A 45,392-nucleotide genomic window follows, 5' to 3' on the forward strand; every position below is an offset into this window, starting at 1 on the left:
CCCCCGGATGCGCCCCCATCCACAACTCCGCCTCCGGATGCGGCGACGGCACCGGACGACCCAACAACCCCGCAATCGTCGTCCTGGACCCCCACTCGTAGGCCCGGACCATACCAATCAGGTGTTCCACAGTGGACCTCGCTCGCCGGTCAGGCCGCGGCCTGGACGGATGCGGGCGTGGGCTCGGGCTTTCCGAGGACCAGTTGCTCGAGCTCCTGGTCGTGCCCGTGGGGCGTCTTCTCCCACTGTGACCGTGCGGTGAGCAGCCGCCAGAGCCCGCGGTAGGCGGACAGGCTCGTGAACGCCCACCACAGCGGCGTCAGTAGCATCCACTTCGCCAGACCGGCCTCGTCACCGTCGGTTCGCCGCAGTGCGGCCAGGATGTTCTGGGCGAAGAACAACAGGTTGCCGACCACCATCAGCGCGATGCCGACATAGGACACCGCGGGCGGGAACAGGCCGTTGGTGAATTCCGCGCCGGGAACACCGGGCAGGACCTGTGCGAGCAGAAGGTAGATCGTGAGTGTCCACACGAGAGGGTTGAGCGCGAGAGAGATCGGCGTCCCGAGCATGAACGCGTTGAACGCGAGGTAACGCAGCGGGCCCAGCTCGCGCGCCGAGCGGATCGGGTTCCTGGTATGGACCAGACCGGTCACCAGGTAGCCCTGCAGCCAGCGGGTGCGCTGGCGGAGCGCGACGCCGAGGCGGTGCGGGGCCTCCTCGAGCGTTACCGCGGAGAACAGGCCGATCCGGTAGCCGAGCCGGGCGAGCCGGGCCGCGAGGTCGGCGTCTTCAGTGACATTGAAGGGATCCCAGATGTTCGGGATGGTCACCTGCTGTCCGCCGTGGCGGAACTCGAGTTGCCCGTACCGGTCGGCGACCTCCCACAGCGCGGAGGTGAGGAAGTGGTTGCTGGTCCCGCCCAGCGGCGGGATCAGGCCCAGCCGCCGCATGCCGACGAGCATCCACTCGAAGTGCGCGATGTACTCGGCCCAGTAGAAGGCGCTCGGTGGGCCGCTGCGCGGGTTCCAGAACCGCAGGATCGCCTGCATGCACACCACGCGGGGGTCCTTGCTCCGCTCGAGGCGCGCGCTGGCGACCGCTTTGAGCAGGTGGTCGGCCTCGGGGCGGTCCTCCGCATCGAAGATCACGGTGTACTCACCGGTTGCGAAGGTCATGCCGTAGTCGCATGCCTTCGGTTTCGTCTGCGGACCGACGTCCGGGACGATCACCGGGGTGAAGTGTTTCGGCAGGCTCGCACTGCTGACCGCATCGACCATTGCGGTGTCGCGTTCTTCGAGGAGCAGCAGCACCTGCAGCCGTTCCGTCGGGTAGTGCAGCTCGCCCAGTGCCGCGACCAGACGCGGGAAGACCTCGACCTCCTGGTAGAGCGGCACGAGGATCGTGTATGTCGGCAGATCGGGATCGTCGACCGATGGCAGCTGGAGGTTCGGGAGTGTCGACCTCGCGCCTGCGATCCAGGCGGCGAGTTTCAACGCTGAGAACAGCGTGTACCCGGCCACCACGGTGACCAGGAGGAACTGAGCGACTCGGAAACCGTCGGTGAAGGCCCACACCGTGGGTACGACTGCGATGATCACGCCCAGCGTGAGCAGCTGTCCGCGGGTCAGGAACGTCTCGGCGGTAGCTGCTGTGGCGCGTTTGTGACTGGACATCGGGAGACCCCTAGCTTGCTGTCGACTGAGAAGTTGCCGAAGGGACCACGTCGTCCATGGGCCGGCGGAGATGTCGGGTGCGGAACAGGGCTGGGACTAGCCCGGGTGGCGGTTCAGACCAGGTCCGGGCTCCAGGAGAGTCGAGTACTTTCGGGTATCACACGTTCGTGGCGTGTGTGACGAGCATCAACGGGGCAGGCGGCAGAACGCTGGCAATGCGCCAAATTCTTCGGATTCCAGGGAACCCGCAGGTCCCGGGCTCGGGGCATGCGCGCCGGCGACCGTGCGGTACTGGATCACTACGGCGAGCACGCACCGAGACCGCAGCCACCGGACTGGACCCTTTTGCGTAGATGCGGTGCACTGTGGAGGGACACTGTTCGAGGCAGGCTGATCGTTCCGGGGTGAGCGGATGGCAAGAAGAATGGGCTTAGAGGTCGCGCAGATAGGGCGAATGCCTGCTGCGCGGGGCCAGCGCGGCGATCCACTGCGTTGTCCTCAGTCACCATGACTCCGTCATGGCTCCCTCGTCCGCCTTGCGGCTCATCCACGCCGATCCCCGCTCGCAACGACAGCCCCTATCTGCGCAACCTCTTACTCGCGATGGTGGTCACGCTCGCCGCGTTCCTGACGGTCTCCTGTGGAGACTCGGAAACCGAGGGGCTCGCAGTCCGGGACGGACAGCTGGTCGAGGCCAATGGCAGCCCGTTCGTGATCCGCGGGGTCAACCTGGCCTACGCGTGGTACCCCGACTCGATGAATTCCATCGCGCAAGCCAAAGAACTCGGGGCGAACGCGGTGCGGGTGGTGCTCAGTAGCGGCGACCGGTGGACGAGGACCACTGTGGACGAAGTCCGCAGCATCGTGGAGGAGTGCAAGCGTTCCCGTCTCATATGCGTGCTCGAGGTACACGACACGACGGGCTTCGGCGAGGACCCCGAGGCCGTTCCCATGGCCCGTGCCGTCGACTACTGGCTTGACATACGGGAGGCGCTTGAAGGAACAGAAGGTAACGTCATCATCAACATTGCGAACGAACCGTTCGGCAACAACAACTATCTGTTGTGGACCGAACAGACGGCCCAGGCGATCATCCAGCTGAGACTGGCCGGGTTCCAGCACGTTCTGATGGTCGACGCGCCGAACTGGGGGCAGGACTGGACGCTCATCATGCGCGACAACGCGTGGACGGTGTTCAAGAGCGACCCGCATCGCAACATCCTGTTCTCCGTGCACATGTACGAGGTCTTCCGCGACGAGGCGAAGGTCGGCGACTACCTCGACTCGTTTGCCGACAAGGCGTTGCCGATCGTGATCGGCGAGTTCGGCCCCGAGCACAGAAATGGCGATCCCGTCGACGAGGACGCGATCATGATGCACGCGCGGGAGAGGAGAGTCGGCTATTTCGCCTGGTCGTGGAGCGGTAACAACGACGATCTGAAAGCGCTTGATCTGGTCATCGACTTCGACCCGGCCCGGCTGACCTCCTGGGGAACGCGGCTGTTCAACGGTCCCAACGGAATTCGCGAAACCGCCCGCGAGGCCACCATCTACTCGGCGAACTAGTTTCCGTAGCGACCCCGTACCCCCGCCGGTCCGGAAGGCGGCGGACCTGCCCCGTTGTCCGCATCGAGCGAACATCGGCGGTCCGACTCGGCGTTACCGGTCCCGAGGAGGATCGCCAGTGAACCGCCGAACCCCTGCGTGTCAAGACGAACTCGTCCACCGCACCCGTCGGTACGTCGGCACCAGACATCGAGACGTGGTTGATGAGGAGTGGACGATGTTGTTCCGGCTGGCCGCAGTGTTGATCGTCCTCGGTTTCGGGTCGGCGATCCTGCATTTCTCGGGCTTCCAGTTCAGGGCATTGCTGTGGGCGGAGCCGGCGCAGCCGGTACTCGGCCTCGTGCTCGGGGTGGCGGGCACCGCGTTGCTGGTGGTCCGGACCTCAGTAGTGAGGAAGGCGAAGCAGGCATCCGCACAGCAGCAGTCCTGGGGCGCGGCGCCGCAGGGCCCGGTACGGCAGCCGATCCAGCAGCCGATCCAGACTCCGCCGGTCGCGATGGGCAGTGGCGGGCCCGCGCGGCCGGCGGTTCCACCTCAGGGCTGGCCCCAGCGTGGACCGCAGCAGCCGGCCCAGACCACGCCGGTCCACCCGCAGCCCCCGTACGGCCATCCGCAGCAGGGGTACCCGGGGTACGACCAGCGGGGCCGGTGAACGAGCCCAGCTCAGCAAGGAGGGGCGCCGGCGCGCTGCCGAACTACTGGAGCGCCCCTCCGCGTGGTGCCTTTTCCTGGCTCAGCGCGACCCAGTTCAGTTTCTCCTGCTCGCGCCGGGGCAGTCCGGCGACGACCAGGTCGTAGGAATCCTCGACCATCTCGCGCACGAGCTCAGCGGGCAACGACCCGTCGATGACGACGGTGTTCCAGTGCCGCTTGTTGAGGTGGTAACCCGGCGTGATGGCGGCATGGTTCAGCCGCAGCTGCGCCGCGAGATCCGGGTCGCACTTGAGGCTGATCCGCAGCGGCTGGGACTTCAGCGGGGTCAGCGCGAACATCTTCCCGGCGACCTTGAAGACGCTGTTGTCCTCGCCGAACGGGAACTCCTCGCGGGCACCCGGGAAGGAAAGGCACAGCTTTTTCAGTTCGGCAGGCGTCATGGCACCAGGCTAGTGCCCCCGGCGCGGGGCCCACTGTGGGCGCGATCAGCACCCGCGCGTCCGCGAGGTCACCCGTAGAGCATGCGACGCCATGTTCGTCGAGCAATTGCTGCCGGTACGGCGTGTAGGTGGCCCCGAGCAGCCACGCTCCGGAGTCGGCGACGATCTCGAGCCGGTTGCCGTAGTGGGCCCATGCGGCGGCGCTTCCGCCGTGCCTGCGCCCCTGCAGCAGGTGGACCCACTCGTGCTGGATCACGCTCGCCACATCCGCACAGGGCGTCGTCCTGTTGATCTTCGCGAACCCGTGGTCCAGATAGGCCCGGCCCGCGAACTCGTCCATCCCGCCGGTCACGCGGATGAAGTCGCGTGGGTCCTCGCCGAGCTCGGCAATGGTGCGCTCGTACTCGGTCAGCCAGTCACACGGCGGCGTCGCGGCCGCTGTGGTGTCGCCGACCGGAGCCGGCACGATCAGCGCCGGCACCGCGGCGAGCACGCTCACCGCGATGCCGGCGACGAGAAGTCGACGCACCGTGGTCCCCCAGACGATCGCTGTCGCCTAGTACCTCGCTACGTGCCGGCGTGCTGCGACATCCTGACGCGAGGTGTGGCCGGAACGAGTCCAGGTCGTAACACTCACACCGCCAGCGTCTGCGTGAGCAGTGAGCGTCCCGATCTCGGAGAGCATGAACCACCCCAGCCGCTCGTGCTCGTGCTCGGCGATGTTCGATACCGTGCCGCCACCGCCGGACGGCAACCGCGTCGGGCGTAGGTTGCCCAGCGTTGGTCCGGGAGTCAGGAGCAGCAGCCGCCTCCCCACGCCTCGGACCAGTCGATCCCGTGTGTGTCCTGTAGTTCCCAGTAGAACCGCGTGCGCTCGCGTGCGGTTGGCACGACCTCGTCCAGTGTGTACGCATCGTAGAGGCGGCCGTTGACCATCGTCAGCTCCACCGTCTCCGTGTTGGCGATATCGTCCAGCGGGTTGTCGCACAGCACGATCAAGTCGGCCAGTTTGCCCGGCTCGAGCGACCCGATCTGGTGCCCGACGCCGAGGCTTTCCGCCATGTTGAGCGTCGCCGCGCGCAGCACGCGGTGCGGGCTCATGCCTCCCGCCGCGAGCAGGGCCATCTCCCAGTGCATCGCCAGCCCAGGCAGCTCGCCGTGCGAGCCCGCGTTGATGCGCACCCCCGCGTCGTCAAGGTCCTTGACCGACCGGGACACCGCGAGCACGCCAATGTCGTACAGCTCGTCCGCCACGGCCCCGTGCCGTGTATCTGGCGCTGGGCATCCACGGGCAGCTGTTGTTCGTCGACGAGACTGCGGGCGTGGTCATCGCGAAGTTCTCGTCGTGGCCCGGAACGTGGCACGACGACCTGGCGCAGACAACGCTCCGCGCATGCCGGAGGATCGCCGCCACCCTCGCACAGCGTTGACTACAACGGGGTGTCGCGGGGCATCCGGTCCATGAGCTCCACGAGTTGGGGGTGTCGGTGTGGCCCGGATGCGAAGTCGTTCCGGACGTTGTCCGTGACGTGTGCGGGCATGTCCTGGCTGAGCTTGAACATCGCCTGCTGTTTCGTGACTCGCACGCGGAATGCGACGATGCCGGGGAGGATGCGCGCGAAGAACTCCCGGGACTCGGCGGGGTCCCACTGCGTTGGTCGCCGGGATTCGAGGGCTGCCACGGTCGCCTCGACGACCGCCATGCTCTCGTCCGGGTCGTCGATGAGTTCGATGACGCCGGTGAGGTGCACGGCCGCGTAATCCAGCGTCGGCGCCGCCGGGGTGAAGTCATACAGCTGCGGCGAGACGTAGCCATGTACCGACGAGAAGATCAGCAGCACCGGGCTGGGCTGCGTGAGCTGTTGCCAGTGCGGGTTCTTCCGCCCCATATGTCCTAACAGGATAGTTCCGTCGAGTGGTGCGCACGGGTCGATGTCCGTGGGCAGGATCAGCGGCAGATGGGATGCGACAGGTGCTTCGCCCGGCGCTGTGCTGACGAGGACGGCGAACGGGTGCTCCCTGACGAGGTCCACGATCGCCCGCTGGCTTGGTGCGGCGTACCGGGGATAGGTGTGCATGCCGTGACTCCCTGCTTGTCGTGACCGCGCGGTCCGGCGTTGACAATACCCGATAGATGTAACTAGCGTTCGATGTAACAGATGCTTCATAGCGCGAAGGGGAGGCCATGTGACCGCGGCAACGTGGGGTTTGGTCATCGCGACGTTCGTCGCGTGTTTCGTGGAAATGGTGGAGGCCACGACCATCGTCATGGCGATGGGCTTCACCAGGGGCTGGCGCTCGCCGCTGATCGGCACCGCCGTCGCGCTTGGGTTGCTGGCCATCGTCACGGTCGCTGCCGGGTACGCACTCGCGACATGGCTGCCGGAATCGGCGCTCCAGTTGGCGATCGGCGGGCTCCTGCTGATCTTCGGTTTGCAATGGCTGCGCAAGGCGATCCTGAGATCGTCGGGTCGCAAAGCAATCCATGACGAGGAGGAGATCTTCCGCGAGGAGGTCGCCGCGGCGAAGGCGGCGGGCGAACGCGGGCGCGGGCTCGACATGTTTGCCTTCATGGTGTCGTTCAAAGGCGTGTTCCTCGAAGGCATCGAGGTCGTGTTCATCGTGATCACCTTCGGCCTCAACGCGGACAACATTCCCGCCGCGAGCCTCGGCGCCATCGCCGCCGTGATCCTGGTGCTCGCGCTGGCTGTCGTCCTCAAGCGCCCGCTGTCGATGATCAACGAGAATCTGCTGAAGTACTGCGTGGGCCTGCTGCTCGCCGCGTTCGGTACCTATTGGGCGGTCGAGGGCATCGGGGTGTTCCGCCCCGGCGCCGAGAGTCTGGAATGGCCCGGCTCCGATCTGGCGATCCTCGGCCTGCTCGTGGCGTGGTTCCTGCTCAGCAGGGTGTTCATCGCCGCGCTCCGCCCCCGTCGTGTGTCCGGGAAGCCCATGCAGGAGGTTACGTCGTGAAGTTCCTCAGGTCGTTTGGCAAGTTCTGGTATGACTTCATCATCGGTGACGACTGGAAGATCGCCGCGGCGATTGTCCTCGCGCTGGCGGCACTGCTCGTGGCGACCCGGGCGGAGCTGTTCGGCGATGGTGGGCTCGCGCTCTTCGGCGGAGTGCTGATCGTCGTGGCGTTCGCGGTCAGCCTCGCGATCGACGTTCGTCCCGGCAAGAAACGCTGATCCGGGGCCTGGTGCGGAAGACCATGGTATGCCTTCCGTACCTGGCCCGCGTTCAGTCCTTGCCGCTGACGGTCCGCTCGTAGACGTCGGCCTCGAACTGCTCGAGCAGTTGTTCGCAGTCGGCGACCCGCTGCCGGGCCAGGTCCCTGCCAGGCGCCCGCATCCAGTCGCGGGCCTCGACCCGTTCCAGCCAGCGCTTCAGCTTTTCAAGATCCTGCCGGATTTCCTCGGCTTCCTCGTACGTGTAGTTCTCGCGGAAGCGCTCGAATTCGATCTCTTTGACGAACTTCGTGTCGCACTCCTCGATGATCTCCTTGAAGTCCTTTTCGGACTGTCCCCGGAAACCGTCGACGAACTGTTGAGTGGTGTCGGGTTCGACATCCCGCAGCACGAGGAAGATGTGCGAGCCGCCAAGCTCATCGATGCGCCTGCGCACCTTGTCGAGCCCAGCCCGCAGCTCGGCGCGGTCGGGTAGCACGCAGACGGCCTGCTGCACGTACAGCCCGCCGAGGCGTTTCAGTTCGCGCCACACGGCGACCCGCGCCTTCGACGGCTCGCTCGGCACCCTGTAGATCAGCATCAGCCAGGGACCATCGGCTGGGCTGGTGGCCTCCGTGTCGGTAGTGCTGGCCGGGCGACGAGGTGCAGAGGGCATACCGCCAGGTTAGCGCGGATTCTCAGGCAACGGATCCGGCCCCAGTTGATCTCGCATGCCCGTAGCGGAGTCGCCACTCCGCCCACCCTGCGGCAGTGACCACTATCCGAGCGGAACATCCACGGTGGACAGACGACGGTGCTGCGTTGTGCCGGCCCGAAAAGGTGCCGGGCCGAGCCAGATGAGCCAGGCTGACCGACCATATCGGACGGCGCCCAGCAGGAGGGGTTGGTCGAGTACGGCGAGCGGGCCGGGTCACCGTCCGGCCGATCAGTCAGCGCAGATTGACCCGGCAGGCAGTAGCGTCACTTCCCGTGCGGATCGGCGCCGTTCAGCGTCGCCACGACCTGGTCGTAGTCACCGCGGGCTTCGCCGTAGCGCAGGAACTTGACGCGTTCGACCTGGATCTCCTTGGCGTCGGGCTGCGTTTCCAGCAGCGTCATGACCTCGGCGACGAACTCGTCGAGCGGCATGGCGGCGTCGTTGTCCTCGTGCCCGGGCATCAGTGCGGTACGTACGGCCGGCGGCTCGAGCTCCACTACCTTCACCGCCGTGTCTGCAAGCTGCAGCCGCAGCGACTCGCTGAGCATGTGGATGGCGGCCTTGGACGCGTTGTAGCTCGGCGTGACCTTCAGCGGTGTGAACGCGAGCCCGGAGGAAACCGTGACGATGGTGGCGTCGGGCCGGGTCCGCAGGTGCTCCACGAACGCGGCGATCAGGCGGATGGGACCGAGCAGGTTGGTCGTCACGACCGCTTCGGCCGACTCGAGGAACGACTCGGGCCGGTGCCAGTCCTCGACGCGCATGATGCCCGCCATGGGGACGAGCACGTTGAGGTCGGGATGCTTGGCCAGCACCTGCTTGGCGGCCGCCTCGATGCTCGCGGAGTCGGCGGTGTCGATCTGCACGGTGTCGATACCGGGGTGCTCGGCCGCGATCTTGCCGAGCAGCTCGGTGCGCCGTCCGCCGACGATCACGGTGTTGCCCTTGGCCTGCAGCTCCAGCGCGAGCGCCAGGCCGATGCCGCTGGTCGATCCTGGGATGAAGATGGTGTTTCCGGTGATGTTCATGCCACGAGTCTCGCTCCCTGCCAGGAAGCGGGGCAGAGATCGTTCATCGGGGGATCGGCGATCCCTGGTTCGCGCCGGGGACCGGCCGGATACTGGCCGTATGGATCGTGCGGACCTGGCGGCGTTCCTGCGCCGCCGCAGGGAAGAGCTGCGGCCCGAGGATGTCGGGCTCCCGCCGGGGGCCCGCCGGCGGGCGCGGGGGCTCCGGCGCGAGGAGGTCGCGAGCCTCGCCGCGATGTCCACGGACTACTACACGCGGCTGGAGCAGCAGCGCAGTCCCCAGCCCAGCGAGCAGATGCTGGCCGCGCTCGCCCGCTCGTTACGGCTGAGCGACGACGAGCGCGACTACCTGTTCCGGATGGCCGGCCGCAACGCACCGTCGCCCGTGCTCGGCGCAACGCATGTCGCACCTGCCCTGATGCGCGTGCTGAACCGGTTGTCGGACACGCCTGCGCTGATTCTGTCCAACCTCGGCGAGACCCTCGTGCAGAACCGGCTTGCTGAGGCCCTGTACGGCGACAGGTCCGGCTACACCGGCCTCGCCCGCAGCGAGATCTATCGCTGGTTCACCGATCCCGCCGAGCGGCGAATCTACCCGGAGGACGACCGCGACCGGCAGAGCCGTGCGCTCGTCGCGAACCTGCGCGCCGCCCACGGCTCGATGGGTTCACGGTCCCGGGCCGGCGAGCTGGTGCGCGCGCTGCGCCGGGAGAGCACTGAGTTCGCCGAGCTGTGGGAACGGCACGAGGTCGCGAAACGCTTCGCGGACCACAAGATCCTCGTCCATCCCCGGCTCGGCGAGATCGAAGTGGACTGCCAGGCACTGTTCACCGAGGACCAGTCGCAGGCCCTGCTGGTGCTCACGGCCGCGCCGCACACCGAGGCGTTCGAGAAGCTCCAGCTGCTCGGTGTGCTTGGCCACGAGCAGTTCGAGGACGCCCGCTAGCCGGGCTCACGTCCGGCTGAGTTCGGGTACGTGCCGGTGCAGACGGATCGCGCTGGTGCGGATCCACACGGCGTAGACGGCCCAGCCCAGCAGCGACAGGCCGAGCCAACTGATGGCCCGGTACGTCAGCACACTGACCGTCGCGGGCGCCGCGCCGATGCCGGAAGCGAGCAGCACACCGAGCAGGCCGGTCTCGGCGAGGCCGGCGCCGCCAGGGAAGATCTGCAGCGCGATACTGCCTTGTACGACAAGGAATCCCACCGCGAGCACCGGCCACGGCACCGGGGAGCCCACGGCCGCGACGGTGGCGGTCAAGGCCAGGTAGTCCAGAAGCCAGCTGATGACGGCGAGGACGATCAGCAACGCCCACCGCGGACCGTGGGGGCGCAGCAGCGCGATCCTGGTGGACAGGCGCTCTACGGCCTGCTCGGTTCGCTGTCGCCAGGCGTCCCGGCACGGAGGGCAGAAACCGGGTAGCCGACTGCCCAACGTCAGCAGCCCGTGTAGGCCACGCCGCAACACCGCCGGGTGGGTGAGCAACGCCCAGCCGCCGACCGCGACGAGCACCACCAGCACGGCGAGCACCACGGCGGCGCCGTAACCGATGCGGCCTGCCCAGCCCAGCGCGAGGGCGCCGAGTGCCACCAGCGTCAGCGTGTCGATCAACCCGGCGACCAGCACCGACCAGGACGCCAGCGCCGCATCGACCCCACGGCGGCGCAGTTGGTCGATCGCGTAGACCAGCGCGCCGGCGCCGCCGACCACGGGAATCGTGCTGGACACCGCGTTCTCGACCGTGTTGATCCCCTGAACTGTGCGTACCGCCAGGCGCGCACCACCGACGAGGAGCAGCTGCCGGTGCAACTCCCCGTACACGGCCAGCGCCCCGAGGCTGCACACGGCCGCGACCGCCACCCACTCCCAGCGCATGGCGTCCAGCGCCTGCCCGGACTGGGTGACGTCCCCGATGAAACCCGGCACCTTCCAAGCGAGGTAGGCGACCGCGGCACCGACGACCATCCAGTGCGCCGCCTGCCGCCAGTGCCTGCCCAGCGCCTCACGCCAGGCATTCACCGCACACCGACTCGGTCCAGCCGACGAGGAACAACACAATGAACAGGATGCCAGAGATGCTGTGGGTAACCAGCCCGCTTCAGCGGTGGAGGAAGTCGAGCAGCGCGGTGTTGACCTCGTCCGAGTGGGTCCAGGCGATATTGTGCGGCCCGCCCTCGACGGTCACGAACTCGAGGTCCTTGATGAGCCTGGGCAGGCGTGCCGCGGTGGCCTCGTAGGGCAGGATCCGGTCGGCGTTCCCATGGACCAGCAGGACTGGCACGTCGATCTTGGGCAGGTCCGCGCGGAAGTCGGTGAGCCACGTGTCGACGCAGGCGTAGGCGGCGTATGCGGACGCCGCGACCGCGACATTGAAGCTGTTCTGCCACGCCTGGTCGCTGATTCGAGTCCCTGCGTAGGTGTCGACGTTGTAGAAGTTGTCCAGGAAGTCCTTGAAATAGGCGGGACGGTCTTTCACCACCGCCGCCTTGATTTGGTCGAACACCGACCGGTCGACGCCTTCGGGGTTGTCGTCGGTTTTGAGCAGGAATGGCGGAATGGCGCCCAGCAAAACCGCTTTGCGTACCCGATTCGAGCCGTACTTGCCCAGATAACGGGTCACCTCCCCGGTACCCATCGAGAAGCCCACGAGCACGACGTCGTCCAGCTGTAGCTGGTCCAGCAATGTCCTGAGGTCGGCGGTGAAGGTGTCGTAGTCGTAACCGACGGTGGGCTGGCTGGACTTGCCGAATCCGCGGCGGTCGTAGGTGATGACCCGATAACCGGCTTGCAGCAGCACCCGCTCCTGTTTCTCCCACGATTGTCCGTTGAGGGGGTAGCCGTGAATCAGGACGACGGGCGCTCCGCTGCCGTGGTCCTCGTAGTAGATCTCGATGTTCTCCGAGTTCTGGTGGCCAACAGTAATCATCGACATGATGACTCCTCTCGGTGAAAGGGAAAGCGGCGCCGAGAGTGACAGGTACTGGGGCAGGAACTTCCACGATAACGCGCAGCAGTCGGGGGTGCAGGCACTCAGCCGGCGAACCCGAGCGCCAGCGAAGCGGCGGCCGGTGCGAGGTACAGCAGTGGAAACGGGATGTGCGTGTACCGGTGTGCCCGGGCGACCGTGATGGCGGCTCCGGCGAAGTAGAGCACGAGACCGATGCCGGCGATGACACCGAGTGCTGGCACGAGAAATCCGGCCAGCAGGCCGGCGGCTCCGGCGGCTTTGGCGGTGCCGAGCCAGGGCCACCAAGAGCGGGGGACACCGTATTCGGTCAGCGGTCGCACAACCCAGGGAGCGTGGAAGAAGGCGGAGCCGGCTGAGAAGCCGGCCATGGCCGCGGCCACGACGGTGATGACGATGTAGGTGGTCGACATGAGATGGGTGCTCCTCGCCAGGTGCCGACCGGTTGTTCCGGTCGGGATTTCGAGTTCGTCACCGCCCTGACCCGGCGGGGCGCGCAGGTGTGACAGGTGGCCTCGAAACCGCAGGCGGCCGTCGCCCTCACCCCAGGTCGGACGGTGCTCCCATGGCTCGGTCCAGGATCTTGGCGAGCGCTTGCGACTGAGCGGTCGAGGTCCACGCGGTGAGAGCTGCCTCGACGCACCCCAGGGCGGCGGCAATCAGAGCGTTGGCACGCGGATCGGAATCGTCGGCTGGATCGGCGCCGAGGCGACGTGCGATCTCGGGCCGGAGCAGTTCGTGCCAACGAGCGTTCTTTTCCCGATGCCGAGCGGCCAATGATGGTGTGTTCACGATCAGGCGAGTGAGACGTCGGGTGCGCTCATCGTGGGCTTCGTACTGCTCGATCAGCGGATCGAGCGCGCGCCGCATGGCGATCCATGGCGCTTCGCCGGGTGGTCGAGCGGTGAGCGCGTCACGTAGGTGCTCACCAGCGTCGGCCGAGGTGCCGAAGAGTGCATCTTCCTTGGAGGGGAAGTACCGGAAGAACGTGCTCCGGGAGATCTCGGCGGCCGTGCAGATGTCATCCACCGTCGTCTCCTCATAGCCGCGCTCGAGGACCAGGTCCTGTACAGCCGCAGCCACCTCGGCACGCATGGCCTGACGCGCTCGCGCGCGTACACCGCGCGCAGCCTGGTTCGGACCCATAGCAACATGGTACTACAAGCCAATGGTGGTACTGTGTCTCACAAATGTGATCGAGTCCCTCGGGAGAAGAGAGCGATGAGCGATAACAAGGTGGTCGTCATCACGGGCGCGAGCGACGGTATCGGGGCGGCCGCCGCGCGGCGGCTGCACGCGGACGGGCATGCCGTCGTCGTCGTGGGTCGTTCGGTCGAGAAGACCCGGGCTGTTGCCGCGGAACTCAAAGTCGATAGCTATGTCGCGGACTTCACCCGCCTCGACGAGGTCGAGCACCTCGCCAGTCAGCTCCGTGCCGCGTACCCGCGGATCGACGTGCTCGCCAACAACGCCGGTGGAGTATTCGGCGCGCAGACGAAGACCGTGGACGGCTTCGAGAAGACCTTCCAGATCAACCATCTCGCGCCGTTCCTGCTCACGCGGCGACTCCTGGACACGCTCATCGCGTCGCGGGCGTCGGTCCTGCAGACCTCCAGCACGGTGAGGTTTGCGAAGAAGATCGACCTGGACGACCTCGATCACGATCGCAACTACGACCCGGTGCGCGCATACGGTGCGGCGAAGCTGGAGAACATCCTGTTCACGACGGAACTCCATCGCCGGTACCACGCCAGTGGCCTCTCGGCGGCCTCCTTCTATCCGGGCAACGTCGTGACGAACTTCGCCTCCGACACCACCAGCCCGGTCATGCGTCTCGTCCGCTTCCTCGCCACCAAACCCCTGATACCGCGCCTCTTGCGGCTGTCCACGCCCGACCAGGGGGCGGACCAGATCGTGTGGCTCGCTGAAGGCGCCCCCGGAACGGACTGGCAGTCAGGGGCCTACCACTACAAGCGCAGGGCAAGTACGCCGCGAAACCCGCAGGCGGTCGACGCTGATCTGGCTCGTGGACTGTGGGAGCGCTCCGAAGAACTGCTCGCGCGACGACTGTCTGATTCGGCGTAACGGTGATCAGTCCGGCCGCGTCCGTCCGGGTTTGCAGGGTGGCGACGAAGCGTGACCGATGAGCATCAGAGTGGGTCGAGGCGGGCCTTGGGCAGGCAGAACTCATTGCCTTCGGGGTCGGTCAGGACATGCCACTGCTCCTGCCCTGTCTGACCGATGTCGGCTGGGCGCGCACCAAACTTCAGAAGGCGTTCGAGCTCGGCGTCCTGATCGCGGTCGGCGGCGTTGACGTCGATGTGCAGCCGGGCAAGGCCGTTGGCCATGCAGTACGGAAGCTGACTTCGAGACACGACCCAGGTCCTCGGCCGCGTCTGGGCACGATTCGGGCAGACGATCATCATCGCAGGTCCGGGCAACTGATGTTCATATTGACAAGTCGTGATGTGAACAGCGATGCTGTAATGCGCACAGATCAGTTGTGATCACCGGCCCGTGAGACAGAGAGGTCCGCCGTGACGACCAGGCCGCCCGTTGCAGAAGTGCTCCACGGAGCAGTCGATCTGCATTGCCATTCGGGGCCGAATCCCTTCGCCCGCGAGTTCGACCACGTCGAGGCGGCGCGCGATGCCGAACGACTGGGTATGCGCGGGATCCTCGTGAAGTCCCACCACCACAACACCGTGATGGACCTGTTGGCGATGAAGCGCGAGCTCGCGGACATCAGCACCCCGGTGTTCGGTGGTGTGGCGCTGAACGCGCAGGTCGGCGGTATCAATCCGTACGCCGTCGCGATGAGCCTGCGGATGGGTGGCCGCGCGGTGTGGTTCCCCACGTTCTCCAGCCGGTGTCACTGCGAGAACGACCACCACGGCTTCCCGGAGTCCGAGGTCGAGATCCCGAACCGGATCATCGACGTGACCGGCCCGGATGGTCAGCTGGTCGACGAGGTCTACGACGTCATCGATCTCATCGTCGAAAGCGACGCGTTGCTGTCGGCCGGTCACGTTTCGCCGCCGGAAGCGCGGGCGATCTTCACGGCCGGACGTGATCGGGGTGTCCGTCGGATGATCATCAGTCATCCGAACTTCGTCATCGACGCCGAGCCGGACGACTGCCTCGAGTTCACCGAGCTCGGCGCGTTCATCGAGCACGAGGTCGGTATGTACGACCCGCAGGGCTACCGCAAGTGGGATCCGTCGTTGCTGCTGGAGTGGATCCGCACGATCGGACCGGACAACACGGTGCTGTCATCCGACCTCGGCCAGCGTGGCCGTCCCATGCCGGTGGATGCCTTCCTCCGAGTCGGCGAGGAACTGCTGAGTCGGGGCCTCAGTGTCGAGGAACTCCGCCAGGTCGCCTGCCGCAATGCCGCCTTCCTGCTCGGCCTGGACGCCGAGCGGCCGGACCCGGTGGCGGGGTGAGCACCGGTTATGCCTTATGCACCGGACGACCCTCGTTCCCAGCTCGCAGGCCCGGCCGTTGCGCGCCGCCCGGCCGGGGAACCGTTGCCCCTGCAGAGTTTCGACTTCACCCGCCTCGAACCCGATGTGGTCACCGCGGGCGGCAGCCGGTCCTGGATCGTGCGCGCGATGAACGTGGTCTTCCTGCTCACCGAGCTCGCCCCCGCGGATGTTTTGGGCCGTGACGACGTCGACGAGACGCTCACGGTGGTACTGGCGACGGAGGGTTCGGTGTCGTTCGATGCCGGCGGTTCCGTGGCGAGCGTGCAGCGGCGGGCGGTCGCCATGCTGCCACCCGGTCAGAGCACGATCAGCGCCGACGGTCCGGCCCGTCTGCTCCGGCTCTTCGCAACGACGGCACGTGACCTCGTGGAGCAGAGCCGCAACGCCGACGTCTATCGCGAGCAGCCGGACACCATCGCCCTCACGCCACCGTGGCCGGAACCGGTGGGCGGATCCAGGCTCCGGGTCTACGACGAGGTTGACGGCATCGCGCCGTCGCCGCAGCGGATGGGGCGCATCTTCCGCAACCGGCATGCCATGGTCAACCTGTTGTATCCGCGCGTGGGTCCGCGGGATCCGGGCACGCTGTCGCCGCATTTCCACGACGACTTCGAGCAGCTCAGCTACGTCGACGAGGGCACGTACACCCACCACGTCCGCACGCAGTGGGGGACCGACCGCCGGATGTGGCGGGCGGACGAGCACGTGACCATCGGCGGGCCGTCGTTGGCGATCATCCCGCCGCCGCTGGTGCACACCAGCGAGGCGATCGGTGCCGGCGAGAACCGGATGGTGGATATCTTCGCCGGGCCCCGTGCCGACTTCTCCGGGCGCCCCGGATGGGTGCTCAACGCGGCGGACTATCCCGCGCCCGCCGGGATCGGTACTGCGTCATGAACGCCTTGCATCGGTGTCCTGATCAGACAGACGGCCCTGCGTGGGGTGCCTGGATCAAGCTGTCGTCGGTCGAGAGCACCGAGATCATGGCGCAGGCGGGATTCGACTTCTGCGTGGTCGACCTCGAGCACACCCTGATGGACCTGAGCGCGGTGCTGACTCACCTCGCAGTGGGCCAGGCACTGGGGATGCGCATGCTCGTGCGGATCCCGGATCTGACGCCGTCGCTGATCCAGCGGCTGCTTGACGCGGGTGCCGACGGCATTGTGGCGCCGCATGTCGACAACGCCGAGATCGCTGCCCGGTTCGTCCAGTACACCCGGTTTCCGCCACGCGGCGCGCGCGGATCGGGCGGCACGTCAAGGGCAGGCGGCTGGGGCCGCACACCGCGGCCCGACTACCTCGCGCGAACCGGGCTCGCCATCGGGCAGATCGAGAGCGTCGCCGCCGTCGCGGATGTGGAAAGCATCGCCAGGGTCGACGGCCTCGGTGCCCTGATGCTGGGGCCTGCGGACCTGAGCCTTGACGCCGCGGGCCACGCGGACCCCGCCATGTTCTCCTCGACCGTGCGTGCGGCAGCGCGTGCTGCCGGTCTCCTCGTCGGCACTGCCGTGGGTGCCAGCGCGCTGCCTCGCGTGCATGACGAGCAGTACGACTTCATCGTCTGTGGCAACGATGTGACGACGTTGGCCACCGGCGCCAGCCAGCTGATCGAGACGGTCCGGGACCTGATGTCGCGGGCGGCGATCATCGAGCACGAGGAGCACCTCACATGACCACGACAGTGATGCGGTTCGAGCACGTCGTGAAGCAGTACGGCGGGGGAACACTGGCGGTCGACGACTTCGATTTCTCCGTTCGTGACGGCGAGTTCGTCTCGATCGTCGGCCCGAGCGGCTGCGGGAAGAGCACGCTCCTCAAGCTCATCATGGGCCTGGAGCCACTGAGCGGCGGCTCGATCGAGTACAGCGCGGCAGCCAGGTCGATCTCGGCGATGACGGGAATGGTCTTCCAGCAGCCGCTGTTGCTGCCCTGGCACACGGTGCTCGACAACGTGCTCGTCCCGTCGGCTTTGCAGAGCCGCAGCCGGCGCAAGGCCGATCGTGGTCGTGCACTGCAACTGATCGGGATGCTGGGACTGACCGATTTCGTCGACAGTCATCCCTACCAGCTGTCCGGCGGAATGCAGCAGCGGGTGGGGATCGCCAGGGCGCTGTTGCACGACCCGCGCATCCTGTTGATGGACGAGCCTTTCGGCGCACTCGACGCGATGACCCGCGATCAGCTCACAATGGACTTGCTGAAGATCTGGGAACAGGACCGCAAAACGGTCCTTTTCATTACCCACAGCATCTCCGAGTCCGTGTTGCTGTCGGACCGGGTCGTCGTCATGACGCCGCGCCCCGGCCGGATCGCCGACGTGATCGACATCGATCTCCCGCGGCCACGCACCCTCGGGACGATCAACACCCCGGAGTTCGGCGACTATGCCCGCCGGATCCGCCGGGTTCTCGACGGAACGGAAGCGGTGAGCTCCTGATGAGCATCCACGAACTCCCCACCACGCAGAATCCCGTGCCAGCAGCGGGAAAGACGCGTCAGCTGACCGTGCGCCGCGAGGCGAAGCCGAGCCGACGGCGTCGGCGTCTTTCCGATCTTCCCGGCTGGCTGCTGGCATCTTCGGCCGTCGTGGTGCTCGTGCTGGCATGGGAAGGCATCGTGCGCGCCTTTTCGATATCCGAGATCCTGCTGCCCGCGCCGACCCGCATTGTTCGTGCCCTCGTCGACGGGTTCACTACCGGAACATTCGGCTCCAACACCTTGGTGACACTGCAGGAAATCATCTACGGGTTCGGGATCGCGGTCGTCGTCGGCATGCTCATCGCCATCTGGATCAGTTCGTCCCGGCTGGCCGAGAAGACGCTACTGCCGATCGTCGTCGTCCTGCAGACCGTCCCCAAAGTGGCGCTTGCGCCGTTGTTCCTGGTGTGGTTCGGCTTCGGAATGGAGTCGAAGGTGCTCGCGACGGCGCTCATCGCGTTCTTCCCGATCCTGGTCAACGCGACGCTGGGCTTCAACTCGGCCAGTGTCGATCAGATCAACATGATGAAGTCCTTTGGTGCCACCAGGTTGCAGGTGCTGACCCGGTTGCGGTTTCCCAACGCGGTGCCGAGCATCATGGCCGGTCTCGACGTTGCCGTGGTGCTGTCGGTGATCGGTGCGGTGGTGGCCGAGTTCGTCGGCTCGCAGGCAGGACTCGGTTACCTGATCCTGTCGAGCAACACCTCGCTCGATGTCGCGACCATGTTCGCCGTTCTGGTGGTGCTCTCCGTGATCGGACTGGTGCTGCACTACGCCGTGGTGCTGATCGGTCGCCGGCTCGCGTTCTGGTCCGAGGAAAACCGCAGCCGCAACGTGACTCCCTGATTCTTCCCTGCCACACAAGGCCCCGAACGAAAGAAGAACGACAACCATGCAAAGTCGCATGCGATCGCTGCTCACCGTCGCCACCGCCGCCATTCTGGCGGGCTCCCTCGCCGCCTGCGGTGGCAGTGGATCCGGAGCTGACGGGGGAGCGGTCTCGATGACGCTGGCCACGCCGACCTGGAACGCCGGGATCGCGAGCATCGCGGTGTCCCAGGAGCTCGGGTACTTCCAGGAGGAAGGCCTGGACATGAACGTGGTCCTGACCGACTCCGCTACCACCCAGGCGCAGCAGATCGCCACCGGGAAGGTCGCCACCGGCGCTGTCAGCCCGGAGCCGGTCGTCATCGGCAGGCAGCCGGGTAAGGACCTGGACCTGACCTACTTCATGTCCTACTACCGCAAGAACATCTACGGCCTGCAGGTCCCCGAGGACTCGCCGATCACCTCGATCGCCGATCTCAAGGGCAAGAAGGTCGGTGCGATCTCGCTGGCGAGTGCCTCGGTGACGCAGGCCAAGATCGGTCTCGAAGAGGCGGGAGTTCCCGCCGACTCCGTCACGTTCATCGCGATCGGCACCGGCGCCCAGCAGGCCACGGCGATCAAGAACAAGCAGGTCGACGCTGTCGCGTTGCTCGACACTTCGTTCCAGCTGCTGGAAAACCAGGGCATCGGACTCCGGCCGATCGAGGTGCCCGGAGCCGAGAACCTGACCAGTGGCGGGCTCGCTGCGCGGGCAGCGGACCTCGAGAGCGACCCGGATCTGTACGAGAAGATCGGCAGGGCGGTCGCCAAGGGCGTTGTGTTCAGCGCGGCCAACCCGAAGGCGGCGATCACGATCCTCTACCGGTCCCACCCGGAGTCACGCCCGACCGGACTGAGCGATGACGAGGCGATTGCCAGCGGCGTGAAGGTGCTCCAGGCGCGACTGGCCAACCTCGGCGCCGACGACGAGCCGTATGGAAAGCTCGACCCGGCTGCACTGGAGGCCGGCGTGAACTACCTGCTTGCCGCGAAGCTCATCGACCAACCGGTTGCGGTGGACAGCCTGTACGACAACTCACTGATCGACAAGATCAACAGCTTCGATGCAGCCGCCGTGCGCAAGAGCGCCGAGGAATACCAGGGATGAGCGGAGCCGAGCACGTCGCAATCGATGCCGCCACGCTCGACGCGAACACCGCCTACCGGTTGCTGACCGGTGTCGTCGTACCGCGGCCGATCGCGTGGATCACGTCGGTAGCCGAGGGGGGCGAGCTCAACCTCGCCCCGTTCAGCGCTTTCACCATGGTCGCGAACGACCCGCCCATGGTGGGTGTCAACATCGGACTGCGAGCGGGGCGGCAGAAGGACACCGCCCGCAACATCGCGCACTCCGGTGAGTATGTGGTGAACATCCCGTCCTGGGACTTCCGGCATGCCGTCCACGAGAGCGGCCGGGCCTGGGAACCGGACGTGGACGAGATCGCGTTGCTGGGTTTGCGGACCGTCGATAGTGACGTCGTCGCCGCGCCACGGCTGCTCGATGTCCCGGTGAGTATGGAGTGCAGGCTCGCGCGGGTGGTGAGTTTCGGACGTGCCGGCGCCGAGTTCACCGTCGGCGAGGTGGTGCGCTTCCACATCCGAGCGGATCTGTTACAGGACGGCAAGATCGACACTCTCGAGCTCGATCCGGCGGCCCGCCTGGCCGGCCCCAACTACGGTCGGCTGGGCAAGGTCGACACGTTGCCACCGTTGACAATGACGGTGTCGTCGAGCGCCGACAGGCGGGAGGGGCGCTCCTAGGCGTGCCCCATGCTGGTGGAGACCGTCTCGGCGGTCTTCAACAGCGCCCGCAGTTCCGACGAGGTGTCCGAAAGGTCGAGCACCTCGCGGGTACTCAACAGTGCCAGCGACGCGACCATGCCGCCCGCGTCGTACACCGGTACCGCGATGACGGCGATGCCGCGTGGGCTGGTCTGCATGGAGAAACCGCGCTCCCGCGTCGCGGCGAGTTCCGCCTCGAAGGCCGCACGATCCTCCAGCTGGAGGTTTCGTGTGGCCCGGCGCACCCGCGGGTCGTCACCTTTGAAGGCATGGAAGACCTTGGTCTGCGCGGCCAGCGGAGACAGTTGCATGCCGACCCGGACGGTCACCACGATCTCGCGCTGCTCGGGCTCTTCCACATGGGCCACGACCGGTGAGTTGCTGCCCCACAGTGACAGCACCGTGGTGACACTCGTTTCCCGTGCCAGCTGAGCCATTGGTTCCGGTGCCAGCTGCAGGATCTCGCGCCGGCCGAGTGCGAACGCACCGAGCTGGATGAGAGTGGGGCCCGGAGCGTACGAGCGGTCCGGCCGTAGATCCAGCACGTTGGCCGCGACAAGGGAGGACAGGTAGCGGTAGGTCGTTGTCCGGTTCAGGCCGATGAGCTCGGCGGCCTCCGACGAAGACACGGACTCCCGGTGCGGGCCGAAGAGGGCTAGGATCTTGCCGACGCGGTCGACCGCCTGGATGTCCATACCAGTGCCCTAACTTCGATCTGCGAGCGTAAAGTGAACATCCTGTTCATATCATGTGCGCCACAGTGGGTGCCAGCATCACGTCGAACGGCCGGCCACCCGCCACGGCGTCGGCGAGCACGCGTCGAGCAAGAAACCCGGCACCGTCAGTGGTCCGGTGGCCGCGATCCGCGAGATGCTGCCGACATGGATGGCCGACCGGTCGAGATCATGTCCGGATGCGGTGAGCCATTCTGCGAAGTACCGCACGTACAGGTCGACGACGGTCTTGGCCTTGCGGGCCGAGCGCAGCGAGCGCTCCCAGCCGGCCCCTCAGACTGAGCAGACGAGGGGAGGATTCGGGCGACATGGCCCGCATCCACGTCCCTCTTGCTGCACAACCGCTGTGGTTGCTACTGTGCCGGCGTTTCCGCTGGTAGTGCCCCGGCAGGACTCGAACCTGCGACCTAGAGATTAGGGCGGGACGTTTGCCAGTGTCTTATGTGGATGATCGACATGCATTGCTGCCTGCACTCTTCCCGAAAGCGTCCGATAGTTGGTGATCACGGGATGCCATCGTTTGCGGTTGATTGGCGAGGGTAAAGCGTGGAGATGATCTTGCGTCGATCAGCCGAACCAGGTCACGTTCAGCACGTCGACCCGATCTTGGTCCTCAAGGACGAGGTACGTGATGAACCCGCGCTCGTCGGCGAAGTCGAGTTGCCGCATCCAGCCGTCTGGGTCGGCCTCGTTGTAGGGCCGCCCGTTCCACGGAGTCAGTTCGAGGACACCCATCGCGTCAGTTGCGGGGAGTGCGTCAGCGGGAAGGGTGCGGATCTGGTCACGGACCTGCGGGTCCGTCACGATGCGGTAAGCCACGGAAGGGTCAGACGCCCAGCTCGGTCCGCAGCTGCTGCCAGTCGGTCGCGTTCTCGGGTGGTTGCCCGGTTTGCCGAGTGCGTTCGGCCTGCTGGAGCATCCTGCGGTGCGCGGCAGGGTCGGCCTGCGTCATCCGCGCGATGCGTCGCCAGTTGGCCAGTGTCGCTTGGAGCGCCTCCAGGCTCAAGGACTCCGAAGCATCTCGCAACGACTGCTGATACGCCGTGTCGAACGCTGCGACCTCTTCGGGCAACAGCGCAGCCCGGATGGCCCGGGGCGAGTCGAAGCGATCCCGCCCCGGCTGCGGACCGTCATGAGCAGCGGCAGCAGTCATGTACACACGATAACCCATGAGTCCAGCGACGATGGCCTGTTGAACCGAGGTCCCCTTGACCTTAATCGCTGCTTTGCCGACCTCCATCTTCAAGAGTTGAAGCGGAGCAAATCGCGACCTGGGGGAACGCTCGGCCATACGGCCTGACCTGGGCGTTCCCACTCATCGACGGTGGTCGCTTGCCGTGCTGTATTGAGTATCCTGACGAACGGTCAGGGTCAGACGCCCAACTGCCCCTCCCAACCTCGCCCCTCTGGTGCGGGCCTGTCCAACCTTTGCTGGCCATCGTCAATCGGTACGTGCAACTCGGTCCCCGTGTTGTCACGATTCGACTTCATATCGTCAACATTTTACCTACGCGCGAGTAACGTGCGGTCGCGCTGCAGCGACACGATGCATGCATGCCACTCCAGAAGGGGATATGCCGACTAGGAGGCTCTAATACAGCTCCCAAGATGGCCTACAGATAAAGAAGGGCGAAGCGCGCCTCCCAGGCAATCTGGTAGGCGTCGATCCGAGACAGACCCGAAGAATAGAAGGAAGTACTTGTGTCCGACGTATCGGTCAGCCGAGCCCGCTGGCGCAGCCAGAATTCCCGCAAGAGCGTAAGGCTCTCAGTTTCTGGATATAAGGCCATCCGAGGGGAAGTCGAGCTGGACATCGCTCCACTTACTCTCATATCTGGCACAAACAGCTCCGGCAAATCGAGCTTCATGCAGCCATTTTTGATGCTTAAGCAGACAGTGGAGGCACAGTTTGATCCCGGCGCGCTTCTCATACACGGACCAAACGTTCAGCTAACTTCCTGGCTGCAAGGGTTGAACCGCGGCAAGAGTCGTACGGACATCTCAAATACGCTTGGCATAAAAATAAGAATTGGCGATGCCAGCGTTCGCAACGTGTACACCTACTCAAGCACCAGTGGTCTCAATCTTGAGGAAAGTGAGTACCATAACGGCGGAATAGCAGTCAAGATTGGCAGTAATATTTCCTCCGGAAACCTATCAAATCGCTTTCCGGAGGAGTTTTTAGAGGAGCAAAGACGCCGATGGGCTGCGTACGATTCTGAAACCGCCGAAGGAAATTTCCGGCTGATAGCTTTTCGCAACAACTGCTTTCTTGATGCGAGCCCAGAAAGAAGGAGCGTGCTCGGATTAGTTGGGCAATTGGGCTTAGGGCCGCGAGAATATGCTCGGTTTCTAAGAGAGATCATCCATGTGCCCGGCCTACGCGGGAATCCCGAGCGTACTTACAATAGTTCCGTAGCAGGCTTGAGTTACCCTGGAACAATGGAGTCTTACGTCGCCAGTGTGATACATAAATGGGGATCCAGTGACGGTTCGGGCAAGCAGAAACTAGCAGCGTTAAGCGATGACCTTCGACACTTGGGCCTGACTTGGAAAGTCAAAGCTCAGCGCATCGACGATGTACGGCTCGAGCTCCTAGTAGGCAGAATGCCATCAGCGCAGGCTGGCGGAGCAAACGATCTTGTCAGTATTGCCGACGTTGGATTCGGTGTGAGTCAGACGCTCCCCATACTAGTAGCGCTTCACGCTGCAAGAACGAACCAAATCGTCTACATAGAGCAGCCCGAAACGCATCTGCATCCCAAAGCTCAAACGAGGCTCGGGGAAGTCTTGGTCGCGGCAGCAAAACGAGGTGTTCGAGTTGTCGTAGAAACACACAGCTCCCTCCTTCTGCGGGCAGTGCAAACCTCGATCGCCAAGGGTGAAATTAGCCCAGATCACGTATCTCTGAATTGGTTCTCGCGAGACTCCGAGACGGGGTTCACGAAAGTAGACAAGGCTGAGATCGACTCCGTCGGACGATTTGGCGGTTGGCCGGTGGACTTTGATGAGGTCGCAGACGAAGCCGACTGGGCTTTCCTGAGCGCGGTCCAGGAGGCGACTTCAAATGAAGCCGAGTAACCATATATTGCTCGATGCATGCGTCGCCCGATCAGTTAGTGAGACGAATAGTTCACGACTTCCTGGAACGCATCACATCATCATAAGACTGAGAGAGGGGAACACAGGGGTCTGCATGACGCCCAACCTTCAGGACGAATGGAAACGACACGCGACGCGTTTTATGACCCGGTGGCTGGTTATGATGGAGCAGCGTTGCAGAGTGAGAAGAGAACGCGATCGAAGAATTTCCGACTTGCGGTCGGCCGTGGCGACAAATGTTACCCAGGAAGAGAAGCGAAATGTGATTCTGAAAGATATACACATTACCGAAGCTGCAATATTTCTTAAAATTGCAGTATTCTCGTTTGATGAGAAACAAAGGCGCGTTCTTTCAGAACTACAGCAGGACTACAGTCTCTTGGGTGACGTACAATGGTTCAATCCAGAGTCAGATATTGAAACACTGAAGTATTGGATCGACAGTGACGGTCACGACAAGGCTCTTTGCGCTGTCGCTGACTTTGCATGAGAACTTGCCAGTGTGCCTCCACCCGCCGCTTAGACGTTGTCTCATTTGGCGAGTTTCTTGTAGCAGGTGATGGTGGCGGCGAGGGTGAGGAAGGCGAGGTAGTGGCTGGGTTTGCGTTCGTAGCGGAGTGTCAGCCGCCGGTAGCCGGTTAGCCAGGCGATGGATCGTTCGATCACCCACCGGTGTTTGCCGAGTTTGTCGGCGGATTCGATGCCCTTGCGGGCGATGCGCGGGATGATCCGGCGCTGGCGGAGCCAGTCGCGCAGGGCGGGGATGTCATAGGCCTTGTCGGCGTGCAACTTGGCAGGTTTCCGGCGCCGGGGTCCCCGGCGGGAGCGGATCGCCGGTAACGCGTTGACCAGAGGCTTGAACGCGTGGCTGTCGTGGGTGTTGGCCGCGGAGATTCCGACAGTCAGGGGCAGGCCGGCCCGGTCGGACAGCACGTGGATCTTCGAACCGGGTTTGCCGCGATCGACCGGGCTCGGACCGGTCAGACCGCCCCCCTTTTGGCCCTGACGGATGCTCCGTCCAGGACCGCGCGCGACCAGTCGATCAACCCCTGGCCTCCCAGTTCGTCCAACACCGCCTGGTGCAACTTGTCGCCACAGCCCGGCCTCGGTCCACTCGGTGAACGTCCGATGCGCCGTGGGCACCGACACCCCGAACGACGGCGGCAGATGCCGCCAGGCACAGCCGCTGGTCAACACGAACACGATCGCGGTGAACACCGCCCGTGGATCCGTCCGCGCACGGCCGCCACCCTGCGGGCGCTCCTTTGCCGGTGGGATCAGCGGTTCCACCAACGCCCACAACTCATCAGGCACCAGCCGTTGCGACAGCGAGTCGATCACAGCTCAAGATCATTGCAGGCCAACCGGAAAGAACCAAACGAGACACACTCTTAGTGGTCATCCCGTCGCCTGATGGCGTCTCGATCACGCCGTGTCGGGGCCGCGACGTGCTCGCCCACTGCCGGCCGAACTTGCCAGGCTCGCGGTTCCGGCTCGGTGTGATAGCCATCAGGTCAGGCGACGGGATGACCACCAAGCGCCCACCCTGCCAACCGCACCGAGGCTACGGTCCCTGGCCATCCCGGAGCCTGCCCGTCCGGCGAGGACATGTTCTGCCCCCTGGCCTGCCTCGGCTCCGGCCGATGCGCGGGGACCGGCGCCAGCCGCACGCCCCGCGCAGGCTCGGCCGGAGCAAGAGAGCTGCAGGCCAGCGGCCCCGCAGGGGCCGCCTTGAACAAGTAAAGAAACTCTGAACACGGTGGTTTCCCCAGGGTGTTACATGTAACGTTGGGGGTATGGGTTCGAGGTCGGATGCGGCGGCGCGGGTGCGGGCTCACCGTGCGCGGTTGCGCAGGCAGGGGTTGCGCCCGATTCAGATTTGGGTGCCGGATACGTCGTCGCCGGAGTTTGCTGAGGCTGCTCGTGCGCAGTCGGAGGCGGTGGCGCGGAGCGGGGGTGAAGCCGATGATATGGCGTGGGTTGAGGCTGCGGCGTACTCGCTTGGCGACGACGAGTGAATCGCGGGGAGATCTGGACTGCGGCGGCTAAGGGCGCGTACACGGGCAAACCGCGGCCGGTAGTGATCGTGCAGGGTGACGCGTTTGCTGCGATGGAGTCCGTGGTGGTGTGCCCCTTCACGACGAACAAGACAGAGGCGCCGCTGTTCCGTGTCGTGGTTGCGCCGGATGGGGTCAATGGTCTGAGCGAGGAAACGCGGATCATGCTGGACAAGGTCACCGCGATCCCTCGGGCGAGTTTGGGCAAGCGGATCGGGTCGCTGTCGGACCTCTCCATGACGCAGATCGGCCGTGGGCTCGTGGTCTTCCTGGGCATCGGCTGACGCAAAGACTCGCGGACGCGCGACTCTGAACACACCGGCTGGGCCGGGCTCGGTCGGCCAGCGAGCTGGGATGAGGCGGCTGGTGTATCCGGCGTCGATGAGTCGCTGGTAGGCGTTGTGGACGTCGGTCGGGATCTGCTGTGGGTCAATCTCGCCTGACTGGCCTTGGAGTTCGAGGCGTTGGGTGTCGCCGACGAGCATGTTGACCACGCGGTCTGGTTCGCCGATGTTGGCGACGTAGGTGTCTAGATCGTTCGGCGCACCTGAGCAGATGATATCGACGTCCGGCCACTGCTTCACGGCGATGGCGTGTGCGCGGCGTTGCTGGTACGGCCGCGAGGTAAGCTGGACAGACTTTGGCGCGATGCCTTCGCGTGTGAGAACTTCGCGGGTGAAGTTGATGTTCTCCACGGTGGTGGGCGACTTCGTCTCGGTCAGGATGGCGGAGCCTGGCACGCCGTGTTCCATCGCGATCTCGCGAAAGTGGACGGCTTCGCCACGCGGGAAGCGGCTAATCGTGGTGGGCGCATTCGCCCCGGTGAACACGATGAGCGGGAAGAGCCCTTGCCGGTACAGCTCCGCCGTGTAGACGGCCACGCCGCCGTCGTGACTGCCCAGTCCTATTGCGATGTCCACGGGGCGCAGCTCTTGATCGAGACGGTGGTAGCGCCACAGGGTTTCGACGTCGGCGTAGAGGTCGCGGGGAATCGCGGCGCGGGTGGTGGCACGGGCGTTCCGCTCTATTCGGGGATGTTGAAGCTGTAGGTCCAGGAGAAGCGCGAGGCTGAGTGGATGCCACGGGCGAACTCCACCGGCACGTCGTCGGCCGTGAAGGTGGTGCGGTGCAGGACCACGACGGGCTCGCCTGCGGGCAGCTCCAGTTCTTCGGCCTCCGCCGGCGTCGGCATCCTCGCGTGGAACGTCTCCGTCATGTGGTCGGGTTCCAGACCTTGCATGGTCAGTACAGCGAAGCCGCCGCCTGGGGTGGCCGTTCCCGGCTTCGGGTCGACGATCGGCGTGTCTTCCACGTGTTCTGGCCGGTAGTAGCTCGTCAAGGTGTGTGTGGCTGCCTTCTTGCTTCACGAGCCTCTTGCGCTCATAGACGGTCGTGTCCGGAAGATCAACAGCACCTCACTACGACGGCATTACCCGGCCTGTGGAACGTGTTGGTCCGACGAAGGTCAAGGCGGCCAACAACTTGCTGGCGGCTCTCCGCGACCGTGTCCGGATCTCTCGTGATGGGGAGATCACCCCGGAAAGGTGGAAGCCGGGGCCGCGATCTGGTTCAAGGAATTGGAGCGCTCCGACAAGGCATTCCGCACCAAACAGGACTACCGAGGTGCGTGGAACCGCTACCTGAAAGACCCGCTGTCACAGCTCCGGTTCGTCGACCTTCGTATCTCGATTGTGAATCGAGTTTCTGACCTCGGTACGCGACAAGAACGGTGGCGGCGCCGCCAAGCAGGCCCGGGCAGTGCTGACCGGCATTTGCAGCCTGGCTGTTCGCTACGATGCGTTGGACGAGAACCCGGTGCGGGAGATCGGAGCGCTCGGCAAGAAGAAGCAGAAGACTGGGCGGCTCGTGAACCCGAAGACTGCCGGTGCCGTGCTGGGACTGTTTCACGCATCGGAGGACGCCGCTCGATGGGATCTGGTCGACAGGCACGCCGAGTCGCAATCCCGCTGGGTCGTCCCATTCGCGCGCGGCACGCTGCGTGACCCAGACAACACGCGCAAGTACATGCGGCGTGTGGTCGCGGGGACGCCGTTCGAGGGCCTGCATCCGCACGACTGGTGTCACTACGTCGCGGGCATGCTCGACGGTGCCGGCCTGACGGCTCGGCAGATCGCCGACTACCTTGGCCACGAGAAGGTGAGCACCGCCCAGGACAAGTACATGGAACGAGGCGTGGTTGGGGGAGTCGACAGGTCCCGCGCTCGCTGCTCGCCCGACGATCGTCCCGCCCAAAAGTATGGGTTAAGCATGGGCGTGAAGTGCGTATGTCCCCTGGTCACTGCTGTGACCAGGGGAGCAGTGCCCCCGGCAGGACTCGAACCTGCGACCTAGAGATTAGAAGGCTCTTGCTCTATCCAGCTGAGCTACGAGGGCCCAGTGGCGACTGCTGGCACACGCGGCACCAGCTTAGTCACCACTGTTCTCCTGATCGTCGGACACCAGCGAAGCGTTTCACCTCTCACCCACCTCGGTGGTGTACGCCTCATCCAGGTGAGAAGATTTCTTGTTCTGCGGCTGTATTGGCAGGGATCCACGGGCGCGCTGTCATGTGTTGGCAGCGCACCCGTGGCGGGGCCGTGCTCGGGGTCACGACCCCGGGGCGCCCGGTTCGCACGCGTTCCCCCGGCATGCGGACCGGCCCGCCCGGCTCAGTCGCCGGTTACCCTGGCCGGCATTAGTTCCAGATTTGGATCGCCCGGACGACATACGGTCCCTGAGGAACGAATGTGCCAGGTCCCGGATACGTGCTGAAATCGCCTTCAGTGGCGCAATTCCGGTCCTGATAAACCGTGACGTGCCGATCGATCCTGTTGCCGAAAGAACGCGCGTCGACGCCTTCGGGCAGTGGTACGCACTCTTCCGGGTTGGTGTTGCGCAGATCGAACCGTACGATCTGTCCGCCATAGAACTCGCCCGTCCACGCGCAGAATTCTCCCAGGTCACAACTGAACTCGGGAGGCGGCGCTGGTTGACCGGCGTCGCCCTCGGCCTGGGCCACGCCGCCGGTGAGGAGCGTCGCCAGTGCGGCCAGCAGCATCACGCGCGGAAAACGGGAGCGCAGTGTGGAAAGCATTCGTGATTCCCCCAGTCGTTCAGGTGATTCGGTTGGAGTGGAATGTGCTGATTCCACGATGGCGAATGCGGGAGGGAATGTCAGCCCGTGATTGAGAATCTGTGGACAACTAGCTGAATGGCGCCCGAATGGGTAGTCGTTGTCCACATGTGCAAGAACGGTGTTGTGGCGAGGGTCGCGAGGTGCTATTCGGGTGCAGGACCGGTCGAGGCGCGCACAACGAGTTCCACGGGGAGCGTCACCGGCGACGGTGGCCGTTTGCCCGCCAACAGTCGCAGCGCGAGCTGACCGGCGTGCGCGCCCTTGCGGCCCAGGTCCTGGCGCACGGTCGTCAACGCAGGCTCCGACCAGGCCGCCGGGGGTGTGTCATCGAAGCCCACGATCGACAGATCCGCAGGTACGCGCAGCGCCTGCAGGCGCGCCGCCGCCAGCGCGCCCAGGGCGAGCTCGTCCGACATGCACAGCAGCGCTGTCGGCCGTGGCCGTCGTGTCAGCAGCGCGACCGCCGCCTGCGTCGCCTGCTCACGTGAGGCGCCCGACGTCTCGAACACGGGCACCTCGGCCGCGGCTATGCCCGCGGCGGCAAGGGTGTCGACATACCCGCTGAGCCGCTCGCGGTTGTCGCGGAACCGGCTGCGCATCGCCTCCTCGACACTCAGCACGGTGTTCCGCGGTTCCGAAAGGCACTGCGCGGACAGCACCGCGAATCGCCGATGGCCCAGTCCGAGCAGATGCCGCGTCGCGGCCACGGCTCCACCCCGGTCGTCCGTGCTCACCCTCGCCGCACCCGGCACGTGTGGTTGATCGATCACCACCAGAGGCAGTCCCCGGTCGCGGACCGCGTGCAGCGCCGGCGCGTCATCCGCCAGCGAGTAGGCCACCGCGAGATCGGCCTGCGCCGTGAGCACTCGCTCGGCGCGCGGCCCGCCGTTGTCGCCGCCCGGCAGCAGGAGCAGGGCGTGACCCTCGGCGTCGACCTCGGTCGCGAGCGCGTCGAGCGTGATGGACAGCGCGGGATCCGAGAAAGCTGCCGACAGCCCGGTATCGAGCATGAACGCGATCGCACCCACGCGTCTGGTGGCGAGGCTGCGTGCCACCGGGTCCGGTCCGGTGTAGCCCAGCCGTTTCGCCGCGTGCAGGATCTCCTGACGCAGTGCTTCCGACAGCTGATCAGGCCGGTTGAAGGCGTTCGACGCGGTGGTGCGGGAGACCCCGACCGCGTCCGCGAGGTCATCGAGTGTCGGATGCCTTCGCTGCCTGCTGGCCACCCGGGCAGTCTAGGCGGCTTGCGTCATCTGAAGCGCTTAAGAGATGCTGGGGACGGTATTTCGCGAGAAGGGGGACTGGGGTGCAGCGGTTCGCGGTGATCACGATCTTCGCCTTCAACGGTGCGACTCTCGGCTCGTGGGCACCACGCACACCCGCTATCAGTGAACAGATCGGGGTGGGGCCGGGCCCGCTCGGCCTCGCGCTGTTGGGCGCCGCCGTCGGAATGCTGATCTCGGCGACATTGTCCGGACGGCTCGTCGAGCGCTTCGGCGCCAGGGCAGTGGTCGTGGCGTCCGCACTGGCCGTCTGCGTGGTGCTGCCGTTCGTGGGAGCCGCCCAGTCGGTCGGGTGGCTGGCCGTCGCGCTGGTGGGCCTCGGCGCTTCCACAGGCGCTCTCGACGTCTCCATGAACATCGCGGGCGTCGCGGTGGAGCGCGCGGAGGGCCGGCCGGTGATGCCGCTCTTCCACGCCTGGTTCAGCTTCGGCGCGCTCGCCGGCTCGGGCGGCGCGGCGCTGGCCGCAGCGCAGGACTGGTCGCCGCTACGCCACTTCGTCGTGGCCGTGCTGGTGGGGGCCGTGCTGCTCGCCGCTGTCGTACGGTCGGTGCCTGGCATCGCGCCGCAGGCCGAGCCCACGGTCGCCCCGGCGAAGAAGGGCGCATCGCCCATCCGCCGACCCGCGCTGTGGCTGCTGGCCGCGATAGCACTGTGCTCGGCGATCGCCGAGGGAGCGAGCTCGGACTGGTCGGCCCTCCTCCTGGTCAGCGAACAGGGTGCGAGCGAAGGTGCTGCAGCACTCGCCTACGCCGGGTTCTCGCTGGCGATGGCGTTCACCCGGCTCGCCGGGTCCTGGGCACAGCGTCGCTTCGGCGCCACCCGGATGCTCGTCGCCGGCGCCGCCTGCGCGGGAACGGGGCTGGTTGGCGCCGCGCTGATCGGTCTTCCCGCGGTGAGCTACGCGGGCTTCGTGCTGGCCGGTGCCGGGCTTGCCGCGTGCTTCCCGCTCACGCTCGGCCTCGCCGCGGAGGCGGGCAAACGGCCGGACAACACCGGTGGCGAACGCGAGGTGGCATTCGTCACGGCCATTGCCTACACCGGATTCCTGGCCGGTCCGCCGGTGATCGGTGGCATCGCCCAGCTCACGTCGCTGTCTGTGTCGTTCGTGGTGGCGGGGGTGGTGGCTGCCGTCGTCGCGCCCGCCGCGGTGGCCGCGGCCCGCTTCGTCGCACGCGAGCGCGCGGCCCGGCACGAAGTGCGTGTGGTCCCCTGACGTGCGGTGAACGTGGGCGTCCTACGCTCATAGGCGTGTCAACCGAAGTCGATCCCGTCCACGACGTCGTGCCCCGCAACCGGGCCGGCATGGCGCCGCTACTGGCGATCGGCACTCTGCTCGGCATCGTCATCGCCGTCGGGCTCGTGGCGCTCACCGGCGGTGTCAGCTACGTCGTCGCGGGCCTGACCGACCCCGGAATCGTCACCCGATACGGCATCACGGTCGTCCGCGTCGCCGTTGACGCCACGGCTGCCGTGTGCATTGGTTCGCTGCTGCTGGCGGCTTTCCTCGTGCCACCACAGAAATCCGGCACCCTGGCAGTGGACGGATACGCAGCCCTGCGCACCGCGGGCATCGCCGCGTGGGTGTGGTTCGTTCTCGCGATCGCGTCCGTCTACTTCACGGCCGCGGACGGTGCGGGCCGGCCGATCAGCGAGGTGCTGCGACCCGATGTGCTGCTGAACTTCGTCGGGGCCATCGAGCAGCCGAAAGCCTGGCTGATCACCGCGCTGATCGCCTTGCTTCTCGCACTCGGCTGCCGGCTCGTCCTGTCGTGGGGCTGGACCACGACGCTGTTCTTCCTCGCCGTCGGCGGACTCGTCCCCGTGGCCGTCACGGGTCACTCGGCGAGCGGTGGCTCGCACGACATCGCGACCAACAGCCTGCTCTTTCACCTCATTGGAGCAGCCTTGTGGGTGGGCGGGCTGATCGCGCTGCTCGCTCACGCCCGGCGGGGCGGTGACCACCTTCCGCTCGCGGCGACACGGTTCTCCAAGATCGCGCTTGTCAGCTGGGTGGTGATGGCCGCCTCCGGAGTGATCAACGCGCTCGTCCGCGTTGCACCCGATCAGCTGTTGACCAGCACCTACGGCCTGCTCGTCCTGGGCAAGGTAGTCGCGTTGCTGGTGCTCGGTGTGTTCGGGCATCAGCAGCGGCAGCGCAACGTTCGCGGCCTGGTGGAGGGCGCGGGTAGGGGAGGCCTGGTACGGCTGGCTGCCGTCGAGGTCCTGATCATGTTCGCGACGCTCGGTCTCGCCACAGTGCTGTCGCGTACGCCCCCGCCGCGGTCGGCCGTGCAGCCGTCGACCATCGAGCTGCTCCTCGGTTACGACCTGGGCGGCGCGCCCACGTTCATGCGTATGTTCACTGCCTGGCGGTTCGACCTGATCTACGGCACGGCGGCGATCGTGCTCGCGGTCCTCTACCTTGTCGGTGTGCGGCGGCTGCGCCGCCGGGGTGACGCCTGGCCCATTGGGCGTACGGTCGCCTGGCTCTCGGGTTGTCTGGTGCTGCTGCTCGCGACGTCGTCCGGCATCGGCCGCTACGCGCCGGCGATGTTCAGCCTGCACATGGTCAACCACATGTTGCTGTCGATGGTGGCGCCGGTGTTGTTCGTGCTGGGCGGGCCGGTAACGTTGGCGCTGCGCGCGCTGCCGGTCGCGGGCAAGGACGCACCGCCCGGACCGCGCGAATGGCTGCTCGCCTTCGTGCACTCGCCGGTGGCGCGAGTGCTCACCCATCCGGTTGTCGCGCTGTTCCTCTTCGTCGGTTCGTTCTACGGCCTGTACTTCTCCGGACTGTTCGATGCCGCGCTGAACTACCACTGGGCGCACCTGGCCATGAACGCCCACTTCCTCCTCGTGGGCTACATCTTCTACTGGCCGGTGATCGGGGTGGACCCAGCGCCGCGGCGGCTGCCGCCATTGGGCAGGCTCGGGCTGGTCTTCGCGTCGATGCCCTTCCACGCGTTTTTTGGTGTGACGCTGATGAACATGCAGACCGTGATCGGTGACACCTTCTATCGCTCGCTCCGGCTGCCATGGGTGGAGAACCTGCTCAGCGACCAGCGGCTCGGCGGCGGCATCGCGTGGGCGTCCGGCGAGCTGCCTGTGCTGCTGGTCATGATCGCGCTGCTGGCTCAGTGGGCACGCGCCGACGAGCGCGAGGCGCGCCGGCGGGACCGCCGCGAGGAAGCGACCGGAGAGCAGGATCTGGCCGCCTACAACGCGATGCTCAAGCAACTCTCGGAGCACAAGGAACCTCAGTCGTGACTGGGCGCTAGCACAGGGCACCGACATTTTCGGCGTGCTCCGCCGGATTTCGCGGTAGTTGTTCATGTCGCGACGAGTTGTCCACAGATTTCGAGCGAAGCCGTTCCCGGCAGCCGCAGGGGTGCAGCCTGGAGGCACCAAGTGCGAACCACGGTGAAGGGACGGCAATGGCTATCGGTGAGACCCTGCTGACGATCGTCGGCAACGTGAGTAGTGAGCTCTCCCAGCGACGGACTTCTGGCGGGGACGACGTGGTCAGCTTCTGGCTGCGCAGCAACGAGCGCCGCTTTGACAAGGAAACGGGGCAGTGGCGGGACGGTCGTGGTTTCGCCGTGCGGGTGACCTGCTGGCGCCGCATGGCGAACGCGGTCGCGCTGTCGCTGAACAAGGGCGATCCGGTGATCGTGAGCGGCCGGCTGTACAGCAGCCAGTACGAGGTCGATGGACAGCCTCGGTCAGTACCCGAGCTGGAAGCACTCGCCATCGGCCCCAACCTCTCCTGGTGCACGGCGTCGGTTCGCCGGCTCGCCCGCGGAGTGGATCCGCCAGGCGAGGCGGCACTGTCGTGGAAGGGAGGTGAGCCAGCTGATCCGGCGTTGACCGACGCGGTGGTGGAGCGCGAGCGGGAGCGTTTGCCCGCGGCCTGACCTGAACCGTCGGTAACTGCGCACTGTACAGAAGCCATCACGCTCTGGAAGGTCAGTCTACGGGTAGTGCGGGGATGGTGACCGGCGTCAGGGTGCGGTCGGGACCGCTCTACCATCGCTGCATGGCCGAGTTCATCTACACCATGAAGAAGGTGCGCAAGACCGTCGGGGACAAGGTCATCCTCGACGATGTCAGCACCGCGTTCTACCCCGGCGCGAAGATCGGCGTGGTGGGTCCGAACGGTGCTGGTAAGTCGACCGTCCTCAAGATCATGGCGGGACTCGAACAGCCCAGCAACGGCGAGGCTTTTCTCCAGCCCGGCGCGAGCGTGGGCATCCTCCAGCAGGAGCCGCCGCTGAACGAGGAGAAGACCGTCCGTGGCAACGTCGAGGAGGGGCTCGGCGAGATCAAGGTGAAGCTCGATCGCTTCAACGAGATCGCCGAACAGATGGCCACCGACTACAGCGATGCCCTCATGGACGAGATGGGCAAGCTGCAGGAGGAACTCGACCACGCCGACGCCTGGGAGCTGGACTCGCAACTCGAGCAGGCCATGGATGCGCTGCGTTGTCCCCCGGGGGACGAGGCGGTGACCCACCTGTCGGGTGGCGAGCGACGCCGTGTGGCGTTGTGCAAGCTGCTCCTGTCGAAGCCCGACCTGCTGCTGCTCGACGAGCCCACCAACCACCTGGACGCGGAGAGCGTGCTGTGGCTGGAGCAGTTCCTGGCGACTTATCCGGGTGCCGTGCTGGCCGTGACGCACGACCGGTACTTCCTGGACAACGTTGCGCAGTGGATCATGGAGCTCGACCGCGGACGGGTCGTCGGCTACGAGGGCAACTACTCCACCTACCTGGAGAAGAAGCGCGAACGGCTGGAGGTGCAGGGCAAGAAGGACGCCAAACTCGCCAAGCGGCTGCAGAACGAGCTGGAGTGGGTGCGGTCGAACGCCAAGGCCCGCCAGACGAAGTCCCGCTCACGTCTGGAGCGCTACGAACAGATGGCGGCCGAGGCGGAGAAGACCCGCAAGCTCGACTTCGAGGAGATCCAGATCCCGCCGGGCCCGCGGCTGGGCAGTGTGGTGGTCGAGGTCGAAGATCTCGAGAAGGGCTTCGACGACCGGCTGCTGATCGATGATCTGTCCTTCACGCTGCCGCGTAACGGCATTGTCGGCGTCATCGGCCCGAACGGGGTCGGTAAGACGACGCTGTTCAAGACGATCGTCGGTCTCGAGCAGCCGGATGAGGGCAGTGTGCGCATCGGTGAGACCGTCAAGCTGTCCTATGTGGACCAGCAGCGTGCTGGGATCGACCCGGCCAAGACCGTCTGGGAAGTGGTGTCCGACGGGTTGGACTACATTCACGTCGGCCAGACCGAAATGCCGTCGCGTGCGTACGTGAGCGCGTTCGGCTTCAAGGGGCCCGACCAGCAGAAGCCGGCGGGAGTGCTCTCCGGTGGTGAGCGCAACCGCCTGAACCTGGCCATGACGCTGAAGCAGGGCGGCAACCTGATCCTGCTCGACGAGCCGACCAACGACCTCGACGTCGAGACGCTGGGCTCCCTGGAGAACGCGCTCGAACAGTTCCCGGGATGCGCGGTGGTCATCTCGCACGACCGGTGGTTCCTGGACCGCGTGGCGACCCACATCCTCGCGTGGGAGGGCAACGACGGGAACCCCGCTCAGTGGTTCTGGTTCGAAGGCAACTTCGAGGGCTACGAGAAGAACAAGGTCGAGCGAATGGGCCTGGAGGCCGCCCGGCCGCACCGGGTGACCCACCGCAAGCTCACCCGCGACTGACGAGAAACGTCACCGAGCACTGGGCGAGCACGCCGGAGGCAAGACCGTGTCGAATCGGATCCCTGGGTTGTCACGGTAGGCGATCGCCGGGTAGCCCCTGGCGATCGCCGTCTGCTGAAATGTGAATAGCCCTCACAGAGCGGAGTCCCCGTGGTAGCCAGTACACACGCCAGCCGTAACGCGGCCAATGGCCGCCGTCCCGCTGTTCGCAATGGTGCTAATGGTGCTGACGAGGGACTGACGTCGTTGGCGGACCTCGTCGAGCAGGCCGCGGCGCTCCAGCTCCGTGCCCCGGAGCTCGCATTGGTCCTCGGCGAGCGAGCGTCCTCGCTCGCCGAGGCGGCAGGGGCGAACGAGCTGTGGATCCGAGCGGAGACGGTCGTCGTCCAGGCGCGGGTACGACTCGGGCATCGGGCCTCGACTGTCGCGCGGGCCGTCGCGGCGCTGCGTGCGGCGGAGGATGCCGGTGAGCCCGTGCTGGCGGCACAACTGCGCACCGATCTCGCCGTCTGCGCGCGCAGCGTGGGCGCGCCGCTGACCGGGCTGGCCATCCTGCGACCCGTGCTCACTGTCAATGGCCTGTCGTCGCTGCAGCGTGCGACCGCACTGTGTCACCTCGTCGGCTGCCTCGGCACACTCGGCCGCAAGGCTGAGCTCGACCGGGTGCTCATCGAGGGTGACCGGTTGATCTCCGGTGACGACACCCTGACCGGCGACGACAAGCTGCTGGCCAGGGCCCTTGTCCGAGTCAGCATGTCGGCGCATCGCCGGCGGCACGGCGACGTGGTCGGTGCGGCGGACGCGGCGCGCACGGGGATCGGTTTCCTTGATCACATCGAGGACAAGAACACCGACGGCGGGCTGGCGCGCGTGCGGCTCGTGCTCGAACTGGTCTGCGCACTGCTCGATCGCGGCGACGGCGAGCTCGCACTGGAGGCAGCGCAGCCGATTCTGGCTGAGCCCGAGCGTGCTGCTGGTGTCGCGCCCACAGGATGGCTCCGCCTGGCACTCGCCACCCGCGTGCTGCTGCACGGCGGCTCCGCCGACGCTGCGGCGCGCATGCTGCGCGACGCGCTCTACAGCGCGGACAGGCATGAACTGCATGCCCTGTCCGCGCGGTTGTGGCTGGAACTCGCTGGTGTCGAGGAACGGATCGGCGCGCCGACGGAGGCGATCCAGTGCCTGCACAACGCGCGTGCCGCCGAGCACCGGCACGCGCGGTGCCGGAGCCAGGCGCGCGCCTTGCTGACGGGAGAGTTCGGCACGGGAGAACAGGCTCCGGTCGATCTCGCCGACATCGTCGCCACGGCCGCGCAAGCACCCGCCACACCGGAGCGGCCGGAAGCGGAGTCCACCACCGCGAAGGCACCCGCTGCTGAGCCGGCCCCGTCGGTCGAGCCTCAGGCCGAATCGGCGCCCGCCGTTGAGCCTCAGGCCGCTCGCGTGCCTGTCGCCAGGACCGAGCCGGAGCCCGCACCCGCACCACCGCCGACACCGCCCAAGCCACGGGTCGTGCTGCCGATCCTGCGCCTCCCACCGGAGCCGGAACCCGAACCGGAGCCGGAGCCGGAACCCGCGCTCGTGGCGCAGCCGCTTGCCGTGGTGCCGGATATCGCCGTCGAGCCCGAGCGCACCGAGCAGGTCGGCGGGATGCCGTCCCGCAAGACCAGGCACGACTCCGAGCACGGTTCGGTCGCGGCACGGTCGGTACTCGACAGGCTGGGGATCGCCGCCTCCGGCAGCGGCGGTCGCCGCCGCGCCGCGGAGGACGACGACCACGTCCGGACCGAGCGGCAGGCCGACAAGGCACCAGCAACCGCCACAGCGCCTGGCACAGGCCAGAAGCCCGAGGCGCGCGTCGAAACCACGCCGGCGAGCGCCGAGAGCGCCTTCGCGCCTTCCGACACCTACGAGTGGTTGCCGCGGCTGCGCCTGCCACCCTCACTGGCCCCGCTGGACCTCGGCTCCGATTTCAGCACGGACCGACCGGAACCAGAACCCGTCCGAACAGAGCCTGCTCCGGTTGATCTCGGGATACCTCTCGACGATCCGCCACCCGACGCCGGCCTCGCCGAACTGCTCGCGCGAGCGCTCGCCGAGCACCAGGCCGGAACGTCCAGCGCGTCCGCACTGGTCAAGCAGCTCGCGACGGACGACGACAGCCACGACACGCCGCGCCGGGTGAACGGCCGAGGCCACCGCCGCGAGGCCTGACCACCGGTCCGGGTGTGGTACGGCCCTGCGGCAGGGGCGGTTTGCCTAGTCACAGTAAGGTAAACGTTGGATCGGCACATCGTGGTGTCAAGGCCAATGAGTGGAGAGTTGCGTTGCCTGACATGAGCTCGACCGGTGTCTCGACTCGGCCGGAGACGGGACCTGAGGACGGGTTGACAGCGCTACGGTCGCGCAGTCCGGAGCACATCCGGGACCAGTTGGTCGCTGCCGCCGCTGCCCAAGCTCCGGACATCGCCGACTTGATCCGGCTGTACTACCGGCTCATCCCCGCCGAGGAGATCATCGGCGACGACCCGGTCGACCTCGTCGGCGCGGTGCGTTCCCACCTCGAGCTCGCCCAGCAGCGGGTGCCCGGCAGGCCGGCGGTGCGGCTGCTGAATCCCACTGCCGCTGAGGACGGGTGGACCCGGGAGGCCACCGTCGTACAACTCGTCACCGACGACATGCCCTACCTCGTGGACTCGGTCGCCGCCGAGCTGTCCCGCAGCGGGGTGCAGGTCCAGCGGATCGTGCACCCGATCGTCGTGGTCGAACGTGACGTCACCGGTCAGCTGCGTGGGGTGTACCCGCTTGCCGACGCGGCGGATCCGCCGCCGGGCGCCGCGGCAGAGTCCTGGATGTACCTCGAGATCGACTCGATCGGCGACCCGCATCGGGCTCGCGAACTGGATAACCGGCTCACCACAGTGATCGGCGACGTGCGGGAAGTCGTCGAGGACGCCCAGAAGATGATCGAGACGGCCCGCGCCATCGCCGACGGGCTCACGCTGAGCCCGCCACCGCTGTCGTCGCAAGAAGTGGGCGACGGCGCCGCCCTGCTGCGGTGGCTGGCCGCAGGGCACTTCACCTTCCTCGGTTACCGGCACTACGAACTCGTCAGCGGCCCGCAGGAGGGCGAACCGGCCCTGCGGGCTGTCCTGGCCTCGGGTCTCGGGGTGCTGCGCCAGGACAGCCTCGCCGCGCGGAGTCTCACCGCCGGGCCGGACACGGCAGCACAGGCGTTGGCGCCGACTCTGCTCGTGCTCACCCAGGCCAGTGCACCGTCCACTGTGCACCGTCCGATCTACCCCTACTACATCGGCGTCAAGACGTTCGACGACGACGGCAACGTCACCGGTGAACACCGTTTCCTCGGCATGTTCACCACCTCGGCGCTACACGAGGACGTCCTGGACATCCCGGTGGTCGAGCGTCGTGTGCGCGAGGTCATCCACCGCGCCGGCTTCCCGATGGAGTCCTACTCGGGGCAGCGGATGCTCGAGGTGCTGCAGAACTGGCCGCGTGCGGACCTGTTCTCCGCCGACACGGACTCGCTCTACGCCACCGCGACCGGTGCCATCACGCTTGCCGACCGGCGCAGGCTGCGGCTGTTCCTGCGTCGCGACCCCTACGGGCGCTTCTACTCCTGCCTGGTGTTCCTGCCACGTGACCGGTACACGACCCGGTCCCGGCTGGCCATGCAGGAGGTCCTGCTCGAAGAGCTCGAGGGAACCCACCTCGAGTACGGCACCCGACTCGGCGAGACGCTGCTTGCGCAGGTGCATTTCACCGTGCACACCGATCCGGCCAGCACGGTCGAACCGGACACGCTGCGCATTCAGGAGCGGCTGAACGAGGCCGTGCGCAGCTGGGACGACCTGATGGTCGAGGCCATCCTCGCGGAACGCCGCGTGCGGGCCGGCGATGGCAAGGCGGTCACCTTCGCCGGTGAGGAATCGGCCACCGAGCAGGGCCAGCGTTTCGCCGCGGTGTTCCCGGAGTCCTACAAGGAGGACTTCACGGCCAAGACCGCGCTGACCGACCTGCGTTTACTGGAGTCACTGCGCGGTCCGGACGACCTGCAGATGTCGTTCTACCTGCCGGACGGTGGTGCGGCCGGCGAGCGCCGCTTCAAGCTCTACCTGCTCGGTGAAGGCGTGACGCTGTCCACGGTCCTGCCGCTGCTCCAACAGATGGGCGTGGAGGTCGTCGACGAGCGTCCCTATGAGCTGGCGCGCGAGGACGGCACCCGGTCCTGGATCTACGATTTCGGCCTGCGGGTCGAGCCGCGTGTACTGGCCGGGGCGGTGCGGCCCGTGGAACGTGACCTGCGGGTGCGCTTCCAGGATGCCTTCGCCGCGGCCTGGCGCGGTGACTGCGAGGTCGACAGGTTCAACGCCCTCGTGCTGCGGGCCGGACTGACCTGGCGGCAGGTGGCTGTACTGCGTGCCTACTCCCGCTACCTGCGGCAGGCCGGGACGCCGTACTCGCAGGAGTACATCCAGAACGCAGTGCTCGCGCACACCGACATCGCGACGGCGCTGGTCGGCCTGTTCGAGACACGCTTCGGGCTCGAACAGGGTGACGAGCAGCGCGCGGAACGGGTCGACGCCCAGATCGCCGAGATCAACACCATGATCGACGCGGTGGAAAGCCTCGACGAGGACCGCATCCTGCGCAGGCTGATGGCCGTCATCGTCGCCACGTTGCGCACGAACTTCTGGGTGCACGATCCGGATGGTGCCTCCCGCCCATACCTGGCTTTCAAGCTCGACCCGCAGCAGGTGCCGGACCTGCCCGAGCCACGGCCTGCCTACGAGATCTTCGTGTACTCACCACGTGTGGAGGGGGTGCACCTGCGCTTCGGCGCGGTCGCACGTGGCGGGTTGCGCTGGTCGGACCGGCTGGAGGACTTCCGCATCGAGATCCTGGGCCTGGTCAAGGCGCAGGCGGTGAAGAACGCGGTGATCGTGCCGGTCGGGGCGAAGGGTGGCTTCGTGGTGAAGCGCCCGCCCACGCGGACCGGCGATCCCGGCGTCGATCGCGAAGCCAACCTGGCCGAGGGCATCGCGTGCTATCGCATGTTCATCTCCGGCTTGCTCGACCTCACCGACAACTTGATCGAAGGCAGCACGGTCCCGGCAGCCGACGTCGTCCGGTACGACGGCGACGACAACTACCTGGTCGTGGCTGCCGACAAGGGCACCGCGACGTTCTCCGACATCGCAAACGAGCTCGCCACGAGCTACGGCTTCTGGCTCGGTGACGCCTTCGCCTCCGGCGGCTCGATGGGATACGACCACAAGGCGATGGGCATCACCGCCAAGGGTGCCTGGGAAAGCGTCAAGCGGCACTTCCGCGAACTGGACGTGGACACACAGCGCCAGGACTTCACGGTCGTCGGCATCGGCGACATGGCAGGCGACGTGTTCGGCAACGGCATGCTGCTGTCCGAGCACATCCGGCTCGTCGCGGCGTTCAACCACCTGCATGTGTTCCTCGACCCGAACCCGGATGCGGCCACCTCGTTCCGCGAACGCAAGCGATTGTTCGAACTGCCGCGCTCGTCCTGGGACGACTACGATCGCTCGCTGATCAGCGAGGGTGGTGGCGTTTACCCGCGCAGTGCCAAGAAGATTCCGATCAGCTCGCAGGTGCGTGCGGCACTGGGGCTGGCGAGCGACGTCAGGCAGCTGTCGCCCGCCGAGCTGGTGCAGGCGATCCTGCTGTCGCCGGTGGACCTGCTCTGGAACGGCGGCATCGGCACCTACGTCAAGGCGGAGACCGAGACCCACGCCGATGCGGGGGACAAGGCCAACGACGCGGTGCGGGTCAACGGCAGGCAGCTGCGGGTCAAGGTGGTCGGCGAGGGCGGCAACCTGGGGCTCACCCAGCGCGGCCGCATCGAGTTCGCCCGCCACGGCGGCAAGGTCAACACCGATGCGCTCGACAACTCCGCGGGGGTCGACTGCTCCGACCACGAGGTCAACATCAAGATCATGCTCGATCACCTCGTCGACACCGGGGAGCTGCGCCAGGAGCAGCGCAACGAGCTGCTGGGTGAGATGACCGACGAGGTCGGTGACTTGGTGCTGGCCGACAACTACCGGCAGAACACGGTGCTGGGTGTGAGCCGGGCGCACGCCGAGTCGATGCTGTCGGTGCATCGCCGCCAGATCTCGGCGCTGGAGTCCAAGGGGGCGCTGGACCGGGAGCTGGAGGCGCTGCCGAGCGACGCCGAGTTCGCGCGCCTTGCCAAGGCGGGACTCGGGCTGACCTCGCCGGAACTGGCGACCCTGCTCGCGCATGTGAAACTGGACCTCAAGGACGAGCTGCTCGCCAGTGAGCTGCCCGACGTCGAGGTGTTCTCCCGGCGGCTGGGCGAGTACTTCCCGACACCGCTCCGGCAGCGCTTCGGCGGGGCGATCGGCAGGCACCCGCTGCGCCGGCAGATCACCACGACCTGGCTCGTCAACGAAGTCGTCGACGGTGCGGGTGTGTCGTTCGCGTTCCGGCTCGCCGAGGAGCTCAACGCGACCGCCACCGACGCCGTCCGGGCCTTCGCTGTTGTCACCAACGTCTATGGACTCCCCGCGCTCTGGGAGAGCATCGCGGCGCTCGACAACGTTGTGCCCACCGAGATCGCGGACCACATGGCGCTGGAGACGCGCAGGCTGCTCGACCGTGCCTCGCGCTGGTTCCTCACCAACCGGCCGCAGCCGCTCGCTGTGGGCGCCGAGATCGCACGGTTCGGCGGGACCGTCGGCCAGCTGATGCCGATGCTCGGGGACCTGTTGCGGGGCCAGGAAGTCGAGGCCGCCCGCGTCGAGGCGGAGCGTCTGATCGGGCACGGCGTGCCCGCTGAGCTCGCGACCCGGATCTCGGTGCTGCTCTACGGCTACTCGCTGCTCGACGTCACCGAGGTCGCAGAACTGGCGGAGCGCGAGGTCGGACTGGACACCGAGCGCAGCCCTGTCGAAACGGCCGAGCTGTACTACGCGATGTCCGACCACCTTGGTCTGGAGCGAATGCTCACATCGGTCAACGCGCTGGAGCGCGGCAATCGGTGGCATGCGCTGGCACGGCTGGCGTTGCGAGATGATCTGTACTCCTCGTTGCGGGCCATCACGCTGGACGCGTTGCGGCACAGCGATTCGGAGGACCCCGCCGAGGACAAGATCGCCCAGTGGGAGCAGGCGAACGCCTCGCGCCTCGCGCGTGCTCGCGTCACGCTCGATGAGATCGAGCGAGCCGGCAGGCTCGATCTCGCGACGTTGTCCGTCGCCGCCCGCCAGATCCGCAGTACGGTGCGCTGACGATGGGTGCGTACGTGACACTGGTCCGGCCCCGGTGGTCGGACATGGACGCGTTCGGTCACGTCAACCACGCGAACCTGGTGACGCTGCTGGAAGAGGCGCGTGTGCCACTGCTGTTCGACGACGCCTCCGCCGAGGGGCTCGGCGACTTCGCGAAGGGTATCGTCGTGGTACGGCTCGCGGTGGAATACCGGTCACCGATCATCGTGAACGGTACGGACGTGCGGGTGGAGATCACCTTGAACGAGCTGAAAAGCGCTTCCTTCACGCTCGGTTATCATGTCTATAATGGACCATCCGAAGTGGACACGCTTGCTGTCACGGCGCGCACCACCCTCGCGCCCTACGACCTCGGTGCCGCGCGGCCGCGCCGGCTCACCGACGCCGAGCGTGGCTTTCTCGGCGCGCGCATTCCCGCCGGGGGACAGCCGTGACGGAGCTACACATCCCGGACCCCGCGGACCGCGACACGCTGGCCGCCTTCATCGCCAGGGCGGTCCGGCTCGACGGCAACGCGGTCGTGCGGCTGCGGATGCGGACTGCCGGCATTCTCGAAGCCTGGGTGGCCACCCCGTTCGACGTCCTGGTCACCCGCGCTGTCGAGGGACAGGTCAGTCCGGCGGACGTCACCGTGTCCGGCAGCGAGCTGCTGGCCGCGCTCACGGTAACGCCAGGGGAGACCATGGATCCGGGGCCGCCGCGGGATCTGTTGTGGCGTTCCGAACTGCCGATCACCACCACCGGATGGCAGCCGGTGGACACGCTCCCGGCCAGCATCGTCGCCGATCTCGCCGATCGCGGTGTGGCGCTGGCGCGGGAGAACGTCGGCCCGCAGGGCACGCCGCCAGCCTCGCTGATGGATCAGACCGTGCTCACGGTGTCGGCCGGCGGCCTGGAGGTGAAGGTGCCCATGCGGTGCCTGTTCGCCTTGTCCGGCATGGGTTTCGTCGATTCGTCGCTGGCCGGCGACATCGTGCGGGTGGCCGCCACCGACTCGTGGCTCCGGCTCGATGCGCGCTACGGCGCCGTCCTGCGCCGCAGGCACGCCCTCCTACCGCTGCTGCTCTGACCGACCCGCGAGTCCCCCGCTCCCGCACGCGAGTTGCCCGCTCTGGCTCGCGAATTGCGCGCTCCCGCACGCGAGTTGCCCGCTCCCGCACGCGAGTTGCCCGCTCCCGCACGCGAGTTGCCCGCTCCCGCACGCGAGTTGCCCGCTCCCGCAC

The 45,392-nt window shown here is 66.4% G+C and carries 48 protein-coding genes, 1 tRNA gene and 1 pseudogene; 28 read left to right on the plus strand and 22 right to left on the minus strand.

What is annotated here, in order from left to right:
* Positions 1-112: type I phosphomannose isomerase catalytic subunit (locus ABZ863_RS30830; protein ID WP_358542935.1), on the minus strand; the 112-nt coding region annotated here is incomplete at its 3' end.
* A gap of 37 nt (positions 113-149) precedes the next feature.
* Complete coding sequence (locus ABZ863_RS30835) at positions 150-1,676, minus strand: glycosyltransferase family 2 protein (protein ID WP_358542834.1); 1,527 nt, start codon at positions 1,674-1,676, stop codon at positions 150-152.
* Positions 1,677-2,279: 603 nt separating this feature from the next.
* Here ABZ863_RS30835 and ABZ863_RS30840 point away from each other — a divergent pair.
* Positions 2,280-3,242 carry a glycoside hydrolase family 5 protein gene (locus ABZ863_RS30840; protein ID WP_358542836.1) on the plus strand — a complete coding sequence of 321 codons (963 nt, stop codon included), beginning with the start codon at positions 2,280-2,282 and terminating at the stop codon, positions 3,240-3,242.
* 217 nt (positions 3,243-3,459) lie between these two features.
* Positions 3,460-3,894, plus strand: coding sequence for a hypothetical protein (locus ABZ863_RS30845; RefSeq protein ID WP_358542838.1), 435 nt, complete (start codon positions 3,460-3,462; stop codon positions 3,892-3,894).
* A 43-nt stretch (positions 3,895-3,937) separates the two neighbouring features.
* Here the strand turns inward: ABZ863_RS30845 and ABZ863_RS30850 are convergent, their stop codons facing one another.
* Entirely contained in the window at positions 3,938-4,336 is a 399-nt protein-coding gene (locus tag ABZ863_RS30850; protein WP_358542840.1) for an MmcQ/YjbR family DNA-binding protein, read from the minus strand.
* A gap of 356 nt (positions 4,337-4,692) precedes the next feature.
* Between ABZ863_RS30850 and ABZ863_RS30855 the strand changes: the two genes are divergently transcribed.
* Positions 4,693-4,896, plus strand: a complete 204-nt coding sequence (locus ABZ863_RS30855) for a hypothetical protein (protein WP_358542842.1) — start codon at positions 4,693-4,695, stop codon at positions 4,894-4,896.
* Positions 4,897-5,128: 232 nt separating this feature from the next.
* Here the strand turns inward: ABZ863_RS30855 and ABZ863_RS30860 are convergent, their stop codons facing one another.
* Positions 5,129-5,590 carry an amidohydrolase family protein gene (locus ABZ863_RS30860; RefSeq protein ID WP_358542844.1) on the minus strand — a complete coding sequence of 154 codons (462 nt, stop codon included), beginning with the start codon at positions 5,588-5,590 and terminating at the stop codon, positions 5,129-5,131.
* Positions 5,591-5,601: 11 nt separating this feature from the next.
* Here ABZ863_RS30860 and ABZ863_RS30865 point away from each other — a divergent pair, with 11 nt between their 5' ends.
* Positions 5,602-5,766: a hypothetical protein gene (locus tag ABZ863_RS30865; protein WP_358542846.1), complete on the plus strand. Its 165-nt coding sequence runs from the start codon at positions 5,602-5,604 to the stop codon at positions 5,764-5,766.
* Here the strand turns inward: ABZ863_RS30865 and ABZ863_RS30870 are convergent, their stop codons facing one another.
* The gene (locus ABZ863_RS30870) at positions 5,767-6,414 is read right to left on the minus strand and encodes an FMN-binding negative transcriptional regulator (RefSeq protein ID WP_358542848.1); all 648 of its coding nucleotides are present in this window, start codon (positions 6,412-6,414) and stop codon (positions 5,767-5,769) included. It abuts the gene before it with no gap.
* A gap of 109 nt (positions 6,415-6,523) precedes the next feature.
* On the opposite strand from ABZ863_RS30870, the gene ABZ863_RS30875 reads away from it, so the two are divergent.
* On the plus strand, positions 6,524-7,309 hold the full coding sequence (locus ABZ863_RS30875) for a hypothetical protein (RefSeq protein ID WP_358542851.1): 786 nt from the start codon (positions 6,524-6,526) through the stop codon (positions 7,307-7,309).
* A complete protein-coding gene (locus ABZ863_RS30880; protein WP_358542853.1) occupies positions 7,306-7,527 on the plus strand; it encodes a hypothetical protein in 222 nt (73 codons plus the stop codon). The genes ABZ863_RS30875 and ABZ863_RS30880 overlap by 4 nt, the downstream gene beginning before the upstream one ends.
* Positions 7,528-7,579: 52 nt before the next feature.
* Here the strand turns inward: ABZ863_RS30880 and ABZ863_RS30885 are convergent, their stop codons facing one another.
* Together ABZ863_RS30885 and ABZ863_RS30890 are read right to left on the minus strand one after the other, a co-directional pair.
* Complete coding sequence (locus tag ABZ863_RS30885) at positions 7,580-8,182, minus strand: Chromate resistance protein ChrB (RefSeq protein WP_358542856.1); 603 nt, start codon at positions 8,180-8,182, stop codon at positions 7,580-7,582.
* Positions 8,183-8,487: 305 nt separating this feature from the next.
* The gene (locus ABZ863_RS30890) at positions 8,488-9,252 is read right to left on the minus strand and encodes an SDR family NAD(P)-dependent oxidoreductase (RefSeq protein ID WP_358542859.1); all 765 of its coding nucleotides are present in this window, start codon (positions 9,250-9,252) and stop codon (positions 8,488-8,490) included.
* Positions 9,253-9,352: 100 nt separating this feature from the next.
* On the opposite strand from ABZ863_RS30890, the gene ABZ863_RS30895 reads away from it, so the two are divergent.
* Positions 9,353-10,198: a helix-turn-helix transcriptional regulator gene (locus tag ABZ863_RS30895; protein ID WP_358542861.1), complete on the plus strand. Its 846-nt coding sequence runs from the start codon at positions 9,353-9,355 to the stop codon at positions 10,196-10,198.
* 6 nt (positions 10,199-10,204) lie between these two features.
* Here ABZ863_RS30895 and ABZ863_RS30900 read toward each other — a convergent pair whose 3' ends face one another.
* The 4 genes from ABZ863_RS30900 to ABZ863_RS30915 form a co-directional block, all read right to left on the minus strand.
* Positions 10,205-11,272: a lysylphosphatidylglycerol synthase transmembrane domain-containing protein gene (locus tag ABZ863_RS30900; RefSeq protein WP_358542863.1), complete on the minus strand. Its 1,068-nt coding sequence runs from the start codon at positions 11,270-11,272 to the stop codon at positions 10,205-10,207.
* 79 nt (positions 11,273-11,351) lie between these two features.
* On the minus strand, positions 11,352-12,185 hold the full coding sequence (locus ABZ863_RS30905) for an alpha/beta hydrolase (RefSeq protein ID WP_358542866.1): 834 nt from the start codon (positions 12,183-12,185) through the stop codon (positions 11,352-11,354).
* A gap of 98 nt (positions 12,186-12,283) precedes the next feature.
* Positions 12,284-12,631 (minus strand): DoxX family protein, encoded by a 348-nt coding sequence (locus ABZ863_RS30910; protein WP_358542869.1) that lies wholly within the window; start codon positions 12,629-12,631, stop codon positions 12,284-12,286.
* 127 nt (positions 12,632-12,758) lie between these two features.
* Complete coding sequence (locus ABZ863_RS30915) at positions 12,759-13,364, minus strand: TetR family transcriptional regulator (RefSeq protein WP_358542871.1); 606 nt, start codon at positions 13,362-13,364, stop codon at positions 12,759-12,761.
* 75 nt (positions 13,365-13,439) lie between these two features.
* On the opposite strand from ABZ863_RS30915, the gene ABZ863_RS30920 reads away from it, so the two are divergent.
* Entirely contained in the window at positions 13,440-14,303 is an 864-nt protein-coding gene (locus ABZ863_RS30920; RefSeq protein WP_358542873.1) for an SDR family NAD(P)-dependent oxidoreductase, read from the plus strand.
* A gap of 65 nt (positions 14,304-14,368) precedes the next feature.
* On the opposite strand, the gene ABZ863_RS30925 is transcribed toward ABZ863_RS30920, so the two are convergent.
* The gene (locus ABZ863_RS30925) at positions 14,369-14,644 is read right to left on the minus strand and encodes a VOC family protein (protein WP_358542937.1); all 276 of its coding nucleotides are present in this window, start codon (positions 14,642-14,644) and stop codon (positions 14,369-14,371) included.
* A 111-nt stretch (positions 14,645-14,755) separates the two neighbouring features.
* On the opposite strand from ABZ863_RS30925, the gene ABZ863_RS30930 reads away from it, so the two are divergent.
* Genes ABZ863_RS30930 through ABZ863_RS30960 form a run of 7 tightly spaced genes read left to right on the plus strand, consistent with a single transcriptional unit; the run spans position 14,756 to position 20,812 of the window.
* Positions 14,756-15,664 carry a DUF6282 family protein gene (locus ABZ863_RS30930; protein ID WP_358542876.1) on the plus strand — a complete coding sequence of 303 codons (909 nt, stop codon included), beginning with the start codon at positions 14,756-14,758 and terminating at the stop codon, positions 15,662-15,664.
* A 9-nt stretch (positions 15,665-15,673) separates the two neighbouring features.
* Positions 15,674-16,603 carry a hypothetical protein gene (locus ABZ863_RS30935; RefSeq protein ID WP_358542879.1) on the plus strand — a complete coding sequence of 310 codons (930 nt, stop codon included), beginning with the start codon at positions 15,674-15,676 and terminating at the stop codon, positions 16,601-16,603.
* On the plus strand, positions 16,600-17,379 hold the full coding sequence (locus tag ABZ863_RS30940; protein WP_358542881.1) for an aldolase/citrate lyase family protein: 780 nt from the start codon (positions 16,600-16,602) through the stop codon (positions 17,377-17,379). The genes ABZ863_RS30935 and ABZ863_RS30940 overlap by 4 nt, the downstream gene beginning before the upstream one ends.
* The gene (locus ABZ863_RS30945) at positions 17,376-18,143 is read left to right on the plus strand and encodes an ABC transporter ATP-binding protein (protein WP_358542883.1); all 768 of its coding nucleotides are present in this window, start codon (positions 17,376-17,378) and stop codon (positions 18,141-18,143) included. The genes ABZ863_RS30940 and ABZ863_RS30945 overlap by 4 nt, the downstream gene beginning before the upstream one ends.
* Positions 18,143-19,030: an ABC transporter permease gene (locus ABZ863_RS30950; RefSeq protein WP_358542885.1), complete on the plus strand. Its 888-nt coding sequence runs from the start codon at positions 18,143-18,145 to the stop codon at positions 19,028-19,030. Before ABZ863_RS30945 ends, ABZ863_RS30950 begins: the two co-directional genes overlap by 1 nt.
* A gap of 58 nt (positions 19,031-19,088) precedes the next feature.
* Positions 19,089-20,159 (plus strand): ABC transporter substrate-binding protein, encoded by a 1,071-nt coding sequence (locus ABZ863_RS30955; protein ID WP_358542887.1) that lies wholly within the window; start codon positions 19,089-19,091, stop codon positions 20,157-20,159.
* Positions 20,156-20,812, plus strand: a complete 657-nt coding sequence (locus ABZ863_RS30960; RefSeq protein ID WP_358542889.1) for a flavin reductase family protein — start codon at positions 20,156-20,158, stop codon at positions 20,810-20,812. The genes ABZ863_RS30955 and ABZ863_RS30960 overlap by 4 nt, the downstream gene beginning before the upstream one ends.
* Here the strand turns inward: ABZ863_RS30960 and ABZ863_RS30965 are convergent.
* From ABZ863_RS30965 to ABZ863_RS30980, 4 genes are all read right to left on the minus strand, one after another.
* Positions 20,809-21,528 (minus strand): helix-turn-helix domain-containing protein, encoded by a 720-nt coding sequence (locus tag ABZ863_RS30965; protein ID WP_358542891.1) that lies wholly within the window; start codon positions 21,526-21,528, stop codon positions 20,809-20,811. The genes ABZ863_RS30960 and ABZ863_RS30965 overlap by 4 nt on opposite strands.
* A gap of 78 nt (positions 21,529-21,606) precedes the next feature.
* Positions 21,607-21,777, minus strand: coding sequence for a hypothetical protein (locus tag ABZ863_RS30970; RefSeq protein WP_358542893.1), 171 nt, complete (start codon positions 21,775-21,777; stop codon positions 21,607-21,609).
* 357 nt (positions 21,778-22,134) lie between these two features.
* Entirely contained in the window at positions 22,135-22,386 is a 252-nt protein-coding gene (locus ABZ863_RS30975) for a hypothetical protein (RefSeq protein WP_358542896.1), read from the minus strand.
* 7 nt (positions 22,387-22,393) lie between these two features.
* Entirely contained in the window at positions 22,394-22,720 is a 327-nt protein-coding gene (locus tag ABZ863_RS30980) for a DUF6247 family protein (protein WP_358542898.1), read from the minus strand.
* Between the two features lie 548 nt (positions 22,721-23,268).
* Between ABZ863_RS30980 and ABZ863_RS30985 the strand changes: the two genes are divergently transcribed.
* Together ABZ863_RS30985 and ABZ863_RS30990 are read left to right on the plus strand one after the other, a co-directional pair.
* Entirely contained in the window at positions 23,269-24,648 is a 1,380-nt protein-coding gene (locus ABZ863_RS30985; RefSeq protein WP_358542900.1) for an AAA family ATPase, read from the plus strand.
* A 115-nt stretch (positions 24,649-24,763) separates the two neighbouring features.
* Positions 24,764-25,159 (plus strand): hypothetical protein, encoded by a 396-nt coding sequence (locus ABZ863_RS30990; protein ID WP_358542902.1) that lies wholly within the window; start codon positions 24,764-24,766, stop codon positions 25,157-25,159.
* Positions 25,160-25,200: 41 nt separating this feature from the next.
* Here ABZ863_RS30990 and ABZ863_RS30995 read toward each other — a convergent pair whose 3' ends face one another.
* Positions 25,201-26,010 carry an IS5 family transposase gene (locus ABZ863_RS30995; RefSeq protein ID WP_358542904.1) on the minus strand — a complete coding sequence of 270 codons (810 nt, stop codon included), beginning with the start codon at positions 26,008-26,010 and terminating at the stop codon, positions 25,201-25,203.
* Positions 26,011-26,465: 455 nt separating this feature from the next.
* Between ABZ863_RS30995 and ABZ863_RS31000 the strand changes: the two genes are divergently transcribed.
* Entirely contained in the window at positions 26,466-26,687 is a 222-nt protein-coding gene (locus ABZ863_RS31000) for an antitoxin MazE family protein (RefSeq protein WP_358542908.1), read from the plus strand.
* A 62-nt stretch (positions 26,688-26,749) separates the two neighbouring features.
* Entirely contained in the window at positions 26,750-27,010 is a 261-nt protein-coding gene (locus ABZ863_RS31005) for a type II toxin-antitoxin system PemK/MazF family toxin (protein ID WP_358542940.1), read from the plus strand.
* A 300-nt stretch (positions 27,011-27,310) separates the two neighbouring features.
* On the opposite strand, the pseudogene ABZ863_RS31010 reads toward ABZ863_RS31005, so the two are convergent.
* Together ABZ863_RS31010 and ABZ863_RS31015 are read right to left on the minus strand one after the other, a co-directional pair.
* Positions 27,311-27,646 (minus strand): annotated as a pseudogene (locus ABZ863_RS31010) (YdcF family protein); the annotation flags it as partial.
* Positions 27,647-27,750: 104 nt separating this feature from the next.
* Complete coding sequence (locus ABZ863_RS31015; protein ID WP_358542910.1) at positions 27,751-28,065, minus strand: UTRA domain-containing protein; 315 nt, start codon at positions 28,063-28,065, stop codon at positions 27,751-27,753.
* 419 nt (positions 28,066-28,484) lie between these two features.
* On the opposite strand from ABZ863_RS31015, the gene ABZ863_RS31020 reads away from it, so the two are divergent.
* Positions 28,485-29,078, plus strand: coding sequence for a hypothetical protein (locus ABZ863_RS31020; RefSeq protein WP_358542913.1), 594 nt, complete (start codon positions 28,485-28,487; stop codon positions 29,076-29,078).
* On the opposite strand, the gene ABZ863_RS31025 is transcribed toward ABZ863_RS31020, so the two are convergent.
* The 3 genes from ABZ863_RS31025 to ABZ863_RS31035 form a co-directional block, all read right to left on the minus strand.
* Positions 29,047-29,120 (minus strand) — tRNA-Arg (locus ABZ863_RS31025). The two genes, ABZ863_RS31020 and ABZ863_RS31025, sit on opposite strands and share 32 nt — an antisense overlap.
* A gap of 301 nt (positions 29,121-29,421) precedes the next feature.
* A complete protein-coding gene (locus ABZ863_RS31030; protein WP_358542915.1) occupies positions 29,422-29,820 on the minus strand; it encodes a peptidase inhibitor family I36 protein in 399 nt (132 codons plus the stop codon).
* 185 nt (positions 29,821-30,005) lie between these two features.
* A complete protein-coding gene (locus tag ABZ863_RS31035) occupies positions 30,006-31,088 on the minus strand; it encodes a LacI family DNA-binding transcriptional regulator (protein ID WP_358542918.1) in 1,083 nt (360 codons plus the stop codon).
* An 80-nt stretch (positions 31,089-31,168) separates the two neighbouring features.
* On the opposite strand from ABZ863_RS31035, the gene ABZ863_RS31040 reads away from it, so the two are divergent.
* From ABZ863_RS31040 to ABZ863_RS31075, 8 genes are all read left to right on the plus strand, one after another.
* Positions 31,169-32,359, plus strand: coding sequence for an MFS transporter (locus tag ABZ863_RS31040; protein ID WP_358542920.1), 1,191 nt, complete (start codon positions 31,169-31,171; stop codon positions 32,357-32,359).
* Between the two features lie 89 nt (positions 32,360-32,448).
* On the plus strand, positions 32,449-34,413 hold the full coding sequence (locus ABZ863_RS31045; protein ID WP_358542942.1) for a cytochrome c oxidase assembly protein: 1,965 nt from the start codon (positions 32,449-32,451) through the stop codon (positions 34,411-34,413).
* 167 nt (positions 34,414-34,580) lie between these two features.
* Positions 34,581-35,060, plus strand: coding sequence for a single-stranded DNA-binding protein (locus ABZ863_RS31050; RefSeq protein ID WP_358542923.1), 480 nt, complete (start codon positions 34,581-34,583; stop codon positions 35,058-35,060).
* A 122-nt stretch (positions 35,061-35,182) separates the two neighbouring features.
* The gene (ettA, locus tag ABZ863_RS31055) at positions 35,183-36,859 is read left to right on the plus strand and encodes an energy-dependent translational throttle protein EttA (RefSeq protein ID WP_358542925.1); all 1,677 of its coding nucleotides are present in this window, start codon (positions 35,183-35,185) and stop codon (positions 36,857-36,859) included.
* Positions 36,860-37,009: 150 nt separating this feature from the next.
* Positions 37,010-39,073 carry a hypothetical protein gene (locus ABZ863_RS31060; RefSeq protein WP_358542927.1) on the plus strand — a complete coding sequence of 688 codons (2,064 nt, stop codon included), beginning with the start codon at positions 37,010-37,012 and terminating at the stop codon, positions 39,071-39,073.
* Positions 39,074-39,195: 122 nt separating this feature from the next.
* On the plus strand, positions 39,196-44,169 hold the full coding sequence (locus ABZ863_RS31065; RefSeq protein ID WP_358542929.1) for an NAD-glutamate dehydrogenase: 4,974 nt from the start codon (positions 39,196-39,198) through the stop codon (positions 44,167-44,169).
* Positions 44,170-44,171: 2 nt separating this feature from the next.
* Complete coding sequence (locus ABZ863_RS31070) at positions 44,172-44,603, plus strand: thioesterase family protein (protein WP_358542931.1); 432 nt, start codon at positions 44,172-44,174, stop codon at positions 44,601-44,603.
* Positions 44,600-45,238, plus strand: a complete 639-nt coding sequence (locus tag ABZ863_RS31075; protein WP_358542933.1) for a hypothetical protein — start codon at positions 44,600-44,602, stop codon at positions 45,236-45,238. The genes ABZ863_RS31070 and ABZ863_RS31075 overlap by 4 nt, the downstream gene beginning before the upstream one ends.
* The last annotated feature ends 154 nt before the right edge of the window (positions 45,239-45,392 follow it).

Source organism: Saccharomonospora sp. NPDC046836, assembly GCF_040645195.1.
In the GTDB taxonomy this organism is placed as follows: domain Bacteria; phylum Actinomycetota; class Actinomycetes; order Mycobacteriales; family Pseudonocardiaceae; genus Prauserella_A.

Coding starts and splice junctions, on each gene's coding strand:
- ABZ863_RS30835 (WP_358542834.1), bottom strand. CDS start 1,676: ATGTCCAGTCACAAACGCGCCACAGCAGCTACCGCCGAGACGTTCCTG.
- ABZ863_RS30840 (WP_358542836.1), top strand. CDS start 2,280: ATGGTGGTCACGCTCGCCGCGTTCCTGACGGTCTCCTGTGGAGACTCG.
- ABZ863_RS30845 (WP_358542838.1), top strand. CDS start 3,460: ATGTTGTTCCGGCTGGCCGCAGTGTTGATCGTCCTCGGTTTCGGGTCG.
- ABZ863_RS30850 (WP_358542840.1), bottom strand. CDS start 4,336: ATGACGCCTGCCGAACTGAAAAAGCTGTGCCTTTCCTTCCCGGGTGCC.
- ABZ863_RS30855 (WP_358542842.1), top strand. CDS start 4,693: ATGAAGTCGCGTGGGTCCTCGCCGAGCTCGGCAATGGTGCGCTCGTAC.
- ABZ863_RS30870 (WP_358542848.1), bottom strand. CDS start 6,414: ATGCACACCTATCCCCGGTACGCCGCACCAAGCCAGCGGGCGATCGTG.
- ABZ863_RS30885 (WP_358542856.1), bottom strand. CDS start 8,182: ATGCCCTCTGCACCTCGTCGCCCGGCCAGCACTACCGACACGGAGGCC.
- ABZ863_RS30890 (WP_358542859.1), bottom strand. CDS start 9,252: ATGAACATCACCGGAAACACCATCTTCATCCCAGGATCGACCAGCGGC.
- ABZ863_RS30895 (WP_358542861.1), top strand. CDS start 9,353: ATGGATCGTGCGGACCTGGCGGCGTTCCTGCGCCGCCGCAGGGAAGAG.
- ABZ863_RS30905 (WP_358542866.1), bottom strand. CDS start 12,185: ATGTCGATGATTACTGTTGGCCACCAGAACTCGGAGAACATCGAGATC.
- ABZ863_RS30910 (WP_358542869.1), bottom strand. CDS start 12,631: ATGTCGACCACCTACATCGTCATCACCGTCGTGGCCGCGGCCATGGCC.
- ABZ863_RS30915 (WP_358542871.1), bottom strand. CDS start 13,364: ATGGGTCCGAACCAGGCTGCGCGCGGTGTACGCGCGCGAGCGCGTCAG.
- ABZ863_RS30920 (WP_358542873.1), top strand. CDS start 13,440: ATGAGCGATAACAAGGTGGTCGTCATCACGGGCGCGAGCGACGGTATC.
- ABZ863_RS30925 (WP_358542937.1), bottom strand. CDS start 14,644: ATGATGATCGTCTGCCCGAATCGTGCCCAGACGCGGCCGAGGACCTGG.
- ABZ863_RS30935 (WP_358542879.1), top strand. CDS start 15,674: ATGCCTTATGCACCGGACGACCCTCGTTCCCAGCTCGCAGGCCCGGCC.
- ABZ863_RS30940 (WP_358542881.1), top strand. CDS start 16,600: ATGAACGCCTTGCATCGGTGTCCTGATCAGACAGACGGCCCTGCGTGG.
- ABZ863_RS30945 (WP_358542883.1), top strand. CDS start 17,376: ATGACCACGACAGTGATGCGGTTCGAGCACGTCGTGAAGCAGTACGGC.
- ABZ863_RS30950 (WP_358542885.1), top strand. CDS start 18,143: ATGAGCATCCACGAACTCCCCACCACGCAGAATCCCGTGCCAGCAGCG.
- ABZ863_RS30955 (WP_358542887.1), top strand. CDS start 19,089: ATGCGATCGCTGCTCACCGTCGCCACCGCCGCCATTCTGGCGGGCTCC.
- ABZ863_RS30960 (WP_358542889.1), top strand. CDS start 20,156: ATGAGCGGAGCCGAGCACGTCGCAATCGATGCCGCCACGCTCGACGCG.
- ABZ863_RS30965 (WP_358542891.1), bottom strand. CDS start 21,528: ATGGACATCCAGGCGGTCGACCGCGTCGGCAAGATCCTAGCCCTCTTC.
- ABZ863_RS30980 (WP_358542898.1), bottom strand. CDS start 22,720: ATGACTGCTGCCGCTGCTCATGACGGTCCGCAGCCGGGGCGGGATCGC.
- ABZ863_RS30990 (WP_358542902.1), top strand. CDS start 24,764: ATGACGCCCAACCTTCAGGACGAATGGAAACGACACGCGACGCGTTTT.
- ABZ863_RS31000 (WP_358542908.1), top strand. CDS start 26,466: ATGGGTTCGAGGTCGGATGCGGCGGCGCGGGTGCGGGCTCACCGTGCG.
- ABZ863_RS31030 (WP_358542915.1), bottom strand. CDS start 29,820: ATGCTTTCCACACTGCGCTCCCGTTTTCCGCGCGTGATGCTGCTGGCC.
- ABZ863_RS31045 (WP_358542942.1), top strand. CDS start 32,449: ATGGCGCCGCTACTGGCGATCGGCACTCTGCTCGGCATCGTCATCGCC.
- ABZ863_RS31050 (WP_358542923.1), top strand. CDS start 34,581: ATGGCTATCGGTGAGACCCTGCTGACGATCGTCGGCAACGTGAGTAGT.
- ettA (WP_358542925.1), top strand. CDS start 35,183: ATGGCCGAGTTCATCTACACCATGAAGAAGGTGCGCAAGACCGTCGGG.
- ABZ863_RS31065 (WP_358542929.1), top strand. CDS start 39,196: ATGAGCTCGACCGGTGTCTCGACTCGGCCGGAGACGGGACCTGAGGAC.
- ABZ863_RS31070 (WP_358542931.1), top strand. CDS start 44,172: ATGGGTGCGTACGTGACACTGGTCCGGCCCCGGTGGTCGGACATGGAC.